Origin of the sequence: Riemerella anatipestifer (assembly GCF_009670965.2) — a bacterium.
GTDB lineage: Bacteria > Bacteroidota > Bacteroidia > Flavobacteriales > Weeksellaceae > Riemerella > Riemerella anatipestifer_B.
Window position 1 is genome coordinate 1,787,817 of record NZ_CP073239.1, and the last position, 57,671, is coordinate 1,845,487.

Below are 57,671 nucleotides of genomic sequence, written 5' to 3' on the forward strand. Positions count from 1 at the left end.
TGCAAAAGCACAGAGTGCTAACTATCCTTTCTGTACCATAGAGCCTAACTTAGGAACGGTATCTGTACCAGACCAAAGATTGTTTGAGTTGGAGAAATTGGTTAATCCAGAGCGAGTTCTTCCTGCTGTGGTGGAGATAGTAGATATAGCGGGACTGGTTAAAGGAGCGAGTAGAGGAGAAGGTTTAGGTAATCAGTTTTTGGCAAATATCCGTGAGTGTGAGGCTATTATCCATGTGTTGAGATGTTTTGATAATGGTAATATCGTACATGTAGAAGGTTCGGTGGACCCACTTAGAGATAAGGAAATTATAGATATAGAGTTACAACTAAAAGATATAGAAACTCTAACTAAAGCGGTAGAAAAAGCCAAGAAGTTTATAAAATCAGGGAAGAAAGAAGATATTTTAAAATATGAAACATTAAAAAGTATCTTAGAATTTGTAGAAAGCGGTAGAAATGCTCGTGAGTTTGAAACTGACGATATTACCCAGCCTATTATAGACGAAATACAATTATTAACTAAAAAGCCAGTGCTTTATCTTTGTAATGTAGATGAAAACTCTATTAAAAATGGCAACGAATGGATAAGTAAAGTAGAGGAAATGGCTCAAAAAGAAGGAGCGGAAGTGCTGGCTTTGGCAGCACAGATAGAGGCAGATATTAACGAACTAGAAACCTACGAAGAACGCCAAATGTTCTTGGAAGAGTTAGGGCTAGAAGAGCCAGGAGTTAATCGTCTTATCCGTAAAGCGTATGAACTTTTAAAGTTGCAAACTTATTTCACGGCAGGCGTAAAAGAGGTAAGAGCATGGACGATAGGTAAAGGTTGGACGGCACCTCAAGCGGCAGGAGTTATCCACACCGATTTTGAGAAAGGGTTTATCCGTGCAGAAGTAATTAAGTACAAAGATTTTATCAATTACGGTTCGGAAGCTAAGGTAAAAGAAGCGGGTAAACTTTCTGTGGAAGGCAAAGAGTATGTTGTACAAGATGGCGATATTATGCATTTCAGATTTAATGTTTAATATCTAAATCAAATAATAAAAAAATCCTCACAACTAAGTTATGAGGATTTTTTGTTTTTAATTATGATGTTGTTTACTAACCTAATTTCTGTGCATCAGCTACAAACTGTGCCAAACCATTATCCGTTAAAGGGTGTTTAAGTAAACTCAATATAGGAGCTAAAGGAGAAGTGATAACATCAGCACCTATTTTAGCACAATCTATAATGTGCATAGAGTGTCTTATAGAAGCGGCTAGAATTTCAGTTTCAAACATATAGTTATCATATATCGTTCTGATTTCTTCTATTAAATTAAGTCCATCAGTAGAGATGTCGTCCAGTCTTCCCAAGAAAGGCGATACATAAGTCGCTCCCGCCTTAGCTGCCAAAAGAGCTTGTCCTGCCGAAAATATTAAAGTACAGTTAGTCTTAATACCTTTATCAGAAAAATACTTTATAGCTTTTATCCCGTCTTTTATCATTGGTATTTTCACTACGATATTAGGGTGGATAGCAGCTAATTCTTCACCTTCTTTTATCATTTCTTCGTAGGTTGTAGAAAGTACCTCTGCCGAAATATCTCCGTCTACCAATTCGCAAATGGTTTTGTAATGATTCATTATAGCTTCTTTCCCTTGTATACCTTCTTTAGCCATTAGAGAAGGGTTGGTGGTTACGCCATCTAAAATACCTAGATTTTTAGCTTCTTTAATTTGTTCAAGATTAGCGGTGTCGATAAAAAATTTCATTTTTTAATTAGATTTTTGTTTCAGCAAAGATAGTAATTTAATGTAAGAAGTCTAGTCAAATTTAGGGTGGATTGTAATCCCAATCTTATTTTTTTTATTATTTTTGTTGCTAAATAAAATAATTATGTCATACGGATTATTAAAAGGAAAAAAGGGAATTATATTTGGAGCTCTTAACGAGCAATCTATCGCTTGGAAAGTAGCGGAAAGATGTCATGAAGAAGGTGCTGAATTTATCTTATCTAATGCACCTATCGCTATGAGAATGGGAGAATTAAACGCTTTGGCAGAAAAAACAGGAGCAGAGGTCATTGGTGCAGACGCTACTTCTATGGAGGATTTAGAAAAACTTTTTGATGCTGCGATAGAAAAATTTGGAAAGCTAGATTTTATTTTACACTCTATAGGAATGTCGGTTAATGTAAGAAAAGGAAAGCCTTATACTGACCTTAATTATAGCTTCTTAGAAAAAGGCTGGGATGTATCGGCTGTTTCTTTCCATAAAGTTATGAAAACCGCTTGGGATAAAGATTGTATGAACGAGTGGGGGTCTATTTTAGCACTTTCTTACATTGCAGCTCAGAGAACTTTCCCAGACTATAACGATATGGCAGATAACAAATCTTATTTGGAGAGTATTGCGAGAAGCTTTGGATACTATTGGGGAGAAAGAAAAGTGAGAGTAAACACCATATCACAATCTCCAACACCTACAACAGCGGGAAGTGGAGTGAAAGGCTTTGGAGGTTTCTTAGGTTATGCAGAAGATATGTCTCCACTAGGCAATGCAACAGCTTTAGATTGTGCTAACTACTGCGTGGCAATGTTTTCTGATTTAACAAGAAAGGTAACGATGCAAAACCTTTTCAATGATGGAGGATTTAGCAATACTGGGGTTTCTCAGAAGATAGTGGATAGATATGATCAAAGTAAAGAAGATTAATCTACTATAATTGAAATAAAGGTAATACCGAGATACTCAAATCTCGGTATTTCGTTTTAGCCATTCCAAAATTAAACTAACGATGAAAAAAATCTTATCTTTGTGTGCTACTTTATTAGCAATTTTATCATTAACTAATTGTAATCCTATATACAAAAAAATGAATATCGAAAAAGAATTTTACAACGCTCTTCCAGAGGGTGTTTATGCAAAAATGGAAACTTCTAAAGGAAGTATGATTATCCAATTTAACGACAAAGAATCTCCTGTAACCGTAGCTAATTTCGTAGGATTAGCACAAGGTACAATAGAAAATAAAGCTAAGAAAAAAGGAGAGCCTTACTATGATGGGATTATTTTCCATAGAGTTATCAAAGATTTTATGATTCAAGGGGGAGACCCAATGGGAACAGGAATGGGAGACCCAGGTTATAAATTTGATGACGAAAAGAACGACCTAAAACACGAAGGTAAAGGTTATCTTTCTATGGCTAATTCAGGTCCTAATACCAATGGTTCTCAGTTTTTTATTACAGAAGTGGCTACACCTTGGTTAGATGGTAAGCATACGGTGTTTGGTAAAGTAATACAAGGTTTAGAAGTTATAGATGCTATTGCTAATGTAGAAATAGGAGCACAGCATAAGCCAAAACAAGATGTAGTAATACAAAAGGTAGAGGTTTTCACTAAAGGTGATTCTTACAAAAATTATGATGCAGCAAAAGTATTTAATGAAGGTAAATCTAAAATCCAAGAAAGAAATAAGGCTTATATAGCTAAAAAAGAAGCAGAGGCAGCTAAGAAGTTAGAAGAATTAAAGGCAGGAATGACGGCTACAGCGTCTGGGCTTTTATATAAAATTACAAAATCCACTGAAGGTAAAGCTCCTAAAGCGGGTGATATGGTGGCAGTACACTATGCAGGAAGATTAACTAATGGACAAGAGTTTGATAACTCTTTTAAAAGAGGAGAACCAATAGAGTTTCCTGTGGGAACGGGTAGAGTAATCAAAGGTTGGGACGAAGGTATTATGCTTCTTAAAGAAGGTGAGCAAGCAACATTGCTTATCCCATCTAATTTGGCTTATGGAGAAAGAGGAGCAGGTGGTGTTATTCCGCCTAATGCATGGCTGTTATTTGATGTAGAACTGGTTAAGGTTAAATAGTTTATATCTTAATTATTATATTTTAAGGGCTTGGTGGTTTTCATCAAGCCCTTAATTTGTTATAAATCTGATGATTAGTTTCTATATGGAATTTATTTTGTATGTTTTGCATATTATTTATAATATTGATTATTATTGATTTAACTTAAATTTAACATTTAATTATTATGCATGCATAGTATTTTGTATTATATTTGAAGTACAAAGTTTTTAGATATAAAAATGGAATCAAATAAAGACAAAATAGAAAACATAGATTTAATACTTAAATCCACTTGGTTAGCTGTTTCTAGAATGTATTCGGAGAAAGCTCAAGAGCATGATTCAACTACTGTACAGGCACTTACTTTGCTGAAGATAGACCCAAAGAACGGAACTAGAAGCACTAATTTAGGTCCTAAAATGGCGATAGAACCCACTTCGCTTACAAGGATTATTAAACTATTGGAGGATAATGGCTATATCTATAAGGATAAGTCATCTACAGATAAAAGAGAAGTTATCATTAAACTAACTGAAAAGGGTTTAGAGTCTAGGAATTTATCCAAGGCGATGGTACTTAACTTTAACAAATTAATTCTTGAGAGAATTTCACCCGAAAAGCTAGAGGTTTTTAAAGAGGTAACTAATGATATTGTGAAGATTGCCAACGAACTCAATCGTAAAAAATAAATAAAAAATAGAATTATACTTAATATGAAAAGAAGAATTAAACACATTACCGTTCTTGGTTCAGGAATTATGGGTGCTGGTATAGCGGCTCATTTTGCCAATATAGGTGTAGAGGTGCTTATGCTAGATATCGTTCCTTTTGAACTTACAGAAGCGGAACAGAAAAAAGGTCTTACTAAAGAGGATAAAGCCTTTAGAAATAGAATTGCGACTGAAAATTTGGAGAAACTTAAAAAGGCAAGTCCTGCATTACTTTACACTCCAAAATTTGCAGATAGAATAACGGTAGGTAACTTTGATGACGATATGTCTAAAATCAAAAATACCGATTGGATTATTGAGGTGGTAGTAGAGAGATTGGATATTAAAAAATCTGTTTACGAAAAGATAGAGCAATACAGAAAAGAAGGTACTTTGGTTTCTTCTAATACATCGGGTATTCCTATCCATCTTCTTACTGAGGGTAGAAGCGATGATTTTAAGAAATATTTTGCAGGAACACACTTCTTCAATCCAGTAAGATATTTACCACTTTTAGAAATTATTCCTACTCCAGAGACAGCTCCAGAAGTGGTAGATTTCTATATGGAATATGGAGCTAAATTTTTAGGGAAAACTACAGTTTTAGCGAAAGATACACCAGCCTTTATTGCGAATAGAATAGGTGTTTTTGGTATGATGGATTTACTTCATAAAGTACAAAAACTAGGGTTAAGCGTATCAGATGTAGATAAACTAACAGGCCCAGTAATTGGTAGACCAAAATCTGCGACATTTAGAACGGCAGATGTGGTGGGGCTAGATACACTTGTACACGTGGCTAATGGCGTTAGAGAAAGTGGAGCAGAGGCAGAAGAGTTTAAGGCAGTATTCCAGTTGCCAGATTATATCCAAAAAATGATGGATAATAATTGGTTGGGCTCTAAGACTCAACAAGGTTTCTTTAAGAAAGTTAAAAATGCCGATGGCAAATCAGAGATATTAGGATTAAACTTAGATACCTTAGAATATGAGTTACAGGATAAGTCTTCTTTCCCTACTCTAGAATTAACTAAAAATATTGATAAGCCTATTGATAGATTTAAGGTTTTAATAGGTGGTAAAGATAAAGCAGGAGAGCTGTATCGCAGCACTTTGGGAGCATTGTTTGCCTATGTTTCTCACAAAGTTCCAGAAATTTCAGACGAAGTTTATAAGATAGATGATGCTATGCGTGCTGGATTTGGTTGGGAAGATGGACCTTTTGAAATTTGGGATGCTGTTGGGATTCAGAAAGGTGTAGAATTGGCCAAAGAAGCTGGCTATGAAGTATCAGATTGGGTTAAATCTTTAGCAGAGCAAGGTAAAGCATTTTATCAGGTGAGTGAAGAAGGTCAAACTTTATACTTTGATAAAACTAAGGCAGATTATCAGTCTATACCAGGGCAAGATGCCTTTATCATTTTAGATAATATTAGAAAAAATAAAACGCTTTGGAGCAATTCTGGTTCGGCGATACAGTATTTAGGTGATGGTATCATCAACTTTGAAATTCGTTCTAAGATGAACTCTCTTGGAGGAGAAGTTTTAGACGGACTTAATAGAGCGATAGACCTAGCAGAAAAGGAATACGATGGTCTAGTAGTGGCTAACCAAGGAGCTAATTTCTCGGTGGGTGCTAACTTAGCTATGATTTTGATGATGGCAATTGACCAAGATTGGGACGATTTGAATATGGCGATTGCTTATTTCCAAAAGTCAATGATGAGGCTTCGTTACTCTTCAATACCAGTGGTGGTAGCTCCGTTTGGAATGACATTAGGTGGTGGTTGTGAAATGACGCTTCACGCTGACCGTGTGGTAGCTGCTGCGGAAACTTACATTGGTCTAGTAGAAGTAGGTGTAGGGGTTATCCCAGGCGGTGGGGGTACTAAAGAAATGACTTTAAGAACCATGAAACAAATGTCTAAAGATGATGTTAAAAACAACCGTCTAAGAGATGCCTTTATGAATATTGCTATGGGTAAAGTGGCTACTTCGGCTTACGAAGCCTATGATATGGATATTCTTCAGCATGGTAAAGACTTTGTGGTAGTCAATAAAAATAGACAGATTGCAGAGGCTAAAAAAGTAGCATTACTAATGGCAGAGCAAGGCTATACACAGCCTGTTTCTGAGAAAGTGAGGGTTTTAGGTAAAGATGCGTTAGGTATGTTCTATGTGGGTACAGACCAAATGCTTACAGGTAATTTCATTTCCGAACATGATAAGAAAATTGCAGATAAGTTAGCTTTTGTAATGGCAGGAGGAAACCTTTCCGAAGAAACTTTAGTTACAGAACAGTACCTTCTTAACTTAGAGAGAGAGACTTTCTTACAGCTTTGTGGAGAAAGAAAAACTTTAGAGCGTATCCAATTTATGCTTCAAAAAGGAAAACCACTAAGAAATTAATTTTTGTTAGATGTTGGATATGAGATTTTAGACGTTGTAAATTGATACTAAATGAGTGCACATCAATTGAATAAATTAGTAGTTTGGCAAAAGGCTATCGCTTTAGCTAAGGAGATTTACCTTATTAGTGAAGCGTTGCCTACGGACGAAAAATTTGGATTGACCTCACAGATGAAAAGGTGTGCTATTTCTATACCTTCTCTAATATTGCAGAAGGAGCGGGAAGAAATAACCCAAAAGAGTTCATTCATTTTTTAGGAATAGCTTCGGGGTCTTGTTACGAACTAGAAACTCAGCTTATTTTATTATCAGAATTACAAATGAAAAACAATCAAGACATAATGCCTACGTTACAACATTTAACAGAAATACAAAAATGATTTATAAATTAAAATCAAGTTTAACTTCAAAAGGATTAGAATCTAAACTCTAAGTTCTAAAATCTAATCTCTAAAATTCAATAAAATATATGAAAACAGCATACATAATAAAAGGTTACAGAACGGCTGTAGGCAAAGCTCCTAAAGGGTCTTTAAGATTTACAAGACCAGATGTGATGGCAGCTAAAGTGATAGAAAAATTGATGAGCGATGTGCCTCAGTTAGATAAAGATAGAATAGATGACCTCATCGTGGGGAATGCAATGCCAGAGGCAGAACAAGGGCTTAATATAGCGAGGCTGATTTCGCTTATGGGGCTTAATACAGATAAAGTTCCAGGGGTTACGGTGAACAGATATTGTGCTTCAGGGTCTGAAGCTATTGCGATTGCTTCGGCTAAAATTCAGGCAGGTATGGCGGATTGCATTATTGCAGGAGGAACGGAATCTATGAGCTTTATTCCAATGGGTGGGTACAAACCTGTACCAGAGACGGATATAGCTAAGTCTAACCCTGACTACTATTGGGGAATGGGCTATACAGCAGAAGCGGTGGCAAAACAATACAACATCAGTAGAGAGGAGCAAGATTTGTTCGCTTTTGAGTCGCACCAAAAAGCATTAAAGGCATTAGCAGAAAACAAATTTGTTAATCAAATTGTGCCTATTCCAGTAGAATATACCTTCCTTGATGAGAGTCAAAAGTTACAAACTAAATCTTTTGATTTCTCTGTGGACGAAGGTCCTAGAAAAGATACTTCTTTAGAAGGTTTGGCTAAACTAAGACCTGTATTTGCGAATGGTGGAAGCGTTACGGCAGGTAACTCATCACAAATGTCAGACGGAGCAGCATTTGTTATCGTCATGTCTGAAGATATGGTAAAAGAGTTAGGTTTACAGCCTGAGGCAAGACTAGTATCTTATGCAGCAGCAGGTCTAGAACCGAGAATTATGGGTATGGGACCAGTATATGCTATTCCAAAAGCACTTAAACAAGCAGGCTTACAACTTAAAGATATAGATTTAATAGAGCTTAACGAAGCATTTGCTTCCCAATCGGTAGCGATTAAAAAGGAGCTAGACCTTAATCCAGAGATTGTAAATGTGAATGGGGGTGCTATTGCATTAGGACATCCGCTAGGTTGTACAGGTACTAAACTTACCGTTCAGCTTTTAGAGGAAATGAGACAAAGAGGTAGTAAATATGGTATGGTAACTATGTGCGTAGGAACAGGACAGGGAGCTGCTAGTATTTTTGAACTTTTATAAGATTCAAAAATGATTTAATATTTAATAATACAACACTTAAAATTTACAAAATGAGTACAATACTAAAAGGAGGAGAGTTTTTAATTAAAGAAACTCCAGCAACACAAATTTTCTCAATAGAGGAACTGTCAGAAGAACAAAAAATGCTTAGAGACTCTGCTAAGGAGTTTATAGATAGAACCGTAATCCCAAATAGGGAGCGTTTCGAAAAGAAAGATTATGCTTTCACAGAAGAGTGTATGAAAGAAATTGGAGCTATGGGCTTTTTAGGGATTTCGGTTCCTGAGTCTTATGGTGGTTTGGGTATGGGCTTTGTAACCACTATGTTGGCTTGTGATTATCTGTCGGGAGCTACGGGGTCTTTGGCTACGGCGTACGGAGCACATACAGGTATCGGTACGCTGCCTATTTTACTTTACGGAACGGAAGCTCAAAAACAAAAATACCTACCAGACTTAGCTACAGGGGCTAAATTTGGAGCTTACTGCCTTACAGAGCCAGATGCAGGGTCTGATGCCAACAGCGGAAAAACTAAGGCAAGACTTTCAGAAGATGGTAAACATTACATCATCAATGGTCAAAAAATGTGGATTTCTAATGCAGGTTTTGCAGATACCTTCACTTTCTTTGCTAAAATAGATGACGATAAAAATATCACAGGGTTTGTGGTTAATCGTTCCGAGTTAGAAAATCCGGAAAGTCTAACTTTCGGAGAGGAAGAGCATAAACTTGGTATTCGTGCTTCTTCTACGCGTCAGGTGTTCTTTAATGATATGAAAGTGCCTGTAGAGTGTCTTTTAGGAGAGAGAAACAATGGGTTTAAAATCGCTCTTAACGCTCTTAATGTGGGTAGAATTAAACTTGCTGCGGCTTGTTTAGATGCTCAAAGAAGAATCCTTAACTACTCTATCCAATATGCTAACGAGAGAAAGCAGTTCGGAACTTCTATCTCTACTTTTGGGGCTATTCGTAAGAAAGTAGCGGAAATGGCAACCGGTATATTTGTAAGTGAAGCAGGTTCTTACCGTGCGGCTAAAGATGTTCAGGATAAAATAGATGAACTTGTAGCGGGAGGAATGAACCACCAAGAGGCAGAGCTTAAAGGGGTAGAAGAGTATGCCGTAGAATGTTCTATATTAAAAGTATTCGTGTCTGATTTGTTGCAACAATCGGCTGATGAGGGAATTCAGATTTTTGGAGGAATGGGCTTCTCGGAGGATACACCAATGGAAGCGGCTTGGAGAGACTCTAGAATTTCTAGAATCTACGAAGGAACTAACGAGATTAACCGACTACTCGCCGTGGGTATGTTGATTAAAAAAGCCATGAAGGGGCAAATAGACCTGATGTCTCCAGCAATGGCAGTAGGTAAGGAGTTGATGTCTATCCCATCTTTTGAAACGCCAGATTATTCTGCATTTATGAGTGAGGAAAAGGCGATGATTGCCAATCTTAAAAAGGTTTTCTTAATGGTTTCAGGAGCGGCTTTGCAGAAGTATATGATGGATATTGAAAAACAACAACATCTTCTACTAAATGCATCTGAAATTCTTAACCAAATTTATATGGCAGAGTCTGCTATTTTAAGAGCAGAGAAGCATTACGCACCAGATTCTGCAGAGGCAGCAATGGCACAGCTAAACCTTTATAAAGCAGTAGAGAAGATTATTGTATCTGCTAAAGAAGGTATTGTATCTTTTGCAGAAGGCGATGAGCAAAGAATGATGCTTTCTGGTCTTAGAAGATTTACTAAATATACCAACACCCCTAATGTAATAGCCCTTACTGAAAAAGTAGCAAAACACTTTATTGAAAAAGGAGGGTATTAAGAGTAAAGTATAGCAATTATTGAATTTTTGAAAATTGAGGTTTTTTATAGAGCCTCAATTTTTTATATAAAACTATAAACAATATATGTAACGGCTCTCAATTCTATTACCTAAGATGAGTCCTCTAAACCCACAATACCTCACCAAAAAGAAAAGCGTATTTCAGAAAATAACGGCGTTTGTAGAAAAGTTTAAAGGCGTGGGTGGTGAACTTTAAAATGAATAATAGTATTAACTAAATTAACATTAACATTATGGAAGAAATTTCAAAATATTTACCATTTATATCCGCAATTATTGTGTGTGTAATTTCTGTATTGTTTTCACCTCACGTATTTCAATTATTTAGTGCTTATGGTAGGAGAAAGTTTTTCAACAATATAGATGGAGTAGAAGTTATTAGCTTTTTTGAAAAACATGCTCCAGAATATTATAATGATTTTATTTTACCTAAAGTGATAGAAAATAACTTTTATATTAACACTGGAATAAGAGCTGATATAGAGTCTATCAAAAAATATATTGATTTTAAAAAAGCTACTGGAGCTACATGGGAGCATATCAGGATTGCAAAATCTCATCTTCGGGTTGAGGAAGAAGGGGTTAAAATAAGAATTAGTAAATTTGAAAAAATATTCGGTAATATTGTCCTGACTATAGGTTTATTTTTGCTCATAACCGGAGTTGCTTTGTTATTATTTCTGAATCAGTTTAAACATGAGAGTATAAGAGATATTATTTTAATGGTGTTTGTCGTAGTTATTCCTCTTCTTACAGGATACTTTTTGGCATGGTCGGTTAACTCCATACTTATGGCAAAAAGAATGGAAGACGATTTAAAAAAGAAACACAATTAACACCTAATAAATAATATAAATTCACCACCCAGTTGCCTTACCTAGCAACGCACAGGTGCAGCCTAAGGCAATGCAGCTTTGCAGGGTAAAGCAACGCATAGGCGTAAAAAAGAACGCTTCGGTTGGCAATTTGCCAACCGAAGCGTTGCTTTATAAAACCTAGCTGAAAACTGCTACTATACAATCACGATAGGGGTAGATAAAGTTTCGGTTCTAGGGTCTTTGAGGAGCGTGTTGCCTTTGGTGAACTGTGTCGTGAGGCTAAGTTCATAATTTCCTGCTTCTAAATCTGTAGGAACGAGAATGAGTAACCTCGACGGCTCATTAAGCACAATATGCTCTGCTGAGAGTTTCACTTCTTGCTGAGTGTCTAGGTTTTTAAAGACGATGCCATTTTTAGGGTCATTGCCGTCTATTTTAATGAATGTGCCTTTGATTTCTGCGTTTTTGCCTTTGGTAAGTGTGCCGTCTGCTTTGCCTGTGGCTTTGTCGGTAATGCTAAACACGCTCATTGGGCTGGATTGCTCGCCTAGGATTTCTACTTTAGTGTCTGCTACTGCCTTTCTAAGGTCTAGACCTTGGTTTACATTCACATACACCGAGTGTTTTTCTTTATCCCAAGTTTTGTCGTAAAATACGCCTTTAATGGCAGGACGCATATACACCAGTCCTGTATTTACACTATAACCGTTGAGTACTAGCTCTGAGGCTTTGCGATTAAAACGAGTGATAATATCCACCGCCGTTTCGGTTTGTATCTCCATACCTTCTTTTTTGAGGGCTTCTACGATTTCTGTAATACCAAGGCTACCGCCTAGAAGTGGTACGGCTACAAAATCATTAGGGTCATCTTTCGTGAGTAGGTTGGGACGCAACCACGCTTTTAAGGTATTCATAATATTGATATTTTTTTAGATAGTTAAACTAGTTTCTTTTTAAAGCAAAAATGTAATCTTCCATCCATCTAGACATATTAGCTAACCTATGAGCATCAGTGTCTTTGAACAACCCATTAGGTTGTAAAGATATTTTTACATAATAAGTCTTTTCGGCATTGGTATTATTGTCTACCAACCAAACACCAGAAGCAACTTGATATAAGTCTCCCGAATTAAAAGAACACGAAATTAATGTAGGCGACCCGGGTATAACCGCTGTTTTATAAGCACCTTCTTGCATGGTTTCATCTATACTCGCTCTAACCCAAACAGAACTTCCCGTAGGCAAAAGTACTTCTGCAGGAGCGGCAGTAACTAAATAAGCACAATAAATAGCCCATTTCCCCGGAGGTAAGGTAATAGATTGACCTGAATATCGGTGTAAATGTAAACCACGTGCAGAATTTTGTTGTATAGAGTAAAAAGTTTCATTGGGCATAATATTCGTTTCAATAGGTGCGTTACCGTAAATCATTTCTACTCCACTAGGTATTGTAGGATTAGTTCTACTTACCACTCCTAAAGTACCATCGGGTTTTGCAACTACGGCTTTAGTATATTCGTTTTCTAGCGGTGTAGCATCAGTCATTTGGTTGATTTTGGCATTGCCGTTGACCTCTAGTTTTTGTGATGGGCTTTGGGTGCCTATCCCTACATTGCCATCTCCCATAAACGAAAGATTATTAGTCCCTAGAGTTACCGTTCTGTTACCTGCTAGTGTGCCGTCTGCAGTATAGATATTGGTAGTTATTGGAGAGGTTCCTCCTAGAGGCTTCCAAGTACCCCCACTAAGCGTGTTGCTTTTATTTTCATAATAGTAAAACCCAGAGGTAACATCTACATTACCGATAGCAGATTTACCCGTTGCTGTATTATATACTATCATACCGTCTAAACGGTTAGGGTAAGCTAAAGAAACTCCATTTGGAGTTGCAATTAAGGTATTGAGTTGGGTTAAATCTGTTCTCGGAAAAACTAACCCTTTTCCTATGTTGGTGGAGGTATTCCATTGAGGGGTGGACGAAGCGTCTAAAAAAGCAGTCTGATTAGGAATTACATTTTGAGATACTGTTTTGTTCGTCTTAATTTGAGCATAAGATAAAATATTGATACTTAATGCCACTAATATGAATATTTGTTTTTTCATAATAATATAAAATTAAAGACCTGTTGTATTGAGCCATTTTGTTCCTGTGGATATATAACAAGAAGAGTAACCTGCTGTTAAAGATTGTTGTTGCCCTATAGGTTGTGGGGAAATAGAAACATCATTTTCAGGGCTAAAGAAACATAACATTCTTCCTTTATTATCTGCAGTAGGAGCAGGTAAAGTTAAACTACTAGGATTAGTTAAATAGACAAAATAATCGTCATCTTTTATAGTTGGAATAGGGGTATCGTCTTCCCTGTAATTTCGTGTGAAAGATTTTGTTTCTGTGGCAGTGGCTGGTCTAACCCATTTAGTCCCATTATAAAAGTAATAGCCCTTTTCTGTAATATCTGTTACTCTAACATCGGTACCAGTGTAAGACGCTATTGTGCCACCTCCATCTTCTGCATTGGCATCATCTACTACATAGACTAATGTTCCCTCTTGAGGGGAAGGCATTTTAGCGACTCTTGTTTTAGACAGTTTAGGCACAATAATACCCTCGTTAGTTGCGTCTAATAAGTTAGTTGTATTGGGTTTTATCTCTAAAGTAGCATTGGGAGATGAGGTGTTAATCCCCACTTTACCATCGGTTTGTCCGTAAGCTATTAGACTTAGACCTAAAAAGGCTAACACACTTAATTTTGTAGTCTTTGTTTTCATAATGTTTAATTTTAAAATTGTTGATATTTAATTGTTTAAGATTATAGAGGTTAGATATTGGATTTTAGATTTTAGAGATTGTATTCTAGACTTAAAGGTTGAGGAGATACTAAGCTCTAACCTCTCATATCTCACCTCTACCCTTAAAAAACGCCTTTCCCCTCTAAACACACACAAAACGAGAGGAAAGGCTAAAGCAGAAAGGAAGTAAAAACTCCCTCTCTGAACGCTAAAAGCACCTAACAAAAACGACCATGTTATAAGACAAAACAATGGTGCTTTTAGCCTATATTTATGAAAGCTAGATTTAGAATGGTGTAAATACGAAAATCCGCCAACGAAAGTTGGTGGAATTATATTTATAATTAACGATAAAAGTTGAAGTAATTTTCTAGATAATACGACGCATACCCACGAAACTATTTTTGTGTGTGTGTGTGTGTGTTTACGAAATTATTTGAGATAGCCAAATAATCTTGTAACTTTTTTATACTTGTTTGTATGTAATTGGTATCGTGTGTCATAAAACTGAAGCAAACTTATTACCTTTTGCGGAAGTATGCAAATTTTAGTGGCTAAAAAATAAAATTTACTTATTTAAACTCTCCAGAAACGCCCAGTCCAAAGAGAGCAAAATCGTACTTTGCGGGGTCTTTGGCGTCCCATTTTCTAATGGTGTGGTCTAGTTCTTCCACAGTTTTCCAATCGTTTTGGGTTCTTGTAATCAGTTGGAGCTGCCTTGCGATGTTGCCCGTGTGCACATCTAGTGGGATAGACAGTAGGGCAGGGTCTAGCTGTTCCCAAATGCCAAAATCTACGCCTTTGTTGTCCTTTCTTACCATCCATCTTAAAAACATCATCAGCCGTTTAGCCGCAGATTTCTTGTAGGTAGAACTGATGTGCTTGTGGCTACGGTGCTGGGTGGTGGTATCTAGAAAAGCATTTCTAAAGCGTTCTAGTGCGTGGTAGAAATTGGTTTCGCCGTCTTGGGGGAGTAGTAGCTCTTCCATAGACGAGTGGTTTTGGTAGAGATGCCTAAATCTTTGGATAAAATAGATTAAATCTTCCGAGTTAAAAGTGCGGTGTATGGCTCTAGTGCCTATCTTGTCTAAATCTTTATCGGTATGGTTCAGCACAAAATCTAATGGCGACTGTCCCATAAGCTCCATAATATGGTTGGCACTTTTGATAATAGATTTTCGGTTGCCCCAAGCAATGGTAGCTGCTATAAACCCCGAGATTTCAATATCCTGCTTTAGAGAAAAACTATGCGGTATTTGTATAGGGTCTTGCTCTATAAAATTGGGGTGGTTGTATAGGTCTGCCTTCTCGTTTAGGAAGTCTTTTAACTCGTTGGAATCCATTATATTTTTATGGTTTCTAGCATTTTGGGTAGAAAGGTATTAGGGAATACGGTTCTTGCCTCATCAGTAAAGACATTTAAGTCGGCATAGCGGTTAGAGAAGTGTCCTAAAATGAGTTTTTTAACCCCTGCTTTTTGGGCAATAGTAGCCGCTTCTAGGGCGGTAGTATGCCCTGTATAGTCTGCCATTTCCTTTAAATCGTGTAAGAAAGTTGCCTCGTGGTAGAGTACATCTACACCTTTGATAATTGGGACGATGCTTTCCAAATAGCGGGTATCACTACAAAAAGCATAAGACACGGAAGGTTGTGGTGGGGTGGTAAGCACCTCATTTTTGAGTACAAAACCATCGGAGAGCGTAAAGTCTTTTCCTTTTTTAAGGTTGTGGTAGTCGCAAGTTTCTATTTCAGGATATTTGCTGATTTCCTCCATATTCAAGTGGCGTTCCTTTGGTTTTTCTCTAAAGAGGTAGCCATTGCAGTAAATCCTGTGGTTGAGCGGAATGGTAAAGACTTCCACTTTGTGGTCTTCGTAGATTTTTACCGACTGATTGCCTTCTAGCTCGTGGTAAATCACTTCAAATCCCCTTTGGGTTTCTGTAATTCTAAAAATAGTTTCTAGCATCTCTTGGATTCCCTTCGGACCATAGATATGCAGAGATGTTTCTCTCCCCAACAAACGAAACGACGCAATAAGCCCTGGTAAGCCAAAACAATGGTCGCCGTGTAGGTGAGAGATAAATATATGATTGATTTTAGAAAACTTGGCTTTAGCCCTTCTTAGCTGTACTTGTGTCCCTTCGCCACAATCGATTAAGAAGTAGCGTTCTTGTACCTCTAAAAGCTGAGAGGTGGTAGACGAGTTTACGGTAGGAATTGCAGAATTGAAGCCTAATATGGTTAAATGTACACTCACTGCTAGATGAAATTTATTGGGTAATGGTGGTTAAAAACTGGTCTAAGGCATTTTTTCTATGGCTAATGGCGTTCTTTTCCTCTGGAGCCATTTCGGCAAAGGTGGTTTCGTAGCCGTTAGGTACAAAGATAGGGTCGTAGCCAAAGCCTTGGTGTCCTCGGTCTTCCTCTAGTAGATGCCCATGTACTTTGCCTTCAAAATAGGAAGTACCGTTTTCATCTACCAAACATAATACAGTAATGAAATGAGCTGCTCTATTGGTTTTGCCTTGCATTTCTTCTAAAACTTTAGCAATATTGGCTTTAAAGTCGTGGTTGCCAGCATATCTCGCCGAGTAAATCCCCGGTCTTCCGTCTAAGGCATCTACTACAAGTCCACTATCATCACCCAAACTTGGAATGCCTGTTTTTTGGAAACAATAAGAGGCTTTAATAAATGCGTTTTCCTCAAAAGTGTTGCCGTCTTCCACGATTTCATCATTAAGTTGATAATCGGAAAGGCTTTTTACTAGGAAGCCATCACCTAAGATTTGTTGGATTTCCTCTTTTTTATGTTGATTGTGTGTCGCTATTAAGATTTCTTTTTTCATTAGAGTATTGTTTTCTATTTAGTAAAATGGGTTTTTCTATGCATAAATAGATAATAGGCAACTCCGAAGATAACCATGCCTATAATAAAAGACACTATTTTGTTGATGCCTAGGAGTTCATAAGAGTGTTCTGTATCGGCATAGACTAGCATCAGATAAGAGATGAAATTGTTAAAAGCGTGTAGTAAAATAGGGATTACAATAGATTTGGTTTTGAAATAAACTAATCCCAATACCAACCCCAATAAAAACGCGCCCACAAATTGCCAAGGATTGGCGTGTACAATACCAAACACTAAAGCAGAGATAACAATGGCTTTCTTAGGAGCAACGCCTTTGTTGGTAAGTCCACCTTGTATAATACCTCTAAATAAAACCTCTTCTAATAGAGGAGCAAGGCACACTACCATAATGGCAAGTCCTACCTTATCGTTAAGCATTCCTTTAAAAACTCCCATAAAAGTATTGTAAAGCTCTCCTAATATGCCGCCTTCCGTTGGGATAAAAGAAGTAAGGACTTCTGCCATCAGTACCATACCTACCATCATCATTAGAGATAAAAGAACATTAGAAGCCGTTACATTGCCTACACCTAAGCGGAGCGGTTTTTTGGTCTGTGGTCTTACAATAAAAATATCAAACGCTGCAATAGGTAGCCCCAATGAAAGTACAAATGAAATTAAATTCAGCCCCATAGAAGTAGCAACCTCTTCCTTTAAAATAAAGACATTAGCGATAGTGTACACAGCGAGTATAAGCGAAGCAACGATGTAGCTCCCTATAAGTACAGCAATGCCGTCAAGCCCCAATTTGAATTTTTGATTCATCTATTAAATATAAATAGGTTTGGATTTCGCAAAGATAATGGATTTAGAATCAAAACACCTAAATATTCCGTTTTGGCTTAGGCTATTTTTATATATTTGTTGGGTGATAAAGAGAGAGAATCTAGAGTAAAAGGTAATGACTAAATATAAAATAGCTTATGTGGAGCTAGACACTCATGCAGAAATAGCTCTTAATTTTAAAGCATTGATGGAGGCATCTAGCAGGGTAGAGGTAGATTATTTTTTTTCTAATAAAATAAAGAAGTTGTTGGGTGAAAATACGCCTAACACTATAGAGGCAAGTCCTAATACCATACTTAAGTTATTATCAGCTAAAGAGTATGATTTGGTGGTGGTTGGGACGGTACACCGTTATTTTAATACCTTTGATAAAATAGTTAAAAACTATAAGACCGCCATTATTTGCCATAATCTCAATTTCATTAAAGCGAGTAATACAGACTTACTAAAAGTCTTATTGAAAGAAGATTTCGTTTATAGGCTAAAACTCCTTTTAAAGGAAGGGCTGATGCTGAAAAATAGCGTTTACCAAAATTCGGTAAGCTGTTGGGTGTTGTCGGAAGACTTAGTTTCTTCTAGATACAAGCATATTCTGCTTTTTTATACAGAATATCAGCAGGAGCTTTCTAATAATAAGGGTTTAACATTGGTTATTCCAGGGATTGTATCACAAAAACGAAGAGATTACAAAGCGGTAGTGGAAAGCCTAAGTAATCAACACTTTAACGAACCTACTGAAGTAGTTTTCTTAGGAAAAGCAATGGGAGAGGAGTTAGGTTGGCTTAAGAGTTTAGAACAGAAAAAATTAAATAATCTGAAAGTAACCTACTTTACAGAGAAAGTACCACAAGAATTGTTTGATGAGTATTTACTAAAGGCCAGTCTTATTTGGGCCCCCATACAGCAGAAAACACATTTTTTTAACATTGCAGAATATTACGGTAAAACGAAGGTAAGTGGTAATAATGGTGATGCGATGAAGTACAGTAAAAAGATTGTTTTTTCTAAAAATATAGAAGAAGTATTAAACTCTCAAAACATTAGAGAGGTAAAGAGTATTTCAAAACAAAAAGCATTAGAAATTACTGAAAACTTAATAGAAAGTGCTATAAACCCAAAAAAACACAAGTGATACAAAGATGAACCACTAAAAATTTCTTAAATTTGCATTTTGGAAAGACAATGGAAAAAGTAAAAATTCACGACAAAACTTTTGTTCCTTATTTAAAGAACGAAGAAATACAAACTTACATAAAGGCATTAGCTCTAAAAGTTTACGAAGATTATAAAGACGAAACTCCTGTATTTGTAGGAGTACTTAATGGGGTAATTATGTTTTTCTCAGACTTTTTAAAACACTACCCAGGGAAGTGTGAGGTAGCCTTTGTTCAGGTAAGCTCTTATCACGGAGGGTTACAATCTACGGGGATTGTTTACACTAAAATGGAACTTACTAAAGAGGTAGAAGGGCGTCATATTATCCTTATGGAAGATATTGTAGATACTGGAAATACCATAGAAAGTCTTTTTGAATATTTTAAAAATACGCACCGCCCTAAGTCGCTTAGAGTAGCTTCTCTTTTATTAAAACCAGAAGTGTTTAAGAAAGACTTTACCATAGACTATGTGGCAAAAGAAATCCCTAATAAATTTGTGTTAGGCTACGGTTTAGACTATGATGAATTAGGAAGAAATTTACCAGATTTATACCAATTAGAAGAAGGTAGAATTAACCATTAACAAAGAAAATTAACATTGATAAATCGTGTTTTAGCGATTTTAGATATACTAAAAATTAGAAGTAAAGATGATTAACATTGTATTATTTGGTCCTCCGGGAAGTGGTAAGGGTACTCAAGCTCAAAATCTGATTGAAAAGTTCAATTTGAAACAAATATCTACAGGAGATTTGTTCCGTTATAACATGAAAAACGATACCGAGCTAGGGAAATTGGCAAAATCTTATATAGATAAAGGAGAGCTGGTTCCAGACCAAGTTACCATAGATATGCTGATAGATGAGGTTAGAAAACCTACGGATACCAAAGGGTTTATATTTGATGGTTTCCCTAGAACAGCAGCACAGACAGAAGCCTTAGAAAAGATTGTAAAAGACGAACTTAATGAGGAGATAAGCATCTGTTTATCGCTAGTAGTAGAGGACGAAATTTTGGTGCAAAGACTTCTTAAGAGAGGTGAAACTAGTGGTAGAACAGATGATGCAGATGAGTCTATCATTAGAAACAGAATTAAAGAATACTATGCAAAAACTGCCGAAGTAGCAGAACTTTACAAGCAACAAGGGAAATATGTAGAGATAAATGGAGTGGGCGAAATTTCCGAAATTGCAGAAAAACTTTTCTCAGAAGTAGAGAAAATTTTAAAATAATAACAATAGAATGATAATCAAGAAACTGTCAGAGTTTTAAGCTTTGATGGTTTTTTGGTTGTTTTTATATCGTGTAATAAGCATTTAATTAAATAAGATATGTCAAATTTTGTAGATTATGTAAAAATCCATTGTAAGTCTGGGCACGGAGGTGCTGGGTCAGCCCACCTCAGAAGGGAAAAATACATTCCTAAAGGCGGTCCTGATGGTGGAGATGGTGGGCGTGGTGGTCATATCATTATGAAAGGAAATGCACACGAATGGACTTTATTACCATTGCGTTATACAAGGCATGTTAAGGCAGAAAACGGTCAGCCAGGTGGTAAAAATCAGTTGACAGGTCGTTATGGGGAAGATGTTTATATAGAGGTGCCCATTGGTACTATCGCTAAAAATGAAGAGGGAGAAATCATAGGCGAAATTTTAGAAGATGGGCAAGAGATTATCTTAATGCAAGGCGGTAAGGGTGGTTTAGGAAATGAGCATTTTAAATCTGCTACCAACCAAACGCCTCGTTATGCACAGCCAGGGCTTCCTGGGGAAGAAGGGTATATCGTGTTTGAGCTAAAAGTATTAGCAGATGTAGGTTTGGTGGGGTTCCCTAACGCAGGTAAATCTACATTGTTATCTGCGGTATCTGCGGCTAAGCCTAAAATTGCCGATTATGCTTTTACAACACTTACGCCTAACTTGGGTATTGTAGATTATCGTAATTACAAGTCTTTTGTGATGGCAGATATACCAGGTATTATAGAAGGAGCTGCTGAAGGTAAAGGGCTAGGACATCGTTTTTTAAGGCATATAGAGCGAAACTCAATTCTTCTTTTCTTAATTCCTGCGGATGCGGAAGATTATTTCCAAGAGTTTAAAATACTTGAAAACGAACTTAAAGAATACAATCCTGAGTTACTAGATAAAGATTTTATCATTTCCATTTCAAAGTCTGATTTGTTAGACGAAGAACTCAAGAAAGAAGTTGCAGCTAAGTTTCCTGAAAACAGACAACCCTTGTTTATTTCTGGAGTTACAGGAGAAGGGCTTACAGAACTTAAAGATGCAATATGGAAAAAATTACACGGATAGATTTTCTACCCGTGTTTTTTTATTTAAGCTAGTCCAAAAATTTGCTTAGCATTGTTAGTGGTTGTCCTATCTATTTCGTTGATAGGTATTTGGTAAATATCTACTAGTTTACCGATGATTTGTTCTAGATAGGCAGATTCGTTTCGTTTTCCTCTGTAAGGTACAGGTGCTAGGTAAGGCGAGTCGGTTTCTAAAACGATGTGTTCTAAAGGTATTTCATTTAAGAATTGGTCTATTTTGCCATTTTTAAAAGTAACCACACCGCCTATTCCTAAACTAAAATTGAGGTCTATGGCTTGTTTAGCGTGTTCTAATGTTCCCGTAAAACAATGGAAAATACCTCTTAATTTAGGGTGTCTTTTTTCTTCTAAAACCTCAAAAGTTTCATCAAAACTTTCTCTAGAATGTATCACGATAGGCAGGTCTTTTTCTATTGCCCAATCTATCTGTAGTCTAAAGGCTTCTTTTTGCAGTTCTAGATGGCTTTTATCCCAATAGAGGTCTATCCCAATCTCTCCGATAGCACAAAAGTCCCTTTGTTCCAAATAATCTTTTACCAATTTTATTTCTTGGTTGTAAGTTTCAGGATTTATATAAGTTGGGTGTAAACCCATCATTGCTGATATCTGGTTAGGATATTCAGCTTCTAGATGGAGCATTTTTTCGTGATATTCAGAATTGATAGCTGGTAGAAAAAAATGAGTAACTCCTTTATCTAATGCCCTTTGTATCATTAAATGTCTATCTTCATCAAATTCCTCTGAATATAAATGAGTATGTGTGTCTATCATAAATAATTGAAAGTTAGAAGTTTGAAAAAATTTTAAAATTAACTTTGGCTTGTTGCTCTTGTATTTTTTGTTTGAGATTATCTGTAAACTTTAGATAATCAGGGTGTTCGGTATGGGTTGGGCGATGCCTTAAAGCCGAAATAATTTTCTGATTATCAATGATAAATTTTTGTGTGTCTTCCGTGCAGTAGGCTTTTATAAATTTATCAAAGATGTAATCTATGGCTTGTTCGTTAGGATGGATTAGGTCTGATTTGTAAAATCTGTAATCTCTTAAATCGTCCATTAAAATCTCATAAATAGGTAAGTAATGAGCATTTGGATACATTGCCACCACTTGATGTAATGCATTGATGAGCTTTGATTTGCTAAGCTGATTTTCAACTATACCATCTTTAGTATGCCTTACAGGAGAGACTGTAAATAAAATATTTACGGTATTAAGACTGTGTTGATTGATGAGTTCTATCGCTTTTTTGATGTGGGTTTGTACTTCTTCATCAGAGAGCATTCTTTTATTAAAAAGAGTGTTTGGCATCTTGTGGCAATTAGCCACCTTTTGCCCTGTAGGAAGGTACTCATAAATAAATGAAGTTCCTAAAGTGATAATAACCCAAGAAGTGTTTTTTAAAAATAAATGAGCATTGGCTAGCTCTGTGTTTATTTTATCTAAAGTAGTGGTTTCAGAAACACCGTCAAACGAGGTATGATGGTCTAACGAAAGGTAATAGCCACGATGATTAACCAAATCTTTCTCGTGATAATATTCAGAATGAACGATTCTTTCTAAAGCATTAGCAATAGAAAAAGGATTAAATAGCGTCCCAAAAGGATTATTCAAACATCTTATTTGTCCTTCTGACAGTCGGTTACTCATTTCCGAAGCAAAGCAAGAGCCGATAGAAAAAACTTGATCTGTAATTTCTATTTTTTTTGAGGAAGGCGTAAGATTAACTTCGGTTCTGAATTTCAATTTAGTAAGATTTTAATTCGTAATTCTTTTTCTTTGTAAAGACCTAAATTTATGATTATCTACATTTTTGAGATAGTTAGTCAGTTGAGGATTACTCATACTATCTTTGGTAAGGTAAATTCTGCCACCCAAATCCAATACAATTTGGTCTAAATCTTCAACGAGTTTTTTGAGCTTTTTATTCACTTTAAAATCGAGTGCTAGAGTATAACCTTCAAAAGGGAAGGAATTGTATGCGTTTGGATTATTCTTTCCAAATAACTTTAGTACCGCTAAAAAAGAGCCATTACCACTATGAGCAATGGTTTTTAAAATTCGTTCCATACCTTCTTTGCCTTTGTCTTTCGGAATTACCATTTGGTATTGTATAAAACCATTTTTACCATAGATTTTATTCCAATCATTGATGACATCTAAAGGGTAGAAAAAGGTTTCATAATCAATGATATTTTTGACGATTTTTTTAGACTGTTTTTTGTAATAAAGCCAATTGAAGATCTTTACAGTCCATTGGTTTAGAATAAAATTTGGAAAATAAAAAGGAACACTTGGTTTTAATTTAGGCTTTAGAACTAAAGGATTTTTAGCTAGCTTAGAAGCAAGTTCATCTTTTAGAGCGTGTTCTCCTCTCATAAGTATAGATTTACCAATGTCATCTCCTTTCTGTAAACAATCTATCCACGCTACGGTGTAAGTCCAATCTTCACTTTCTTCAAATAGTTGAAAGATTTCGTCTAGGTTTTTTGCTTTGATGCTTTCTTGTCGGATATAAGCCGTATCTATATTTTTAAGCTGAAATTTTGCAGATAAAATAATACCTGTAAGTCCCATTCCGCCAATGGTTGCCCAAAATAGGTCTGTGTTTTGAGTTCTAGAGCAGGTGATTATTTGAGCGTTGGCATTCAGTAGTTTAAATTCTAAAACATATTCTGAAAAACAACCTTCTGAATGATGGTTTTTGCCGTGTATATCGGAAGCTATGGCTCCTCCAATGCTAATGTATTTAGTACCTGGAGTTACATACAAAAAGTAACCTTGTGGTACAATAACTTCTAAAACATCAGAAAGAAGAACACCTGCTTCGCACTCAATAATTCCGTTAAGTCTATCAAAACTAATAAATTTGTTGAGTCTTTTGGTTGAGAAAATGTGTTCCCCTAAAGAAGCGTCTCCATAACATCTGCCATTTCCTCTAGCGATGACTTCGGGACGATTTTTAACAAAATCTTTAATTTTTTCAAGATTATCGTCTGTAACTATTTCCTTTTCAACAATGGGGAAATTCCCCCAATTAGAGACTTTTTGTATATGATTTTTCATTATTGTTTAGCGTAAATTTGGTAAAGAAAAACAACAATCCATAATACCAATGTAATTTGTATGTATCTGTCTTTATAGACTATTTTTGTTGGAGATTCAGTTCGATTATAGACTAGAGTTTGCTGTAAATATCTTAAAAACGCAAACAAGACAAAAACCACCGTATAGAAAACTCTAGGATGAAACCTAGCCTGTACTTCTGGAGATAAAGTAAACATAAGATAACAAACGATGGCCAAAGCACAGCTAATAGAAAGTGCAATATCTGCAAACTGAATGTTATAGCCGTCTAATGCTTTTCTAGTTTTACCTGTTAGTTGAGCATTTACTAATTCGCCTCTTCTTTTCCCAATCGCAAGAACTAAAGCAAGCACAAAAGTGAGTAAAATCGCCCACTGAGTAATGATAAGTCCTGTAATATAGCCTCCTGCTAATACTCTAAGTACAAAACCAATTGCAATAATAGTTATATCTAAAATAGCAATATGTTTGAGTTTGAAGGTATACGCCAAATTCATTACGAAATAGAATAAAATTATACTTCCAAACTTCCATATATTACCAATATTAAATACCGAAAGTCCTATCCATAAACCACCCAATATTGATAAAACAAGTCCACCAAAAAGTATTTGTGCAGTGGTTTTTGAAATTGCTCCACTGGCTAGAGGTCTGTTTTTTTTCTCAGGGTGCTGTCTGTCAGAATCTATATCCATATAATCGTTGATGATATAGATACTACTTGCAGTAAGTGAAAAAATAAGAAACGCAAAAAAACTAAGATAAAATAAATCAACCTCAAGTATTTTACCTGAAAATAGGAGAGGAACGAATATAAAAAGATTTTTTACCCATTGCTCTACTCTAAGTAGATTAAAATATTTCTTCATAAGTTTTGCAAAGCACAAAGATAACCATAAAATAAAAAACCGCAATTAAATGCGGTTTTGATTTTATATAGAACTTGGATTAGTTCCCTTTTTGAGCCTCTTTTATCATATTTTCGTTAGCAGTGATAGCGAACTCTACTCGTCTATTTTTTGCTCTTCCTTCGTCTGTATCATTACTAGCAATAGGTTCTGCTTCTCCTACTCCTTTAGCAATCATTCTACTAGATGCTATACCAAGAGAAGAAAGATAGCTTACTACTGCATTGGCTCTTCTTTCAGAAAGTCTTAAGTTATAATCATCAGCACCTCTGCTATCTGTGTGTCCGTAAACATTGATGTTGGTATCAGGATTATTCTTAAGCACTTGGGCTAATTTATCCAAATTGTTTTTAGCTACAGAAGTAAGGTTAGCAGAATCAAACCCAAAATTAACTGTATTTTCATTAAGGGTAATTTTAATACCTTCATTTACTCTTTCTACTTCCGCACCAGGTAAAGCCTCTTTAATTTCTTTGGCTTGTTTGTCCATTTTGCTACCAATAACATTACCAGCAACACCTCCAATGATACCGCCTAAAACAGCACCAGCAGGAGCATTTCTGCCATTACCTATATTATTACCTAGTATACCACCTATAACTGCTCCTGCAGCAGCACCTATAGCCGTTCCTTTTTGTTGATTATTAGCATTTTGAACAGATTCACAACTTGTAAGTAACAAACTTCCCGATAAAAATAATGCTGCTACATTGGTTTTATTAAATATTTTCATTTTATAGTTTATTTAGATTGATTTACTTTTTGAAATTCATAATACACTTTTATATAGTTACCTTCGAATGGAACATTCTGAACTAATGTAAATGAGTTATCTGTTTGGTTTTGAAATTCTAATACATACCCAGAAACATTTTGTTTAGCTTTTTCTCCAGAGTGTATTTTTTTAAACTGAAACTGATTTCCATTTACCACTTCAAATTTGATAGGCTGAGATATTGCTGGGCAACCATTATTTCCACTAAGAGTATAGCTGCCAGTCCAATTATTAGGTACTAAAGACCAAGTACTTCCCAAGAAACATTTAGCATCTACACCTTCATCAAAGGGTTTAATTTTATAGTTTTTATCGTAATTAACACTTACAACTTCCCAAGTTCCTTTAAGTTTCATAAAGTCTGAACGCTGATTTTGAGCTTGTTGACCTTTCTGTACTGTGGAGCATGCAGATAAAGATAAAGCTCCTATAAGTCCAGTAAAAAGTAGTTTTTTCATTATTATATTATTTTATACTGTGTTGAGTAGTAAAAATTGTGCCAATTAGCTTTTGAATATTAAAAAAATGGTTTTGTAGGTTGAACTTTGGGGAAAGTAAAGTAATTTTTAAAATGATTATCTTTGAAAAACATTAAATTATGAAGATGGCTAAATTTTTGATTTTTATATTAACATTTTTTTACTCTTTAGGGGTAGCTCAAAGCATTAAGGATAAGCTAGATAAAGCAACTAAAGCATTTTTAAATTCTCCTAAAATGTACGCTGCTAATATGTCTTTTTATGTAGCAGATGAAAATGGAAATTTCATCTATGAATATCAAGGAAATAAAGGGCTTTCTACCGCTAGTACACAGAAGATATTTACTGCTGCTACGGCTTTGGAGCTTTTAGGGAAAGATTATAAATATAAGACTAAAGCCGTTTATGATGGCGTTTTAGAAAGGAATATTTTAAAGGGAAATATTTATATTATCTCCAATGGAGACCCTACTCTTGGAAGTTGGAGGTACGAAGGTTATAAACCCGAAGATTTTCTAGAAAAGTTTTACACAGCTTTAAAAAATCAAGGTATCAAGAAGGTAGAAGGTAATTTAATTATAGATGATACTTATTTTGATTTTCAAACCACGCCAGGAGGTTGGGCTTGGAACGATATAGGCAATTATTATGGTGCTGGCGTTTGGGGCGTTAATTGGAGAGAAAATCAGTTTGATATAGATATTGAGGGAGGAGCTTCTATTGGTAAACCTACAAAAATTAAGTCTTTTTCTTATCCTTTGGTACAGGTGAAATGGTTTAATGAGTTAACTTCAGCGGTTTCAAATTCGGGAGATAAAAGTTTAATTTATACCGCTCCATACAGTTCTGTGGCGAGTATCAACGGAACACTTCCTGCTCAAAAAACGACTAAAATTTCGGGAGCAACGCCTAATCCGCCAGTTCAGTTGGGTGCAGAAATGGTTAATTGCATTAAATCTAAAGGGATAGAGTTTTCGGGAGAAGTCATAACGGGTAGACAATTACTTTTAGATGGAAAATCTGTTCCGTCTGTTACAGGCAAGCCTTTTTTTGAATATGAATCTCCTGAGTTGAGTAAAATAGTCTATTGGTTTTTGAGAAAAAGTGTTAATCTTTACGGAGAAACCTTCATTAAAACTCTAGGAAAAGAACAAAATAATGATTCTAGTTTTTCCAGTGGTGTTTCGGTGCTGAAAAACTTTTGGAAATCTAAAGGCATTCATACTGCGATGATTAATTTTACAGACGGTAGTGGATTGTCGCCTCAGAACTATGCTTCGGCTAGGGCAGAAGTTCAGGCTTTACTTTGGGCTCAAAAGCAACCTTGGTTTAATGAGTTTTATAATGCATTGCCTATTTATAATGATATGAAAATGAAAAGCGGTACAATAAAAGATGCCAAAGGTTATACAGGTTATCATACTTCTAAAAATGGTAAAAAGTATGTCTTTTCTATTATCGTGAATAATTATGATGGAGATGGTATCAATAATGAATTGTTTTCAATTCTTAATAACCTTAAATAATTGTATTGTTATCCCTAATGAAAAAAAACAGAAACATATTCTCTAAAGTCAATTTTTTAGTGGTTTTTCTGCTGTTTAGTACGGTTGTATTTGCTCTTATCATTTACTCTGTGGTTATTGTGAGAGATTTAAGGCAGAAAGAAACGGCTAATATGGCGGTTTTTGCCAAAGCTATGAGGTTTTTACAAGATGAAAATCAGGGAGATGTAAGAATGTTGGAACTGGTTCAGGAAATTATTACCACTAATGATAATATCCCAATTATTGTAACTAATCACCAAGGAGAACCAATTAAAGAATTTGTTAAGAATATTCCTGATAAAATTAAAGATAATCCAAAGGCTCTGAAGATTCGCCTAGAGGAAATGAAAGAAGGATATCCACCTTTTGAGTTGCAAATTTCGGAAGGTAATATACAGTATCTTTATTTTGATAATTCGGATTTGATGAATAACCTTAGATACTATCCTGCATTGCTTGGTTTTTTCATTTTATTGTATCTGTTGTTTGCCTATTGGTTTTTTAAAATCGTAAAAAAAACAGACGAAGGCTATCTTTGGGCAGGATTGGCTAAGGAGACGGCACATCAAATAGGAACGCCGCTTTCCTCTATGATAGGTTGGATAGAAATTCTAAGAATGGAGCATGAAAACAGCGTTGGAGTACAGGAGATAGAAAAGGATATACATAGGCTTACCACAATATCAGAGCGTTTTTCTAAGGTAGGTTCAGTCCCAGAGCTTAACGATTTTAACCTCAATGAAACTCTACAGCAAAACTATGATTATCTTAAAACTCGTATTTCTAAGAAAGTGGAATTTAATATAGTTTTACCATCTAAGGAAGTGCTGATACCTCACAATCGTATTCTGATGAGTTGGGTCATAGAAAATCTTATTAAAAATGCGGTAGATGCGATGAAAGGTGACGGTAAATTAGAATTGAAATTGTATCAAAAAAATAAAAAAATCATTATAGATATACAAGATACAGGTTGTGGTATGTCTGCAAAACAAGTAAGAAATGTTTTTAACCCAGGATATTCTACTAAGAAGAGAGGTTGGGGATTAGGATTATCTCTATCTAAAAGAGTGATTAAAGATTACCATAAAGGCGATATAAAAGTTGCCCATACAGAGATTGGTAAAGGAAGTGTTTTTAGGATAGAAATGTTTATCTGATACAAAATAGCCCTAATTTTCGTTATTAGGACTATTTTGTATTTAGATTCTTAGTAGTTAGCTTTTTCCTAGCTTAATTTTCAGGTTTTTTATCATTTCTTCGGTCATCATTTTGATGTCAAACTCATAGGAAAGTCCCCAATCTTCTTTGGCTTTGCTATCGTCTATAGAAGCAGGCCAAGAATCGGCGATGCTTTGTCTGAAATCGGGTTGATAAGAGATTTTGAAATCAGGCATTATCTTTTTAATTTCATTTGCAAGTTCTGCGGGTGTAAAAGACATACCTCCTAGATTATAAGAACCCCAAACACTGATGTTCTCTGCAGGTTCTTGCATTAGTTTTATGGTAGCGTTTATAGCATCGTCCATATAGAGCATAGGCATAGCCGTATTTTCCGAAATAAAACATTGGTACTCGCCTTTTTCTACTGCTTCGTAGAATATTTCCACGGCATAATCGGTAGTACCTCCACCTGCAGGAGCTTTCCAAGAAATAAGACCCGGGTATCTTATACTACGCACATCTACACCATATTTATCGTGGTAATATTCACACCATTTCTCTCCAGCCATTTTAGAAATACCATACACAGTGGTAGGGTTAAGTACCACATCTTGCCCAACATTGTGCTTTGGAATGCCTTTACCAAATACGGCAATGGAGCTTGGCCAAAATATCTTTTTTAAATAGCCTTCTTTTGCTAATTCGCAGAGGTGAAGTAGTGGTTCTAGATTGAGCTTCCAAGCAAAAAGTGGTTGTTTCTCTGAAGTTCCAGATAAGAGAGATGCTAAGTGATAAACCGTAGTAATTTTATTTTCTTTAATAAAATCTTCCAATAGTTTAAAGTTCGTTACATCTATTCTTTCGTAGTGTCCAGCAGTAGTAATGCCTTCTCTCCATTTATCAATTCCAGAAGCAATAACATTCTCTTTACCGTAAATTTCTACTAACTTTGCTGTAAGTTCGGTACCGATTTGCCCTAAAGCTCCTGTGATGAGTATTTTTTCATTTTTACTTTCCATAGTTTGTTCCGATTTCATTTTTACAAAGGTACTAAATACGCCTATTTTTTGGAAATGTTTTTGGTTAGAAATTTTAATTTAATGATTAGATTTGTATCCAAATTAAAGTGATAAAATGATTAGAAAAGCCCAAAGGGAAGATATACCATTGATACAAAGTCTTGCAAAGCAGTCGTGGAATAGCCATTATATAGGAATTATCTCGCAAGAGCAGATAGATTATATGTTGGGTATGATGTACTCCGATGAAGAGTTAAACCAACATTTTGATAACCCTCAATATCATTATTATTTGATGTTGAATGATGGTGTAGAGGTAGGATTTATGGGGTTTGAAATAGGCTATGAACCTCAAACCACCAAATTACACAGACTTTATCTTTTAGCGGAGGCTAAAGGAAAAGGGTTAGGAAAGGAGTCAATAGACTTTTTAAAAAGAGAAGTGAAAAGCCATAAGGATAAGGCTATCATATTAAATGTTAATAAGAAAAATCCGTCGTTTAATTTCTATAAAAGTCAAGGGTTTGAGGTAGAGCAGGAAGTGGTGCTGGAAGTAGGCGAGGGCTTTGTGATGGACGATTATATTATGAAAATAGCCATAGAAATTTAATTCTATGGCTATTTTTTATTAGAGCAAAGACTAAATAATATTTATCTATTGCATTAGTTTTTTCACTGCTTTTTTCACAGCTTCTGCATCTATTCCGTATTTTTTCATCAGCTCGGCTGGTGTGGCAGACTCACCGAAGGTATCGTTTACGGCAACAAATTCTTGTCTTGTAGGGTGCTTTCTTGCAAGTAGTCCTGCTACAGACTCGCCAAGTCCTCCAAGGTAGTTATGTTCTTCTGCCGTTACAATCTTTCCTGTTTTCTTTACAGATTTTAAAATGATTTCCTCGTCCAAAGGTTTAATCGTGTGGATATTGATAACTTCGCAAGAGATACCTTCTTTCTCTAGTTCTTCTGCAGCTACTAGAGACTCCCAAACCAAATGTCCTGTTGCTACAATGGTTACATCTTTACCTTCTTGCAACAAAATCCCTTTACCGATTTCAAAAGGCATATCTTCTGGCATAAACACAGGTACAGCAGGTCTTCCGAATCTTAAATAGACAGGACCGTTATAGTCTGCAATGGCAATGGTAGCCGCTTTAGTTTGGTTATAGTCGCACGGGTTGATAACTACCATACCTGGCAACATTTTCATCATACCAATATCTTCTAACACTTGGTGGGTTGCACCGTCTTCTCCTAAGGTAAGCCCTGCGTGAGATGCACATATCTTAACATTTTTACCAGAGTAAGCCACAGATTGACGAATTTGGTCGTAAACTCTAGAAGTAGAAAAGTTAGCAAAAGTACCTGTAAACGGTATTTTACCATTGATGCTAAGCCCTGCAGCGATGCCTATCATATTTGCTTCAGCGATGCCTACTTGGAAAAATCTTTCTGGAGCTTTCTCTATAAACTTCTCCATTTTTAGAGAGCCGATAAGGTCGGCACAAAGTGCTACTACATTTGGGTTTTTGTCAGCAAGTTCTGCTAGTCCAGCACCAAAGCCACTTCTTGTATCTTTTTTTTCGGTATAAGTATATTTCATTATTTCTTTTTTTGAGGTTTAATAATCAGCTAAATTATCTGTAGAAAGTTGAGCAAGGGCTTTTTCTAGTTGCTCGTCATTAGGAGCCTTACCGTGCCAAGCGTGAGTTCCCATCATAAAATCTACTCCGTTACCCATTTCAGTATGCATAATGATAGCGATAGGTTTTCCTTTTCCTGTTTGTGCTTTAGCTTCTTCTAGTGTCGCAATTACAGCTTCTAGGTTGTTACCTTCTTTAACTTCCAATACTTGCCAATCAAAGGCTTCTAATTTAGCTTTTAAATTCCCTAAAGAAAGTACATCAGATACATCACCGTCTATTTGTCGGTTGTTGTAGTCTATGGTTGCAATTAGGTTATCTACTTTATTATGGCTAGCGTACATAAGAGCTTCCCAAATTTGCCCTTCTTGTAATTCTCCATCGCCGTGTAGAGAGAATACAATACCTTTATCACCATTTAGCTTTTTACCTAGAGCTGCACCTACAGCTACAGAAAGCCCTTGCCCTAGAGAACCAGAAGCAATTCTCACTCCAGGTAAACCTTCGTGTGTGGTAGGGTGTCCTTGTAATCTAGTGTCTAGTTTTCTGAAAGTAGCCAATTCTTCTACTGGAAAGAAGTTGAATCTAGCAAGTGTACTGTAATACACAGGAGAAATATGCCCATTAGAAAGGAAGAATAAATCTTCGTTTTTGCCCTCCATTTTAAATGGTAGCGAGTAGTTCATTACCTTTCCGTAAAGAGCTGTAAAGTATTCTACACAACCCAAAGAGCCACCTGGGTGTCCAGAGTTTACTGCGTGTACCATTCTCAAAATATCTCTTCTGATTTGTGTGGTGAGATGTTTTAATTCTTCTACTGATTTTGCCATTATAATATAGGTTTAATTTTATTGAAATGATTGTTTTTTACTACTGATAAACCAAAGTCCTACAAAGGTAAGCAATCCGTTGATGATAAGTAATTCTAACCCGATTTGGAAATCTCCAAAAACAAGACTTTGATATTTATCTATTAAAAATGATAAGATAGGAGCGGCGATACAGATGTAAGGCACTAGCTTATCTTTAACCGTTCTTTTAGTGAAAATCCCAAAAGCGAAAAGCCCAAGTAGAGGTCCATAGGTAAATCCTGCTAATTTAAGGATAAGCCCTATCATAGAATTATCGTTAATCCATTTAAAAATGAGTACCATTATTAAAAATGATACTGCCACCCAAAGGTGTACTCTCTTTCTAAATTTTTCTTTTTCGGAAGCGGAGATATTTTTTTCTTTCAGTCCAAATATATCAATACAAAGAGATGAAGTCAGTGCTGTCATAGCTCCATCAGCACTAGGAAATAGGGCGGAAATAAGAGCAATAATGAAAATAATAGAAATAAATGGCGGCATATGATTAAGAGCCACATCTGGAAATAGCTGGTCTCCAGTGCTAGAAATATTCTCTTGTATGCCATAAAGATGTAATAGCCCACCCATGTAAAGGAATAATGAAATAACACCTAGCAAGATAAACCCTAGAGTTACCATATTTTTCTGACTGTCTTTTAGGTTGGTTACCGAGATAGATTTTTGCATCATTTCTTGGTCAATTCCTGTCATTGTAATGGTAATGAAGGCTCCTGCTAAGATTTGTTTAATGAAGAACCCTTTATCATTAACATTGGTGTCAAATACTTTAGTATAACCTTGTTCACTCATTGCGGTAAAGCTATCTGCGATATTCAGTCCTAAATGATTAAGCATATAGAAAGTACAGACAATCAGTCCTAAAAGCATTCCTGTGGTTTGCAGAGTGTCCGTCCATACGATGGTTTTTACGCCGCCTTCGTAGGTGTAGAGGATAATCATTACCAAAATAATGAGCGTAGTTACAATAAAAGGAACGCCAAGGCTATCCAAGATAGTCATTTGTAAAATATTTACCACTAAATAAAGCCTAGCCGTAGCACCTACTAAACGAGATACAATAAAAATAGAAGCTCCTGATTTATAAGATAAAGCTCCCATTCTCTGCTGAAGGTATCCGTAGATGGAGGTCAGTTTTAGTCTGTAATAAAGAGGTAATAAGACATACGCAATTACAATGTATCCTATGAGGTATCCTATGGTAACTTGTAGGTAGTGGAAGCTGTCTTTTCCCACCTGTCCAGGTACACTTACAAAGGTAACTCCAGAGAGAGAAGTCCCTATCATACCGAATGCTACCAAAACCCAATTACTACTCCTATTGCCTATAAAAAAACTATCATTATTACTTCCTTTACCCGTTCTATAAGCTACCCATAGCAGAATGCCAAAATAGGCAATAATAATTCCTAGTAAGAGAATTGGCGACATACGAAAATCATTTTCTATAAACATCGCAAAGATAACTTTTTCTTGTGGGGTAAAAAAATAGACTTTCTAAAAAATTCTTAAAAATACGACTTTGATTCTCCTATTTGTTAATGGTGAATACTTGTGTTTAGAATTTTATAATGAGTTTAAAAAACACTATTTTTGCAAAATGAATTCACTAATAGATAAATATAATATACCAGGTCCTAGATATACTTCATATCCCACAGTACCTTACTGGGAAGAAGAGAGTTTTTCTCATCAATCTTGGGAACACACGGTAATAAAATCATTTAAGGAGTCTAAAGACGAAGGAATTTCTATCTACATACATTTGCCATTTTGTGAGCAATTATGTACCTTTTGTGCCTGTCATAAAAGGATTACAAAGCAACATTCTGTAGAAACACCTTATTTGCAGTCGGTGATTAAAGAGTGGCAACTGTACTTGGCTCTTTTTGATGAAAAACCTAAAATTAAGGAACTACATTTAGGTGGAGGCACGCCTACTTTTTTCTCGCCTGAAAACTTGAAAATATTGATAGAGGAAATTCTTTCAGGTGGAACAATAGCAGAAAAGCCCGAATTTTCTTTTGAAGGACACCCTAACAATACCACTAGAGAGCATTTGCAAGTGCTTTACGATTTAGGATTTAGAAGGGTGAGTTTTGGGGTGCAAGATTATGATGAAAAAGTACAAAAAGCCATCAATAGAGTTCAGCCTTTTGAGAATGTAGAAAAAGTAACCCAGTGGGCTAGAGAAATAGGCTACGAAAGTGTTTCTCACGATTTAGTTTTTGGGCTTCCGTTCCATACTTGGGAAAAAATGGAATATACCATAAGAAAAACAATGACTTTGAAACCCGATAGACTAGCATTTTATTCTTACGCTCATGTGCCTTGGATTAAAGGAGTAGGGCAGAGAGGTTTTGATGAGAATGACCTTCCATCAGGCGAAGAAAAAAGAAAACTCTACGAGAATGGAAAACAGCTTTTGGAAGAGTTAGGCTACAAAGAGATAGGAATGGACCATTTCTCACTAGAGCACGATGACCTTTATCAATCGATGCTTAACAAGAAAATTCATAGGAATTTTATGGGTTATACTTCAGGGAAAACTCAACTTATGGTAGGTTTGGGTATGAGTGCTATTTCTGACTCTTGGTATGCTTTTGCTCAAAATGAAAAGACGGTAGAAGCCTATCAGCAACGAGTAGAGAAAGGAGAAATCCCAGTGTTTAGAGGGCATATCCTAACCGATGAAGATTTGAAAATCCGTCGTCATATACTCAATATTATGTGTCAGCTAGAGACTTCTTGGACGGATGCAACGGCTTTTCCAGAGCTAGAAACTACCATAGAGAAACTTAAAGAGATGGAGGCAGATGGTCTTGTGGAAATATCAGAAAATAAAATCAGAATTACAGAAGCTGGTAAGGCATTCACACGAAATGTAGCGATGACTTTTGATTTGAGAATGTTAAGAAAAGCTCCAGAAACTAGAATTTTTTCTATGACTGTTTAGAAGAGTATTGATATTTCTCATTTGTTTAAAATGAAAACAATGGCAAATAAAGTTTATAATTATACTGAAAAACATTATATTTGCCGACTATAATTTTTAATGTTGTAAATTACTGAAAATGCAAGGAAAAGGACTTATTACAGTTGTTGCGATTGTTCTAGGGCTTATTTGTCTTAACGAAATGCTCCCTACTTTTTATGCGAGCAAGGTAGAGAAAGAAGCTAGAGCTATAGCAGGAGACAATCAGGTAAAGTATCAAAAAGAGATAGATCGTCTGTCTAAAGATACGCTTAATTTAGGGTTTACTAAACTTTACTACACTGCTGCTAAAGAGCGTGAAATGAAGTTAGGTCTAGACTTAAAAGGTGGTATCAATGTGCTTTTAGAAATTAACCAAAGAGACTTGGTGATGGATTTAACTAACTATTCATCTAATCCAATACTTATAGAAGCACTAGATAAAACAGATGTAGCTCAGAAAAATTCTACTAAATCTTATATAGAGGACTTCTTTGTTCAGTTTGATAATGTAAACAAGAGCAAAGGAGCAAACTTAAAGTTGGCGAGTCCAGAAATATTTGGAACTCAAAAATTAAGTAGTGAAATCAAATTTAATACTACTGATGACGAGGTTAAATCTATCATCAGAAAGAAAATAGATGCTGCGGTAGGTTCTGCTTACGAAGTTATTAGAACTCGTATAGACAAAATGGGGGTTACTCAGCCTAATGTTCAGAGAGTACCAGGTACAGGTAGAATATTGGTGGAGATGCCAGGTATTAAAGATATTGATAGAGTAAAGAAAATGCTTCAGACTTCTGCTAAACTTCAGTTTTGGGAAGTTCAGCAAGTGCCAGAAGTAGCACCTTACTTTGAGCAACTTTCAAAATTAGTATTAGCTAAGGGAGACTCTATGGGTGTTGCTAAAACAACTAATTTCCCAGCGTTGCTTAATCTAAATACGCTTAGAAGTAATGGAGTTGGTAATATTAAATTAAGCGACACAGCTACGATTAACAAAATTCTTAATAGCTCAGTAGCTTTAAACGCAAGACCAAGTAACATTAAATATACTAAGTTTTTATGGGCTTATAAGCCTGAATCTACAGATCCTGACCACTTGGTACTGTATGCTATTCGTTCTAATATTTCAGGTAAAGCTCCTGTAGATGGTGCAGTAGATAAGGCAAATATCAGCTACGACCAAATAGGTAGAGTAGTGGTAGATATGCAGATGGATAGCGAGGGAACTAAAGACTGGAAGATTCTAACCGAAAAAAATGTGGGTAAACCAGTGGCGGTTACTCTAGACAATAGAGTATATACAGCACCTAATGTAGTAAATGCTATCCCTAATGGGCGTACACAAATTTCGGGTAACTTTACTCAAGATGAAGCTCAAGATTTAGTAAATGTTTTGAACACAGGTAAATTACCAGCAAGTGCTAAAATTGTACAGGCAGATGTTGTAGGACCATCTTTAGGTCAGGCTTCTATTGATGCTGGTATGTGGTCATTTATTATAGCATTTATCTTCATTGTAGTTTATATTATATTCTACTACGGAGGTGCAGGTGTTTATGCTGTAATTGCTATGATTATCAACTTGTTCTATATCTTTGGTATTATGGACTCTATGGATGCTACGCTTACTTTACCAGGTATTGCGGGTATTGTTTTAACGATGGCGATGGCAGTAGATACCAATGTAATTATCTATGAAAGAACTAAAGAAGAGCTTTTTGCAGGTAAAAATATTAGAGAGGCTTATCATGATGGTTTCAAACATGCACTTTCAGCAATTGTAGACGGACATATCACTACATTGCTTACTGCGGTGGTACTTTATATATTTGGTACAGGACCTATCCAAGGTTTTGCAGTGACACTTATCATAGGTCTTATTATGACATTCTTTACTTCAGTGCTACTTTCTAGAGTAATGATATTTAGTAGACTTAATAAAGGTAAAGGTCTTTCTGTATGGACATCAGCTACGAAAAATGTATTTAGAAATGTATGGGTAGCCTTCATAGAGAAGAGAAAGTTTGCTTATGCTTTTTCAGGAATTCTTACTGCAATATGTATAGTTTCTATAGCGGTAAACGGCTTTAAGCTAGGGGTAGATTTTGAAGGAGGAAGAAACTATGTGGTTAAGTTTGATAAAACTGTAGATGCTGCTCAAGCGGAAGCTAGTCTATCAGAATTGTTCCAAACTAAGGACGGAAAGAATAACTCAGTAGATGTAAAGACATTTGGTACTTCTAATCAGTTAAAAATCACAACTGACTATAAGATTGATGATGAATCATTAGCGGCAGACCAAGAGATTGAAGCTAAATTATTTGAAGGATTGAAGTCTAATTATCCAGCTGGTTATACATTAGATAAATTTAAGAGTGCGGAGGGAGATAATTTAGGTATAGTTTCATCTACTAAAGTAGGACCATCTGTAGCAGATGATATTAAGATAGGTGGTACTTTTGCAGTGCTAGCCTCTTTATTAGGAATATTTGTCTATATCTTGTTCCGTTTTAGAAGATGGCAGTTCTCTTTAGGTGCTGTGTTAGCATTGTTCCATGACGCTATTATCATTTTAGGAGCTTACTCTTTATTCTATAAAATTTCTCCTTTCAATATGGAGATTAATCAGGACTTTATAGCAGCTATCCTTACGGTATTGGGGTACTCTATCAATGATACCGTAATTGTATTTGACCGTATCCGTGAGTATCTTAGAGAAAAGAAATCAGCTACATTATCTGGTTTGTTTAATGATTCTATTAGCAGTACTTTAGGTAGAACTTTTAATACTTCATTTACGGTATTGATGGTAATTTTGGCGATATTTATATTCGGAGGTGAAAGTTTAAGAGGATTTATGTTTGCCTTATTATTAGGTATAGGTTTTGGTACTTATTCGTCTATATTTATTGCTTCCGCAATTGCTTACGATTTCTTGAAAGGAAAGAAAAAGGATGAATTGAAATAAAAATTATTATTAAAATACAAAGCCTCCTTTTTATACTGAAAGAAAGGAGGCTTTTTTTGTTTGATTTTTTTGAAATGAATAAAATAGCATTTTTAGGGCCACAGGCTTCTTTTACACAGTTGGCAGCTTCTCAGATTTTTTTGAATGAGGAGCTATTACCTCAAACCAGTATATTAGACTGTTTTATAGCTTTAGACGAGGGTAAGGTAGATAAAATTGTAGTGCCTTTAGAAAACTCCATAGAGGGCACCGTTTCAGTAACTCTGGATTATTTATATGATTTTAAAGATATTACTATCAATACAGAGGTAGTGATGCCTATTTCTCATCATTTAATGGTGCATCCCAATAATACTTTGGTAGAGAATATTATTTCTCACCCACAGGCATTAGCCCAAACTTTTCATTTTAGAAGGAATCATTTCAAAGAAGTTTTGACCACAGATTATACTTCTACGGCAGCGGCGGCAAAACTAGTTTCAGAAAATCCAGATAAACCTTGGGCGGCGGTTGCCAATACTTATGCAGCGAAACTTTATAACCTTAAAATTTTACATTCTAACATACAGGATTTTGAACAAAACCACACTCGTTTTGTGGTGGTTTCAAAGAAAGGAGGAAATAAGTTAGAACTACCTTGTCAGTCTTTAGCTCAAAAATCAAGTCTATTGGTTACTTTACCAACAGACTATGCTGGAGGGTTGCATCAAATTCTATCGGTATTTGCGTGGCGTAAGATGAATTTATCTAAAATAGAAAGCCGAACTCTAAAAACAGGACTTGGTAATTATTTTTTTTTCATCAATGTTGTAGGAGATTGGGGAAATATCCTTTATCAAAATGCATTGGAAGAATTAGAGTCTATAGGAGTTAAGGTTAAATTTCTAGGCGATTATAACGAGTATCTTTTAGAAGGCTAGGAAAAAATTGATAACAAAAATAAAAAACGGTTTGACAAAAAATCAAACCGCTTTAAAATTTATTTAAAAATCTATATTAAAAGGTTCTTCTTCTGTACTACTAATGCCTAGTGCTTCGTAGATATATTTAAAGGTAGAGAGTAAAACAGGTCTTCCACCGATGATACATACATTATGCTCAAAGTGTGCTGAAGGAAGGTTATCTTTAGTAGTTACCGTCCAGCCATCACTATGGAAAACCACCTCGTGAGTTCCCATGTTAATCATAGGTTCTATGGCTAGAGCAATACCGTCTTTTAGTACCTTTCCACTTCCTTTTCTACCGTAGTTAGGTACTTGTGGGTCTTCGTGCATTTTTCTGCCTAAACCATGCCCTACAAGTTCTTTTACCACGCCATAGCCATGAGCTTCGCAGTGGCTTTGTATAGCGTGAGAAATATCACCAACGCGTTTTCCTCTTACGCATTGTTCTATCCCTTTGTATAAAGATTCTTTGGTTACTTTTAGTAATTCTTTGGTTTCTGGAGCTACTTCTCCTACTTCAAAAGAGTAAGCGTGGTCGCCATAAAAGCCATTCATATAGACACCACAATCTACAGAAAGTATATCGCCCTCTTTAAGAGGAGTATCATTAGGAATACCGTGTACCACTTCTGAATTTGGCGAAATACAAAGATTTTTAGGAAAGCCATACATTCCTAGAAAAGCAGGTTCTCCACCGTGGTCTTTTATGTATTCCGCGGCTAGAGTATCCAAATGATTGGTGGTAACACCTGGTTTTATTTCCTTTGCTAGCATACCCAAAGTTTTAGAAACCAGTTGGGCACTCTCCTTTATCAATCTTAGCTCCTCAATCGTCTTAAGTTGTATCATAAATGATTGTTTTTTATGAACTTTTTACCAAAAAAGCCCTTTTTTCTTTTCTTTTTTCAGTTTAGAATATGCCAAAACTTCTTTACCTTCTACTCTGAATTCTATTTTATCTTTAATGATATTATAGACTTCGCCCCAACCTGGAAAACCACCAAGGTTTCTATCATCAATAAATAAATCTGCATCAAGCTTTCTACTTTGTGTCGCACTATCAAAAACTTCTCCTTCAAAACTTGAGTTGATAGCATAAAATTCTAGTCCATGTTTTCTGCAGAATTCTACGGCTTCGTCTAGAGCTTTTCCGCTACGGTAAGTCCATAGTATTAGTCTATAGCCTTCCATTTGGAGTTTTTTTAGAGTTTCAAATGCAAAAACTTTAGGCTTACCTATTCCTGGGTAAGCGTCTTCTACAATAGTGCCATCAAAATCTATAGCTAATTTTTTATTGTTAAGCATAACTTAGGTATTAAAATCTTAATGAGCTACAAATATAGTTATAAATGTAGATTTTTTGAATATTTTAGTCTATTTTTGGACACAAATAAAATTAGAAGTAAAATGAAAAATTTTGGTATTGCTGTTTTGGTTTTAGGAGCATTGGCATCTTGTAATAAAAAAGAAAATGAAAAAAACTCTGTAAATCATACTTCATCAGAGGTAGTTCAAGAAAGCGTTACGGATAAGAATGAGGCTACTGAAACTTATGAAGGAGTATTTCCTTGTGCTGATTGTGACGGGATTAAGGTTACTCTGACTTTAAACCAAAAAGACTGGTCTTACCATATGACTTCAGATTATATGGATAAGGAAAAGTTAGAAAACAACGGAACTTTTACATGGGATGTTACCAAAAAATTTATTACACTTACCGACGGAGAAGATGCTGAGGAACAACAAGTATTCTATGTTTCTGATAAAGGTCTTTTCTTAGTTCCAGAAGTTGGTTCTAAGGATATTAAAGAAGATTATCAACTTATAAAAAAGTAAATTTAATACAGTTTCATTTAAAACCAACCTCTCCTAAGTTGGTTTACTACTGCGTTTAGATTGAAGTTAAACATAAATCTAATCCTTTTAGAGTAGTCTTTAAAAGAAGGCTCAAACCCTAAAGAGGATTGGATAGGAAAGTAGATTTCAAATAAATCAGGGATAACTTTTAGACTTGCACCTGTATCCCATATAAAGCGTGGAGATTGGTTTTTGTTTTTATACAATCCTACATCTGCGTATACGCTAAAGAAACGGAACGAATGCAAGTCTATATTAACGCTATTTATCCACTGGTTTGCAGTATCATTTATGGCAGACTTAAACGCTCCCTCTGCCATTATAAATTGTCTAGGTGCAAGGTAGTTGCTGTTAGTTTGTCTGATAATACTATAGGTAAATGCATAGTTAGATAAGTAAGAAATTCCAAAATCAAAGTAAGAGTTTCTTGTTTGATTCTGTAAAAAATAGCCTCCAAAAAATCTTAAACTAAGTTTTTTATTTTGTTGATATTCCCATCTGTAAAAAGCTTCTGCTGAAATTTTGCTAAAATCTCCACCTGCTTGGAAATTGGTTGAAAATAGTTTTTCATGTATAGCTTTTCTATCAGAATAGGTATAATTTATATTGAATAGGCTATACTTATCATAATCGTTCATTTCTTGCATCAATGGGCTTAAATCTCTTGTAAGATGCTGAAATGAAGCCCCAAATCTTTGCTCTATTTGGCTTCTAGCATCTTTAGGCAAAGTGATATTAGAAAAAATTGTTAGCCTTCTAAAAGCCAAGTCTTTATTATAGTGAAAATAGGTGGCATTTGCTCCTATTCTCCAATTTTGAAAAAAACTGTTAGGTGGTAAAATATTATAGGATACTCCTGCTGAGCCAGTAAGTTTATTAGTTCCTGTACTATAGTAAGGCATTACAGAATAAAGGAAAGGCTTGTCTAAAAGATTACTGTTACTTATGCGAGCTCCTATAAGTACTTTATCGTAAAAATTATAATTTAACCAAGGTGAAATATAAATTTCCTCATATTCTGGGTCTGGAATATCGGTATAAAATTTTAGCCTTGGTTTCTTCATATTATAGAATATTCCTTTAGTATAGAGGTAGTTATTCCTGACATTATATTCGGGGAGAAGATAGTCATCGTTTATTACGATTTTTTCTACATCGGTTTGTGGAATGTGATAAATTTCTTTCTTTTTGTTTGAAGAATCGTACCAATATAGACTATCTTGGTTATCAGAGTTTGTAACCTTTAACTGGAACGGCACTTTTTCCTCAGTATTTTTGTGAATATGAACGAGTAGTCCATTTTCCTGTTTTTCAACCTTTTTAATTTTGAAATCTAATCTATTTTTTTTCCTGATGAAATTAGCTGCAAAATTTGCAGAATATTTGGATTCAATAATGAGTTGATTTAAGAAATCTTCTTTATTGATAACCGTTCCGTTATGTTCAGATAAATATCTTTTAAGAAAGTTATTAAACTGATTTACGCCCATTTTTTCAGCAATAAAGTTAAATAAACTTCCTACTTCCATCTGGCTTACTGCCGTGGTGTTAAAGTTGCTCATTAGCTGGAGCGGTGTGTCTATAGGCTGATCAATATTTTGGCTGGTAATGTATTGATAAGTAATCCCATACCGTTCTGTAAGCTTGAGTTTAGAAGCATTACTCCATTTTAGAGGGCTTATTTTAAAAAGAGTGAGTTTATCAGGTAATTGCCCTAAGAGTTTTTCATCGTTATAAATAGTCTTTAAATACCTTATTTCTAGGTATGTTTTTAGCCCGTTTTCAATCCAATGGGCATTAAGATTATCCGTTTGTAAAAGATGTTCTACACACTTTTTTGAAATGATGGAGAAATAATTAAGATCAGTTTTTTGAGCGTCGCTGAACATTTTAAGCTTAAACTTCCCGAACTTAAAATCATCAATTCCTGTGAAGTTATTTTCGTTTTTAGTTCTTTCACTTATGAGTATTTTTTTAGGCAATTTACCTAGACTTTCTTCTATGAAATTGAGTTGGAGCGGCACATAAAAATAGAGCGACTGCTTTTCTTCTTGACTTATAGGATAGGTGAACTCTACCAAAGTATTTTTGTGGACTATTGTGAATTTTTCCTCATTATTTTTTAATGAAACTACAAATTCAGGGTCTGTATTTAGAGTTCCTGTAAAGTGGTTTGGCTGAACTTCTTGTAGATTGCTACTTGCTTTAAGTAGAGGGTTATCTAATTGTACGTCCCAAAAAACACCTATATATTGTTTTTCGTCTAAATTTTGGAAATATCTTGGCTCATTGCTGGTATTAGAAACTAGAAAGAAATACTTTAGTAAGGCTTTTTCTTTTTCTGAATTCCAGCCTATACCTGTGTATTTGGAGTGTGGAAGTTGTAGTTCGTAGGTTAGATTCAATTCTATTTTATTATCTTTACTTTTAGCATGTTCTAATGGTACAGAAATAATTTCTTGGTCAAGATTGGTGTATTTTTCACCGTTGATACTTAAACTTTTTAGATAACCTCTGTCTTTTGGTTTGGAGAAATAAAGGTCAGTTTTTCGAGCCTCTAGCATTCTTTTAGCAAGGGTGGTGTTTTTGGGTTGATAAGCTGCTATCCAGTTTAGAAGCTGAAAGTTATCCGATTTTTCGTTTTGATAACGAACTATTTTTTGATTGATAATAACTCTATTTTCTTTCGTTTTGGGAAATGAAACTTTAGCCCAAATACTATCTTGCTGAGCTTTTACAGCACAACTTAGAATAGAAAATAAAAATATTAGAATAGATGGTAATGCTTTTTTCACAACTTAAAATGTTGCCAAAGATACATTTTTAGATGATATAAAAAGAAAAATTGGCTTGGTGACTCTTTTGCATTTTTGTTTGGCTTTATGTGTTACCAAAAGTATTGGAATTCTTAAAGTAAATCTAAGTATTTATTGTGAAGTTTCAAATAGCTTTTCAAAGAACATTCAACACTTCCTCCATTTTGTTCAAAATGCTCACTTGTTGGTTGATATTTTTCCATAATTTCGTTCAAGTGATTAGAGTAAATTTCACTCAGAAAAAATCCGTCTAAATATCCGCTACAATCAACAAGTAAATTTGGATTAGTTTCTAAAATTAGAAAACCTGTTTTTTCCCAATTGTCAGTCTTTTTTAAATCAAAGAAATAATTATTGTCATTTTCTAACAACCATTTTACAATACTTTTTTCGTTTTCTGGGTTTATTTTATGGTATATATCTAAAGCATTTTTTGCCAAATTATTTTTCTTAAAATTGTGAATCAGATTGGAAACTTCGCTATAAAGAGAATTTATATGTTTGTATGCTTTATATTTTATTGCAACAAATGGATTGTCTAATTCTAATTCTCTTGCTAAAAGTTTATATTTATCATACCAGTAAATCACTTCTTCAATAGGTACTAAGCCCATTTTTTCAAGATTATTAAATTCATCAACAGCTTTTTCAACTCTTTGGAGGGTTATTAAGTATTCTATTGATGGCTTAAAGGCTAATTTTTCTTCTTCGTAAAAACTAAAATGAATATCCCAATCGTGTTCATCAGGTTTATCTTCCTTTAAATCATTACATAAATATTGTCAGTAACTTTTCCGTCTTTTTCTTCAAAATATAAGGGTAATGACGGTAAATTTTCAGCTTTAAATTTATATGCTTTGCATCCTTTATTACAATGGTTGCAAATTCCTTCTACAACATTTTCGTATGATTTTAAATCTTCGTATTCATCTATTTTTTGTTTTAATGTAGACAAAAATAGATTTTTGGATACATCCATATATGACCTATTATCATCTAAAAGATTTTGTAATGCTTCAAAGTCCAAAGATTTAAAAGCTTCTATTAATTTTTGTTTTTCCGTCATTTACTTTAAGTATTTTATTCGGTCGTACATTTCTCAACTTTTATTACTTTCCATCTTGGGCGTTTCATTTTATCCTCTCCATAAATAACTCTTGCTTTTACCCTGCAATCGTGAGAAATATTGTTCTTTTCCAAAAGATATTTCGGAACATAATAGTCTCCAATGAAAGCAAAATCAGGAATATCTTCTTCATAATTATAATCCTTGTATTTTACTTCTAAAAGACCTGTGATGTCTTTTTGTAAACTTGTGTTTATTTCGTTTGTTGATTCTATGTTTAGTGCTTTTACTCTCATTTTTTTATCTTTTTCTATTTTTATAACAAATGAAAGTTTAAAAAAATCGCCTTCGTTTGGTCTTAGGCTTGTTTCTGTGAATTTGACTATTCCTTGCAACTTGGATGAAATGACAAAATGAAATAATTGCTTTTGCTCGTTCACTCCGTCAATGATTGCAATTTGAGTTTGGAATTTTGAAATGACAGAACCTTTGTCAATTTTCTGGATTTGTCGCAGTTCTGTTCTGTTTTCATCTTTTACTTTTTTGATATAACTCTTGGCTGTTACAAAATCTCCAATTTGTAGTTCAGGTTTAATTTGAGGAAAAAAGACTTCTTTGTTTTCCGTTGTAATTGCGTAAATAATGTTTTTCTCTTTGTTTATATAATCAACAATAGCAAAAGTGTCTTCTAAAATTTCCCAATGTTTCCTTTCAGATCTTTCTGTAATAAGTGGAATATACTTGTGTTCTATAACAATTGTTTTTTCAAACCATGTAAATTTTGTTTCAACTTCCTTTTTAATTTCTTGCTTGTGAAGTTTGAACTTTAAAATTTGTCCTAATTCAGATTGTTTCAAGGCTGCAAAACGATTTTTACTAATTGTAAACTCTATCGTTTTTCCATCTGTAAAAGTTAAACGGTCTTTTCCTTTGTCGTCTTTCCATTTATCAACCAAAACAAGCTCTGTCCAATTAAAATCAGCATAAGCGAAGTTTTCGGCAAAAGGAATATATTTTTTGTATAGTTCCCGATTGTCTTTTAAACTTTGTTTAATTGAACTTGCTTTTTTGTATAATTCGTCAAAAAGTGATGATAATTTCCAACCTTTTATTTCTCTATGTTTCTTGTATGCTTCAAGTTCTACAAATGCATTTTCTAAAAGATTTTCGTCAATTAACACTTTTGCTAAATCTAAATGAATGTCGCCTAAAAAATCTTCGTTTTTTTCTAAACTCAATGCTTTTGATAGCATCCCAATTTTTAAAGAATTATCGGAACTGATACAGTCTGAAAACTCCTGCCAAATATAATGTTTGTTCGCCAGTTCCAAAACAAGTTGTTTGTATATTTTGATTGCTAAATCAAATTCGTTATTTTTAAAATGAAGCAATGCTTTTTCTCTCAACAACCATGTATCATATGGAAACAATTTGATTGCAGTTTTATACGGTTTGATTAGCCAAGATAAATCTTGTTCAATTGTTTGAGTTTTCAGGATTTCAAAAGATTTTTTAAGTGCTTTTATTGCTAATGGTTTATATGTGTATTCTTCTTTTCTTGTTTCTTTCCAATCGTCAATTCTTAGATTTTCTGGATTCCAATTTTTGAAAAAGTTGAGAAAACGCCACTCGTCATTTTCTTGCATAAACCTCTCAGCAAGATTTAAAACTTCGGAATGCCATTTTGATTGTCCGAGATTGGAATAATTATTATTGTATTGCTCAAACAGATTCCACAACTCAGAAAATTTATTTTCCTTGTGAGCATTTAGAATGTTCCAAAAAATAGTTTCTCTGAAAAAGTCTATAACAACTTCTTTGTTAAGATTTATTTTACATAATAACTCTTCAATGTTTATCTCGGTATTTGAGTTTACAAACTCTCTGCAAATACGTGAAATAAGTGAAGGAATATCTTTTCCATCTTTATATCCACCGTTCAAATCTTCGTAACGAAGATTGTCAGGATTCCACAAAAGAAAAAAGTTGTAAAACTTAAAGTCATTGTGCTTTTTTGAATAGTTTAAAGCAAAATTTAAAATCATAGAATGAAGCATTGATGGCCTTTCATTCTTTAACTTCATATAATCTCTCAAAAACATTCGCACTTCAACAGACGTAAGATTACTTTCTTTCGCTTTTATGTATCGGTAAATTATCCAACCATAAGGTTCGTGATGTAATTCTGTAAGCCTGTTTTGAGAAATTAGGTTCTTGAAAATTGCTAATGCTTCTTGATGTTTTCCGTTTTTACTTAATTCTTCTGCTTTTTGAACTTCCGAATAATTAGTGTCAATTCTTGGACGAAGAAAGTTTTTTTGATTTTCAATTATATCATCTTCGTGACCTTGAAAATCTATTGTGTTTAGCTCTTTAAAACAAACTTCTGCTTGATTTAATTTTCTATCGGCTATGTAGTATTTACACAAATCTATGAGAATCCAAGCAAATGCTTTTTTTATCCATTCATCTGAACCATCTTCTAAGTATAATTGTCGTGAAATGTTTAAAGCATTGTTTAATTTATTCAGTTTTTCTACTCCTGATAAATACTTTGCTTCATTTCGTAATTCAAAAACGGTTTTAGAGTCCATATCAAAATATTTTTTCTAATAAGAGTTCGTTTATTTCCTCAACTAAACCTGTTGTTCTTGACGGAATAATTTCAGTTTTCTTGAACCTAAAATTTCCATCATACCAAAATTTGTATGTCGCTGTAAAACCGTTTTTCTTTATTTCATAAATCTCGTGGTATTGTTTGTGTTCAATTTTGGCTATTTGAAAATTGAAAGGCTGTAATTTTCCCTTTAAATTCTCGTAAAACTCTTTTTGAAATGATTGTTCAAACTCAAATTCCGCTTCGTTTGTTTCGGGTTCTGCAATTATGATTATCTTATTTTGAAGTTTAGCAAGTTTCGTATAAATGCTTTCAGTAAATTCCGTTGAGTTTGCTGGCTTTTGTATGGTTGTAATTTTATTATGACTGTTGTAATTGATTTTGAAAATTACAACTTCATTTCCTTGCGAAAAGGTGTAATGTTCCAAATAATTGGTGTGACGAATGTTGCTGATATTTACATTTTCATCTTTCAAACACTCACTAATTGCAAGATAAATATGTTTCACAAAAGACGTTTGATTTGAAAAGTCAAATGGCAATTCTATTTCTGAAATTTCTGTATTTAATTTAAGAATATTTTCTGTTGGTTTAATGTTTTCAATTTTGGGCGGTTGAATATTGCTTGCTATGCTAAAATGTGGTTCATCAAGCGTAAACAATTTTTCTTTTGCCCTTGTAATACCTGTATAAAGCCAACGAAAATAACTTGGATTGAAATACTCCATTGATGTTTTGCAATTCAAAAATGTGTTAGTCCATTCTCCACCTTGTGCTTTGTGGCAAGTAACAGCATAACCAAATTTAATTCGTAAAGCGTTAAAGTACTTATCGCTTCGCAAAGCGTCCTTAAATTCTTTTGATCCTGCTTTTAGTTTTGGATTTCGGATTTTAAAATCAATGTAAAGGGCTTTCAACTCATCTGAACTCAAATCTCTTTGATGTGAGTAAAGCAAGTTCTCTATGATTTTACATTCAATGTCGTGTTTCTTAAAATCTTCGTCAGTGAATGCAATTGTAACATTACGAAAAGTAAGAGGAACGCTGACTATAATCGTTTCGTTTTTTTTGTTTTTTCGTTTTAGTGAGATTGTTCTGATTTCATCATTCGTTGGTGCAACTTCCTTTACAATTCCAAAATCGCCATTTAAAAGTTCCATTTGCGGATAATTGTAGTTATTGCTGACTAAAATTATTTTGTCACCTACTGTTATCTTATTTTGGTTTGGGAAAAAATGATTTCTGACAAAATCGTTATATTCCTTTACTGATGAGTTTGAATATGCAACAATCATTGTTTCTTCGTCAATTGTATTGTTACAAGCTTCAAGATATTTTGACAATAACTCTTCGTATTTTGTTTTATTGATGTCTTTGAAATTAGTTTCAATATCAAGTTGATTGAAAATGTTTGCTTTTAATGATTGTCGTAGTTTGGTTGCATTATGCAAAATTCCGCTTTCTGCTTTTTGCCTTACAACTTCTGTAAGTTCAAATTCATTTGAAACAAGATTGAAGTTTTCTTGTAAATATTTTTTGTCAAGTGCAGGCGAAAAATTCATATTTACAGGTGGCAACTGTGCGTTATCTCCTATAAATATTATCTTTTTATTGTGGTCGTTATTATCAAAGTTGATATAGTTTATCAAGTCTTTGAGTAGGTAGCCCGAACCAAATCTAAAAAATTCGCCTTCTGAATATACATTTGACAGCATTGAGGCTTCATCAATAATGTAGATTGTATTGTTTGGATCTTCGTTATTTTTGAGTTCGTAGTAGAATTTAAAAGTTTCAGTTCCGTCCTCGTCTTTTACTTTGAATTCTTTTAGGTCTTTACTTGAATAAATCGTTTTATGGATAGTATAAGCCTTTCGTTTGGTTTTTTGCGAAATCACTTTCGCAGCTCGCCCTGTCGGTGCCGCAATTCTAAAGCTTCTTTTGGTTTCCGTAAGAAAATCGGTAAGTCCTTTCATCATAAAAGTTTTACCTGTTCCTGCATAACCTTTCAATAGAAAACAAGTTGAATTATCACATAGAAACCGCTCTAATTCATCAAGAAGTGAGTTTTGTCCCTGTGTTAGTGTATATTTTGAAAATGTTTCTTTTAGTGTCATTTCAGCTTTCTATTTTTCGGTGCGGTAATGTGATGCAGAAGTGTTGGCTTTTTTGTTCATTTGTCTATCTGTTTAATGTTTGCGGGGGCATCAATAGAGCAAACATAGCTCTTTGTGATTATTATAACGATTCTTGATAAGCCTTCCAACCCTCTATTTTATACTTTAGAGAGGCTTGTTCTGCGTCATCAGATTTGTAAATACCTCTACCTACGATTATAAAATCGGTATGGAGTTTTTTAAAGGCGTATTCAGGTGTGTTGTATTGTTGTCCTTTAGAATCGCCTTTGTCTTCAAGATTGATACCCGGCGTGAAAAGAAGCATCTCTTCAGGTAAAGCATCTTGAGAAACGCTACCTATAACATTAGGGTGTGTTTGTGCAATTTTAATAGCTTTCTCACGGTAATTAGCATCTGTAAGTGTGCCTTCGGAAGACATTCCTAAAATGGCAATCACTCCCGAATTTAAGAAATAATCTAAAGAAGAAGCTCCACCAATCACTTGAGAAGTAATTAAATCCGCCCAAGACGAAATGCGATAAACTCCGTAAGAATATTGTAATTCTTGAGTATTACCAATATCCGCAAACTTTCGGTCTTCCATCAATAAGAAATTATGCTTTTGTGCCAAATCTTTGAGTGGAAGTATGGTGTTATCAAAATCAAAATCGGTGATGATGTCAATGTGAGTCTTTAAAGCTACGATATTAGGTCCTACCTTGTCGGCAAAGTCTAGCAGTTCTTTGGTTGTGATAACATCAGCAGAAGCTATAAGGTTAGACTGTTTCTCTAAGGCTATTTCTAATAATTTCTTAGCAACAGGCTGTTTAGCGTGAACAATTTTAGACTCATAAGAAAGTCTTTTTTTCTCCTGAAACTGAATAGGATTTCCGTCTAAAAACTGATTTATTTGCGTTATTTCCTCTGCTGATAATAAATTTTCTTGGTAAAGTATTTCGCAGACTTCTCTTATTCCAAATAGTGTATGCACACGGTAGCCTTGCTTTTCTAATAATTCTTTTCCTCCTTGCTCTCTGTCTAGCACTACTACAATGTCGGTTACTTTAATCCCTTCTTTTTCAATTTCAGGGATAGTTTCAAGTAAAGATTTGCCACTAGTAATCACATCTTCTACTAAAAGGCATTTTTGTCCTTCCTTATAAATTCCTTCTATTAGTTTTTTAGTACCATAGGCTTTAGCTTCTTTTCTTTTAATGATAAGTGGTATTTCACTCTCTAAAGACATTGCTGTTGCCATAGGCAGCGCCGCATAGGGCACACCGCATATCAACTCTGTATCTTGCGTATTTGTAAGATTTAGAAGATAAGTCGCTAGTTTTTTCAGAATTTTAGGGTTAGAAGCTAATGGTCTTAAATCCACATAAAATGGACTTTCTATACCACTTTTTAGTGTAAATTTTCCAAATTTGATAATTCCTAGTTGATAACATTCTAGGAAAAAGTCTTTTTTTAGATTCATTAGATTAGGTTTTTGCAAAGTTAGTATTTTAGACCTAAATCTAAAAATTTTCACAAAACACTTTGGTTTAATAGTTTGTATGTATTAAGACCAAATAATCCAAAACATTTTGAAGGTTATTATCAAAACATTATTTTTGTTATTTTAAATTAAGTTATGCAAAAAAGTATTATTAAAGGATTAGGCTATTATGTTCCTGATAATGTAGTAACTAATGATGACTTATCAAAACTAATGACCACTAATGATGAGTGGATAACAGAGAGAACAGGGATTAAAGAAAGAAGACATCGTAAAAATAGATATGATACAGAAGAAACTACGGCTTATCTAGGTTTTAAGGCTGCGGAAAAAGCAATTAAAAGTGCAGGATTGGAGGCTAAGGATATAGATTATATTATCTTTGCTACACTATCTCCAGATTATTATTTCCCTGGTTGTGGGGTGCTTTTGCAAGAAATGTTAGGTTGTAATACTATAGGAGCATTAGATGTTAGAAATCAATGTTCTGGTTTTGTTTATGCTATGAGTGTGGCCGATGCTTTTATAAAAGCAAATGTTTATAAAAATATATTAGTTGTAGGTGCCGAAATACACTCTTTTGGATTAGATTTTTCTGATGAAGGTAGAGGTGTTTCCGTTATTTTCGGAGATGGGGCAGGAGCAATGGTTCTATCAGCTTCCAATTCTGAAGATTCGGGAGACATTTTAGCAGTTAATATGCATTCTGAAGGGAAATATGCAGAAGAATTAGCCGTAAAATTTCCAGGTACTAAACACGGTTGGAGCGACCGCCTACTGAACGATACCAATGCAATTACCAAGCAAGAGCTATACCCTTATATGAATGGTAATTTTGTGTTTAAACACGCGGTTACTCGTTTCCCTGAAAGTATCTTGGAAGCGTTGGATAAAGCGGGGAAAAGGGTAGAGGATTTAGATATGTTGATACCTCACCAAGCTAATATTAGAATTGCACAGTATGTTCAGCAATTACTTAAATTACCTGAAGATAAAGTATTCATCAATATACAGAAATACGGTAATACAACGGCAGCTTCTATTCCGATTGCTCTTTGCGAAGCTGTAGAAGGAGGAAGAATAAAAAGAGGCGATTTGGTTTGTCTTGCTGCTTTTGGTAGTGGATTCACCTGGGGAAGTGTCTTATTTGAATACTAATCAGATACTTTTTTAATATATTAAGATTAAGGCTTGAAATTAGATATACATTTCAAGTCTTTTATTTTAGTACATTATTAAATAATTTCTCGTTTTTCATTATATTTGTGGACTAATAAAAAAATAAAAAGTTAAAAATGAGTAATACTTACAAATCTGCTGGAGTAGATAAGGAAGAAGGGTACAAAACCGTAGATAAAATAAAATCTGCCGTAGCCGAAACTCACAACAAAAATGTACTTAATAATTTAGGAAGTTTTGGGGCATTTTATGAAATTTCTAATTATAAAAATCCGGTTTTAGTAAGCGGTACAGACGGAGTAGGGACGAAGTTAAAAATAGCGTTAGACACCAAACAATATTCATCTATAGGGATAGATTGTTTTGCGATGTGTGCTAATGATATTTTGTGTCATGGAGCCCAACCTTTGTTCTTTTTAGACTATTTGGCTTGTGGAAAACTAGATGCAGATGTAGCAGCAGAAATAGTTTTAGGAATGGTAAAGGCTTGTAAGGATAACAATTGTGCTTTAATTGGTGGTGAAACTGCCGAAATGCCAGGAATGTACCAAGTAGGCGATTACGATGTGGCAGGTTTCTGTGTGGGAATTGTAGAGAAAGACCAAATTATAGATGGTTCTAAAATTGAAAAGGGTCAGACTATTATTGCTTTGCCAAGTTCTGGTTTTCATTCTAACGGTTTTTCTTTAGTTAGAAAAGTATTTCCTGATTTTTATGAAGAGTTCAATGGAGAGCCTATTTATAAGACTCTTTTAGAACCTACAAGGTTATACTATCAGCCTATTCATAAACTAATGAAAGAGGTAGATTTAAAAGGAATTGCTCACATTACAGGCGGAGGACTTATAGAGAATGTTCCTAGAATTATCCCTGATAGATTATGTGCTAAAATTGATACCTCAAGAATAAAAATTCCTGAAATTATGCTAGAATTAGAGAAAAGAGGTGGTGTAGAAAGAATAGAGATGTTCGGCACATTTAATATGGGAGTGGGTATGATAGTTGTGGTAGATTCAGCGGATAAAGATAAGGTATTATCTCTTGTTGAAGATGCTTACGAGATAGGAGTTATAGAAGAACATTCAGAAAAAATTGTACTACACTAGACTTGTCTAAGAATATGAAAAATATTGTAGTCCTAGTTTCTGGTTCGGGGAGTAACCTCCAAAGATTGATAGAAGCAATAGAAAACAAAGAAATTAGCAACACCCAAATAAGTATGGTGGTTGCAGATAGAGATTGTTATGGTTTAGAACGGGCTCGTAACCACGGAATAGAAACTTTAATGATTAAAAGAGGAAAAAACTTTTCTTCTGAATTAAAAGAACGACTTCCTAAAGATGTGGATTTGATTGTTTTAGCGGGTTTCTTATCTATCATAAAATCACCATTAACTGAAGAGTATCAGGGTAGAATGATTAATTTACATCCCTCATTATTACCAAAATTTGGAGGTAAAGGTATGTGGGGAATGAATGTTCACGAAGCCGTATTAGAAGCAGGAGAAAAAGAAACGGGTGCTACGGTACATTTTGTAACCTCTGGAATAGACGAAGGAGATATTATCTTACAAGACAAAGTTAAAATAACTCCTAATGATACCGCTGAAAGTATAGCTGCTAAAGTACACGAGATAGAATATAAAATCCTACCAAAAGCAGTAGAGATGCTATTGAAATAATGAAAAAGGCGTTACAAAACGCCTTTTTTTAGTTTTTAAGAACTACTTTTATGAATGTACCTTGTTAGTTTAATTCCCATATCCGTCCATAGAATTTTCGCATTGGCATTTCTGCTAAGGTGATAATCCGCATCAGAAATCTCAGAAAGGATATCCTCTATGTTTGCACCGTGGATAAAGTTAGAAAAAGCTTCCCAATTAAAATTGTTTTTCATTAGTCTTTTATAAACTAAATTTTGGACACCATAATTCTGTAACATTGCCAAACGAAACATCTCGGTACAGTATTCTAAGAAGTTTTTTTGTTTTTCTCTGTTCCATTCGGAGATATTTTTAGCCCAAATAATAAGGTCTTTTAATACTTTAGGATTTTTCTTCGCTTGGAAAGCTAATCTTACCCATTGTATAAAATAGTCTTCATACTCCTCGTCAGAATTTTCTGCAGTAATGAGCTTTAAGGCGGTGTTATAGTTGCCTTGAGCTTGGTGTAGGACTTCTTTAATTTTATCTTCGTCAGAGGTAAGATGTCTAATGCCTTCCTTTAAATCTTGTTCTTCAATCCTAGGAACCTGAATGATTTGGCAACGAGAAAGTATTGTCTGAAGCATCACCTCCGAAGAGTTAGCTGTAAGGATAATAATAGTTTTTTCAGGCGGTTCTTCTAGAAATTTAAGGAATTTGTTTGCTGCGTCTTCACGCATTTTATCGGCATTCCAAATAATGAGTATCTTGGTACCACCTTCAAAACTTTTGAGGCTAAACTTTTCGCTTTTATCTAGAATTTCATCTACAGAAATATAGAGTTGTTTGTTTTCAGCATTTAGTTGGTTTACCCAGTCGTGATGTTCGGAGTAAGGGTTTTTAAGCATCATCTCCCGCCAAGTATCAAAGAAAAAACTACTTACAGATTTCCCCTTATCATCTCTAAACACAGGAAAACTAAAATGAACATCTAAATGATTAAGATGCTCCACTTTGGTAGCGGACTTTTGGTTTTCTCGTTTTAAGATTTCTTGGGCGTAGGCTAGAGCTAGAGCTAAAGTCCCGTAGCCACTTTCTCCCAAAAATAATTGAGCATGGCTTACTCTATTATTATCAATGCTTTCTAGTAGAGTTTGCTTAATTTTATTTTGACCAATAACCGCTTCCCAATTCATGTTCCAAAGATACTAAAATCTCTCTATTTTCCAATTTTTTTAGGTTCTGTAACGCCTTAACAAACTTTAACGCCTTTTAAATTTTCTCATTTCATTTATAATTAGGATATTTGCGTTCTGATTAAGATATTTATATAGATAATGAAGAAAATCATTAACGCATCGTTCATCATTTTTGCAGGATTATTGTCTGCACAGAATATAGGTAATTCGCCCTATGCTGCCTTTGGAATAGGAGATACTAAATATGATAATACTGCGGAAATAAGTGCTATGGCAGGGATTTCTACGGCTTATGTTTGGGACTTTAACAATAGTTTTAACTTTAGCAACCCAGCCGCAAATACCAATTTTGGTTTAACGGCTTTTAAAGTACAGGTAAATAATGACAATCAGTACCTCAAGTCTAACTATAACAATCTAGATGTTACTAAGCATTCTTCTTATTTATCCAACATCTCTATAGCATTTCCACTTTCGGAGAAGGTTAAGTTTGGTTTAGGCTATCAGCCTTACAGCTCTAAGCGTTATGATATTCTTTCTCAAACCACAGTGAATGGAAGTGTAACACAGGCTAATTCTTTCACAGGAGAAGGTACGCTCAATACCATTCAGTCTGCCATAGGGTATCAGATTACGCCGTCTTTCTCTTTAGGTTTAAGAAGTAATTTCTATTTTGGGAAGATTATAGATAGAGAAGAAGTGGCTATCTCTGGAGCAGAGCTCATCAACGGTTTTGAAACTTCTAGAAAGATAAAAAGTTGGAACTTTACTTTAGGTTCTGTATATCAAAAGAAATTACCTAAAGACAAAAAAATGACGATAGGGGCTACCTACACCTTCGGAAATATGGGAACTATAGATGCTTCTTACCTCAATAGTACCTATTACTACTATGGTAAAGAAAAGGTGGACGAAACGGTGATTTCTAAGGAAAGCTATAAGGAGAACGATATTATCCCACAAAGAGCCTCATTAGGGCTTGGTCTAGGGCATGATGCTAAGTGGTTTATTTCAGCTCAAATGGATTATACCAAAGGTGGAGCAGTAAAGTTTTCGGGAGCTCCTGCTACGTTTAAAGATGCTTACCGTATAGCAGTGGGAGGGTGGTATCTACCGAACCATAACGATTTTAGAAACTATTTTTCTAGAGTTATCTACCGTTATGGAGCTTACTATGAAAAAGGCAATCTTAACATCAATAATACCAATATCAATGAGTATGGTATCAGCCTTGGAGGGACATTTCCGTTCCAAAATTCTAATGTAATGAGAATGAACGGAATTGATTTAGGAATTGATTTAGGTAAGAGAGGGGCTTTGAGCAATAATCTTATCTCTGAAAGATTTATCAACTTCAAAATAGGGCTTAATTTTGCCGATAAATGGTTTAACAAACGCCAGTACGACTAATATTGGAGTTGGCTATCAATGAAACAAGCAATAGCTAAAATATTAACTAAAAGTATAGCTACCCTATCTGTGGGGGCTATATTTTTTGTTTTAACCTCTTGTGAGGAAGACCTTACCAAGTACAATCAAAATAAACCGACCAACTTTGCTTCTAGGATTATTTATAACGCAGATATTGTGCAAAGAGACTCTGGAGCGATAAAAGTTAGGTTTAAAGCTCCTCTTTTAGAAGAGTACGAGTTTATAGACACGCCTTATGTGGAAATTAAGAAAGGGCTTTACCTAGAGTTTTATGATAAAAAGAAGCCTAAAGTACCAGGTAAACTATGGGCAAACTATGCCAAAATAATACAAAAAAAGGACTTCTACGAAGCCAAGGGTAATGTAAAAGTCATCAATAACGAGGGACAAACATTTGTAATGCAGTCTATCTATTGGGACAAAAAGAATAATAAAATGTACACCAAAGACACTGTATTTATTACCGATAAAGACGGGAATACCTTTGTGGCTTCTGGAGGAATGAATGCCAAAGACGACTTCTCTGAATATGTTTTGTATAACAATTCTGGAAACTTTAGCGCTAAGGCAATCCCTGAAATGGGGAAATAAGCTTAATATTTATTTAATATA

The 57,671-nt window shown here is 34.8% G+C and carries 53 protein-coding genes (1 of these 53 only partly in view); 26 read left to right on the forward strand and 27 right to left on the reverse strand.

The features are described from left to right. Positions 1–1,027, forward strand: partial view of a redox-regulated ATPase YchF gene (ychF, locus tag D1J36_RS08270; RefSeq protein ID WP_154138189.1) — the 3' portion only. The gene continues 65 nt to the left of window position 1, outside the view; the window shows 1,027 of its 1,092 coding nt (coding positions 66–1,092); its start codon lies off the left edge, out of view; the stop codon is at positions 1,025–1,027. Between the two features lie 76 nt (positions 1,028–1,103). Here the strand turns inward: ychF and fsa are convergent, their stop codons facing one another. Continuing rightward, positions 1,104–1,757, reverse strand: coding sequence for a fructose-6-phosphate aldolase (gene fsa, locus D1J36_RS08275; protein ID WP_014938906.1), 654 nt, complete (start codon positions 1,755–1,757; stop codon positions 1,104–1,106). Between the two features lie 124 nt (positions 1,758–1,881). Between fsa and D1J36_RS08280 the strand changes: the two genes are divergently transcribed. The 9 genes from D1J36_RS08280 (at position 1,882) to D1J36_RS08315 (ending at position 11,301) form a co-directional block, all read left to right on the forward strand. Next, positions 1,882–2,700 (forward strand): enoyl-ACP reductase FabI, encoded by an 819-nt coding sequence (locus tag D1J36_RS08280; protein WP_154138190.1) that lies wholly within the window; start codon positions 1,882–1,884, stop codon positions 2,698–2,700. 160 nt (positions 2,701–2,860) lie between these two features. After that, positions 2,861–3,865, forward strand: a complete 1,005-nt coding sequence (locus D1J36_RS08285) for a peptidylprolyl isomerase (protein WP_185147755.1) — start codon at positions 2,861–2,863, stop codon at positions 3,863–3,865. Between the two features lie 222 nt (positions 3,866–4,087). Further along, the gene (locus D1J36_RS08290) at positions 4,088–4,537 is read left to right on the forward strand and encodes a MarR family winged helix-turn-helix transcriptional regulator (RefSeq protein ID WP_064970168.1); all 450 of its coding nucleotides are present in this window, start codon (positions 4,088–4,090) and stop codon (positions 4,535–4,537) included. 24 nt (positions 4,538–4,561) lie between these two features. After that, the gene (locus D1J36_RS08295) at positions 4,562–6,967 is read left to right on the forward strand and encodes a 3-hydroxyacyl-CoA dehydrogenase/enoyl-CoA hydratase family protein (protein WP_154138192.1); all 2,406 of its coding nucleotides are present in this window, start codon (positions 4,562–4,564) and stop codon (positions 6,965–6,967) included. A 51-nt stretch (positions 6,968–7,018) separates the two neighbouring features. Then, positions 7,019–7,225: a four helix bundle protein gene (locus D1J36_RS09910; protein ID WP_435896784.1), complete on the forward strand. Its 207-nt coding sequence runs from the start codon at positions 7,019–7,021 to the stop codon at positions 7,223–7,225. Continuing rightward, positions 7,147–7,347, forward strand: coding sequence for a four helix bundle protein (locus D1J36_RS09915; RefSeq protein WP_435896785.1), 201 nt, complete (start codon positions 7,147–7,149; stop codon positions 7,345–7,347). The genes D1J36_RS09910 and D1J36_RS09915 overlap by 79 nt, the downstream gene beginning before the upstream one ends. 89 nt (positions 7,348–7,436) lie before the next feature. After that, positions 7,437–8,615: a thiolase family protein gene (locus D1J36_RS08305; protein WP_154138193.1), complete on the forward strand. Its 1,179-nt coding sequence runs from the start codon at positions 7,437–7,439 to the stop codon at positions 8,613–8,615. A 50-nt stretch (positions 8,616–8,665) separates the two neighbouring features. Beyond that, positions 8,666–10,444, forward strand: a complete 1,779-nt coding sequence (locus tag D1J36_RS08310; RefSeq protein ID WP_154138194.1) for an acyl-CoA dehydrogenase family protein — start codon at positions 8,666–8,668, stop codon at positions 10,442–10,444. 254 nt (positions 10,445–10,698) lie between these two features. Then, positions 10,699–11,301, forward strand: coding sequence for a hypothetical protein (locus D1J36_RS08315; protein ID WP_154138195.1), 603 nt, complete (start codon positions 10,699–10,701; stop codon positions 11,299–11,301). Positions 11,302–11,477: 176 nt separating this feature from the next. Here the strand turns inward: D1J36_RS08315 and D1J36_RS08320 are convergent, their stop codons facing one another. From D1J36_RS08320 to D1J36_RS08350, 7 genes are all read right to left on the reverse strand, one after another. Next, the gene (locus D1J36_RS08320) at positions 11,478–12,197 is read right to left on the reverse strand and encodes a DNA-binding domain-containing protein (RefSeq protein WP_154138196.1); all 720 of its coding nucleotides are present in this window, start codon (positions 12,195–12,197) and stop codon (positions 11,478–11,480) included. Positions 12,198–12,225: 28 nt separating this feature from the next. Continuing rightward, on the reverse strand, positions 12,226–13,386 hold the full coding sequence (locus D1J36_RS08325; RefSeq protein WP_252339382.1) for a hypothetical protein: 1,161 nt from the start codon (positions 13,384–13,386) through the stop codon (positions 12,226–12,228). A gap of 12 nt (positions 13,387–13,398) precedes the next feature. Beyond that, positions 13,399–14,052 carry a hypothetical protein gene (locus D1J36_RS08330; RefSeq protein ID WP_252339383.1) on the reverse strand — a complete coding sequence of 218 codons (654 nt, stop codon included), beginning with the start codon at positions 14,050–14,052 and terminating at the stop codon, positions 13,399–13,401. 593 nt (positions 14,053–14,645) lie between these two features. Further along, positions 14,646–15,416 carry a TIGR02757 family protein gene (locus D1J36_RS08335; RefSeq protein ID WP_154136724.1) on the reverse strand — a complete coding sequence of 257 codons (771 nt, stop codon included), beginning with the start codon at positions 15,414–15,416 and terminating at the stop codon, positions 14,646–14,648. Further along, on the reverse strand, positions 15,416–16,330 hold the full coding sequence (locus tag D1J36_RS08340; RefSeq protein ID WP_252339384.1) for a ribonuclease Z: 915 nt from the start codon (positions 16,328–16,330) through the stop codon (positions 15,416–15,418). The genes D1J36_RS08335 and D1J36_RS08340 overlap by 1 nt, the downstream gene beginning before the upstream one ends. Positions 16,331–16,343: 13 nt before the next feature. After that, entirely contained in the window at positions 16,344–16,919 is a 576-nt protein-coding gene (gene rdgB / locus D1J36_RS08345) for an RdgB/HAM1 family non-canonical purine NTP pyrophosphatase (RefSeq protein WP_154136725.1), read from the reverse strand. 14 nt (positions 16,920–16,933) lie between these two features. Then, entirely contained in the window at positions 16,934–17,746 is an 813-nt protein-coding gene (locus tag D1J36_RS08350; RefSeq protein ID WP_154136726.1) for a CPBP family intramembrane glutamic endopeptidase, read from the reverse strand. 136 nt (positions 17,747–17,882) lie between these two features. On the opposite strand from D1J36_RS08350, the gene D1J36_RS08355 reads away from it, so the two are divergent. The 4 genes from D1J36_RS08355 to obgE all read left to right on the forward strand — a co-directional run bounded on the left by D1J36_RS08355 (position 17,883) and on the right by obgE (position 21,239). Then, positions 17,883–18,899 carry a hypothetical protein gene (locus D1J36_RS08355; protein ID WP_154136727.1) on the forward strand — a complete coding sequence of 339 codons (1,017 nt, stop codon included), beginning with the start codon at positions 17,883–17,885 and terminating at the stop codon, positions 18,897–18,899. Between the two features lie 50 nt (positions 18,900–18,949). Next, positions 18,950–19,507, forward strand: a complete 558-nt coding sequence (gene hpt / locus D1J36_RS08360; protein ID WP_014938889.1) for a hypoxanthine phosphoribosyltransferase — start codon at positions 18,950–18,952, stop codon at positions 19,505–19,507. Positions 19,508–19,574: 67 nt separating this feature from the next. Beyond that, the gene (locus D1J36_RS08365; protein ID WP_004919201.1) at positions 19,575–20,156 is read left to right on the forward strand and encodes an adenylate kinase; all 582 of its coding nucleotides are present in this window, start codon (positions 19,575–19,577) and stop codon (positions 20,154–20,156) included. 99 nt (positions 20,157–20,255) lie between these two features. After that, positions 20,256–21,239 (forward strand): GTPase ObgE, encoded by a 984-nt coding sequence (obgE, locus tag D1J36_RS08370; RefSeq protein WP_107046446.1) that lies wholly within the window; start codon positions 20,256–20,258, stop codon positions 21,237–21,239. Between the two features lie 23 nt (positions 21,240–21,262). On the opposite strand, the gene D1J36_RS08375 is transcribed toward obgE, so the two are convergent. The 6 genes from D1J36_RS08375 to D1J36_RS08400 form a co-directional block, all read right to left on the reverse strand. Further along, the gene (locus D1J36_RS08375) at positions 21,263–22,030 is read right to left on the reverse strand and encodes a TatD family hydrolase (protein ID WP_154136728.1); all 768 of its coding nucleotides are present in this window, start codon (positions 22,028–22,030) and stop codon (positions 21,263–21,265) included. Between the two features lie 13 nt (positions 22,031–22,043). Next, entirely contained in the window at positions 22,044–23,003 is a 960-nt protein-coding gene (locus D1J36_RS08380; protein WP_154136729.1) for a GSCFA domain-containing protein, read from the reverse strand. Between the two features lie 12 nt (positions 23,004–23,015). Then, the gene (locus tag D1J36_RS08385; RefSeq protein WP_154136730.1) at positions 23,016–24,323 is read right to left on the reverse strand and encodes an FAD-binding oxidoreductase; all 1,308 of its coding nucleotides are present in this window, start codon (positions 24,321–24,323) and stop codon (positions 23,016–23,018) included. After that, positions 24,323–25,213 (reverse strand): UbiA prenyltransferase family protein, encoded by an 891-nt coding sequence (locus D1J36_RS08390; RefSeq protein ID WP_154136731.1) that lies wholly within the window; start codon positions 25,211–25,213, stop codon positions 24,323–24,325. The genes D1J36_RS08385 and D1J36_RS08390 overlap by 1 nt, the downstream gene beginning before the upstream one ends. A 79-nt stretch (positions 25,214–25,292) precedes the next feature. After that, entirely contained in the window at positions 25,293–25,985 is a 693-nt protein-coding gene (locus tag D1J36_RS08395; protein ID WP_154136732.1) for an OmpA family protein, read from the reverse strand. A gap of 8 nt (positions 25,986–25,993) precedes the next feature. Then, the gene (locus tag D1J36_RS08400; protein ID WP_154136733.1) at positions 25,994–26,485 is read right to left on the reverse strand and encodes a lipocalin family protein; all 492 of its coding nucleotides are present in this window, start codon (positions 26,483–26,485) and stop codon (positions 25,994–25,996) included. A 146-nt stretch (positions 26,486–26,631) separates the two neighbouring features. Between D1J36_RS08400 and dacB the strand changes: the two genes are divergently transcribed. Both dacB and D1J36_RS08410 read left to right on the forward strand, forming a co-directional pair. Further along, entirely contained in the window at positions 26,632–28,032 is a 1,401-nt protein-coding gene (gene dacB, locus D1J36_RS08405; protein ID WP_154136734.1) for a D-alanyl-D-alanine carboxypeptidase/D-alanyl-D-alanine endopeptidase, read from the forward strand. Between the two features lie 17 nt (positions 28,033–28,049). Continuing rightward, complete coding sequence (locus D1J36_RS08410; RefSeq protein ID WP_154136735.1) at positions 28,050–29,213, forward strand: sensor histidine kinase; 1,164 nt, start codon at positions 28,050–28,052, stop codon at positions 29,211–29,213. Positions 29,214–29,270: 57 nt separating this feature from the next. Here the strand turns inward: D1J36_RS08410 and D1J36_RS08415 are convergent, their stop codons facing one another. Next, a complete protein-coding gene (locus D1J36_RS08415) occupies positions 29,271–30,236 on the reverse strand; it encodes an NAD-dependent epimerase/dehydratase family protein (protein WP_154137292.1) in 966 nt (321 codons plus the stop codon). Between the two features lie 115 nt (positions 30,237–30,351). On the opposite strand from D1J36_RS08415, the gene D1J36_RS08420 reads away from it, so the two are divergent. After that, entirely contained in the window at positions 30,352–30,846 is a 495-nt protein-coding gene (locus D1J36_RS08420) for a GNAT family N-acetyltransferase (RefSeq protein WP_154136736.1), read from the forward strand. Positions 30,847–30,891: 45 nt separating this feature from the next. On the opposite strand, the gene D1J36_RS08425 is transcribed toward D1J36_RS08420, so the two are convergent. Genes D1J36_RS08425 through D1J36_RS08435 form a run of 3 tightly spaced genes read right to left on the reverse strand, consistent with a single transcriptional unit; the run spans position 30,892 to position 34,176 of the window. Next, a complete protein-coding gene (locus D1J36_RS08425; protein ID WP_153929244.1) occupies positions 30,892–31,836 on the reverse strand; it encodes a transketolase family protein in 945 nt (314 codons plus the stop codon). An 18-nt stretch (positions 31,837–31,854) separates the two neighbouring features. Continuing rightward, positions 31,855–32,706, reverse strand: coding sequence for a transketolase (locus D1J36_RS08430; protein WP_154136737.1), 852 nt, complete (start codon positions 32,704–32,706; stop codon positions 31,855–31,857). An 18-nt stretch (positions 32,707–32,724) separates the two neighbouring features. Further along, complete coding sequence (locus tag D1J36_RS08435; protein WP_154136738.1) at positions 32,725–34,176, reverse strand: sodium:solute symporter; 1,452 nt, start codon at positions 34,174–34,176, stop codon at positions 32,725–32,727. 169 nt (positions 34,177–34,345) lie between these two features. Here D1J36_RS08435 and hemN point away from each other — a divergent pair, with 169 nt between their 5' ends. From hemN to pheA, 3 genes are all read left to right on the forward strand, one after another. Further along, complete coding sequence (gene hemN / locus D1J36_RS08440) at positions 34,346–35,701, forward strand: oxygen-independent coproporphyrinogen III oxidase (RefSeq protein WP_154136739.1); 1,356 nt, start codon at positions 34,346–34,348, stop codon at positions 35,699–35,701. A 118-nt stretch (positions 35,702–35,819) separates the two neighbouring features. Next, positions 35,820–38,693, forward strand: a complete 2,874-nt coding sequence (secD, locus tag D1J36_RS08445) for a protein translocase subunit SecD (RefSeq protein ID WP_154136740.1) — start codon at positions 35,820–35,822, stop codon at positions 38,691–38,693. A gap of 74 nt (positions 38,694–38,767) precedes the next feature. Next, positions 38,768–39,613 carry a prephenate dehydratase gene (pheA, locus tag D1J36_RS08450; protein ID WP_154136741.1) on the forward strand — a complete coding sequence of 282 codons (846 nt, stop codon included), beginning with the start codon at positions 38,768–38,770 and terminating at the stop codon, positions 39,611–39,613. A gap of 63 nt (positions 39,614–39,676) precedes the next feature. On the opposite strand, the gene map is transcribed toward pheA, so the two are convergent. Together map and D1J36_RS08460 are read right to left on the reverse strand one after the other, a co-directional pair. Next, positions 39,677–40,486, reverse strand: a complete 810-nt coding sequence (map, locus tag D1J36_RS08455) for a type I methionyl aminopeptidase (protein WP_154136742.1) — start codon at positions 40,484–40,486, stop codon at positions 39,677–39,679. 24 nt (positions 40,487–40,510) lie between these two features. Further along, positions 40,511–40,942 (reverse strand): BT0820 family HAD-type phosphatase, encoded by a 432-nt coding sequence (locus tag D1J36_RS08460; RefSeq protein WP_004918783.1) that lies wholly within the window; start codon positions 40,940–40,942, stop codon positions 40,511–40,513. A 102-nt stretch (positions 40,943–41,044) separates the two neighbouring features. On the opposite strand from D1J36_RS08460, the gene D1J36_RS08465 reads away from it, so the two are divergent. Continuing rightward, a complete protein-coding gene (locus tag D1J36_RS08465) occupies positions 41,045–41,473 on the forward strand; it encodes a copper resistance protein NlpE (protein ID WP_154136743.1) in 429 nt (142 codons plus the stop codon). 17 nt (positions 41,474–41,490) lie between these two features. On the opposite strand, the gene D1J36_RS08470 is transcribed toward D1J36_RS08465, so the two are convergent. The 6 genes from D1J36_RS08470 to D1J36_RS08495 all read right to left on the reverse strand — a co-directional run bounded on the left by D1J36_RS08470 (position 41,491) and on the right by D1J36_RS08495 (position 51,587). After that, positions 41,491–44,289, reverse strand: a complete 2,799-nt coding sequence (locus D1J36_RS08470) for an aminopeptidase (RefSeq protein ID WP_252339386.1) — start codon at positions 44,287–44,289, stop codon at positions 41,491–41,493. A 113-nt stretch (positions 44,290–44,402) separates the two neighbouring features. Next, positions 44,403–44,924 (reverse strand): hypothetical protein, encoded by a 522-nt coding sequence (locus D1J36_RS08475; protein WP_154136744.1) that lies wholly within the window; start codon positions 44,922–44,924, stop codon positions 44,403–44,405. Positions 44,925–45,070: 146 nt separating this feature from the next. Continuing rightward, a complete protein-coding gene (locus tag D1J36_RS08480) occupies positions 45,071–45,376 on the reverse strand; it encodes a hypothetical protein (protein ID WP_154136745.1) in 306 nt (101 codons plus the stop codon). 14 nt (positions 45,377–45,390) lie between these two features. Next, positions 45,391–47,970: a DUF7017 domain-containing protein gene (locus D1J36_RS08485; RefSeq protein ID WP_154136746.1), complete on the reverse strand. Its 2,580-nt coding sequence runs from the start codon at positions 47,968–47,970 to the stop codon at positions 45,391–45,393. Position 47,971: 1 nt separating this feature from the next. Continuing rightward, entirely contained in the window at positions 47,972–50,107 is a 2,136-nt protein-coding gene (locus D1J36_RS08490) for an ATP-dependent DNA helicase (protein ID WP_154136747.1), read from the reverse strand. A gap of 121 nt (positions 50,108–50,228) precedes the next feature. Further along, entirely contained in the window at positions 50,229–51,587 is a 1,359-nt protein-coding gene (locus tag D1J36_RS08495; RefSeq protein ID WP_154136748.1) for an orotate phosphoribosyltransferase, read from the reverse strand. Between the two features lie 156 nt (positions 51,588–51,743). Between D1J36_RS08495 and D1J36_RS08500 the strand changes: the two genes are divergently transcribed. From D1J36_RS08500 to purN, 3 genes are all read left to right on the forward strand, one after another. Continuing rightward, positions 51,744–52,766 carry a 3-oxoacyl-ACP synthase III family protein gene (locus tag D1J36_RS08500; protein ID WP_154136749.1) on the forward strand — a complete coding sequence of 341 codons (1,023 nt, stop codon included), beginning with the start codon at positions 51,744–51,746 and terminating at the stop codon, positions 52,764–52,766. Between the two features lie 137 nt (positions 52,767–52,903). Then, complete coding sequence (gene purM, locus D1J36_RS08505; RefSeq protein ID WP_154136750.1) at positions 52,904–53,893, forward strand: phosphoribosylformylglycinamidine cyclo-ligase; 990 nt, start codon at positions 52,904–52,906, stop codon at positions 53,891–53,893. Positions 53,894–53,907: 14 nt separating this feature from the next. Further along, entirely contained in the window at positions 53,908–54,468 is a 561-nt protein-coding gene (gene purN, locus D1J36_RS08510) for a phosphoribosylglycinamide formyltransferase (RefSeq protein WP_154136751.1), read from the forward strand. Positions 54,469–54,503: 35 nt separating this feature from the next. Here the strand turns inward: purN and D1J36_RS08515 are convergent, their stop codons facing one another. After that, positions 54,504–55,625 (reverse strand): ATP-binding protein, encoded by a 1,122-nt coding sequence (locus D1J36_RS08515; protein WP_154136752.1) that lies wholly within the window; start codon positions 55,623–55,625, stop codon positions 54,504–54,506. A 141-nt stretch (positions 55,626–55,766) separates the two neighbouring features. On the opposite strand from D1J36_RS08515, the gene D1J36_RS08520 reads away from it, so the two are divergent. Beyond that, positions 55,767–57,038: a hypothetical protein gene (locus D1J36_RS08520; RefSeq protein ID WP_154136753.1), complete on the forward strand. Its 1,272-nt coding sequence runs from the start codon at positions 55,767–55,769 to the stop codon at positions 57,036–57,038. Positions 57,039–57,056: 18 nt separating this feature from the next. Next, positions 57,057–57,650: an LPS export ABC transporter periplasmic protein LptC gene (gene lptC, locus D1J36_RS08525; RefSeq protein ID WP_154136754.1), complete on the forward strand. Its 594-nt coding sequence runs from the start codon at positions 57,057–57,059 to the stop codon at positions 57,648–57,650. Positions 57,651–57,671: the final 21 nt, after the last annotated feature.

Coding starts and splice junctions, on each gene's coding strand:
- fsa (WP_014938906.1), bottom strand. CDS start 1,757: ATGAAATTTTTTATCGACACCGCTAATCTTGAACAAATTAAAGAAGCT.
- D1J36_RS08280 (WP_154138190.1), top strand. CDS start 1,882: ATGTCATACGGATTATTAAAAGGAAAAAAGGGAATTATATTTGGAGCT.
- D1J36_RS08285 (WP_185147755.1), top strand. CDS start 2,861: ATGAATATCGAAAAAGAATTTTACAACGCTCTTCCAGAGGGTGTTTAT.
- D1J36_RS08290 (WP_064970168.1), top strand. CDS start 4,088: ATGGAATCAAATAAAGACAAAATAGAAAACATAGATTTAATACTTAAA.
- D1J36_RS08295 (WP_154138192.1), top strand. CDS start 4,562: ATGAAAAGAAGAATTAAACACATTACCGTTCTTGGTTCAGGAATTATG.
- D1J36_RS09910 (WP_435896784.1), top strand. CDS start 7,019: ATGAGTGCACATCAATTGAATAAATTAGTAGTTTGGCAAAAGGCTATC.
- D1J36_RS08305 (WP_154138193.1), top strand. CDS start 7,437: ATGAAAACAGCATACATAATAAAAGGTTACAGAACGGCTGTAGGCAAA.
- D1J36_RS08310 (WP_154138194.1), top strand. CDS start 8,666: ATGAGTACAATACTAAAAGGAGGAGAGTTTTTAATTAAAGAAACTCCA.
- D1J36_RS08315 (WP_154138195.1), top strand. CDS start 10,699: ATGGAAGAAATTTCAAAATATTTACCATTTATATCCGCAATTATTGTG.
- D1J36_RS08320 (WP_154138196.1), bottom strand. CDS start 12,197: ATGAATACCTTAAAAGCGTGGTTGCGTCCCAACCTACTCACGAAAGAT.
- D1J36_RS08325 (WP_252339382.1), bottom strand. CDS start 13,386: ATGAAAAAACAAATATTCATATTAGTGGCATTAAGTATCAATATTTTA.
- D1J36_RS08330 (WP_252339383.1), bottom strand. CDS start 14,052: ATGAAAACAAAGACTACAAAATTAAGTGTGTTAGCCTTTTTAGGTCTA.
- D1J36_RS08335 (WP_154136724.1), bottom strand. CDS start 15,416: ATGGATTCCAACGAGTTAAAAGACTTCCTAAACGAGAAGGCAGACCTA.
- rdgB (WP_154136725.1), bottom strand. CDS start 16,919: ATGAAAAAAGAAATCTTAATAGCGACACACAATCAACATAAAAAAGAG.
- D1J36_RS08350 (WP_154136726.1), bottom strand. CDS start 17,746: ATGAATCAAAAATTCAAATTGGGGCTTGACGGCATTGCTGTACTTATA.
- D1J36_RS08355 (WP_154136727.1), top strand. CDS start 17,883: ATGACTAAATATAAAATAGCTTATGTGGAGCTAGACACTCATGCAGAA.
- hpt (WP_014938889.1), top strand. CDS start 18,950: ATGGAAAAAGTAAAAATTCACGACAAAACTTTTGTTCCTTATTTAAAG.
- D1J36_RS08365 (WP_004919201.1), top strand. CDS start 19,575: ATGATTAACATTGTATTATTTGGTCCTCCGGGAAGTGGTAAGGGTACT.
- obgE (WP_107046446.1), top strand. CDS start 20,256: ATGTCAAATTTTGTAGATTATGTAAAAATCCATTGTAAGTCTGGGCAC.
- D1J36_RS08375 (WP_154136728.1), bottom strand. CDS start 22,030: ATGATAGACACACATACTCATTTATATTCAGAGGAATTTGATGAAGAT.
- D1J36_RS08385 (WP_154136730.1), bottom strand. CDS start 24,323: ATGAAAAATCATATACAAAAAGTCTCTAATTGGGGGAATTTCCCCATT.
- D1J36_RS08390 (WP_154136731.1), bottom strand. CDS start 25,213: ATGAAGAAATATTTTAATCTACTTAGAGTAGAGCAATGGGTAAAAAAT.
- D1J36_RS08395 (WP_154136732.1), bottom strand. CDS start 25,985: ATGAAAATATTTAATAAAACCAATGTAGCAGCATTATTTTTATCGGGA.
- D1J36_RS08400 (WP_154136733.1), bottom strand. CDS start 26,485: ATGAAAAAACTACTTTTTACTGGACTTATAGGAGCTTTATCTTTATCT.
- dacB (WP_154136734.1), top strand. CDS start 26,632: ATGGCTAAATTTTTGATTTTTATATTAACATTTTTTTACTCTTTAGGG.
- D1J36_RS08410 (WP_154136735.1), top strand. CDS start 28,050: ATGAAAAAAAACAGAAACATATTCTCTAAAGTCAATTTTTTAGTGGTT.
- D1J36_RS08415 (WP_154137292.1), bottom strand. CDS start 30,236: ATGGAAAGTAAAAATGAAAAAATACTCATCACAGGAGCTTTAGGGCAA.
- D1J36_RS08420 (WP_154136736.1), top strand. CDS start 30,352: ATGATTAGAAAAGCCCAAAGGGAAGATATACCATTGATACAAAGTCTT.
- D1J36_RS08425 (WP_153929244.1), bottom strand. CDS start 31,836: ATGAAATATACTTATACCGAAAAAAAAGATACAAGAAGTGGCTTTGGT.
- D1J36_RS08430 (WP_154136737.1), bottom strand. CDS start 32,706: ATGGCAAAATCAGTAGAAGAATTAAAACATCTCACCACACAAATCAGA.
- D1J36_RS08435 (WP_154136738.1), bottom strand. CDS start 34,176: ATGTCGCCAATTCTCTTACTAGGAATTATTATTGCCTATTTTGGCATT.
- hemN (WP_154136739.1), top strand. CDS start 34,346: ATGAATTCACTAATAGATAAATATAATATACCAGGTCCTAGATATACT.
- secD (WP_154136740.1), top strand. CDS start 35,820: ATGCAAGGAAAAGGACTTATTACAGTTGTTGCGATTGTTCTAGGGCTT.
- pheA (WP_154136741.1), top strand. CDS start 38,768: ATGAATAAAATAGCATTTTTAGGGCCACAGGCTTCTTTTACACAGTTG.
- map (WP_154136742.1), bottom strand. CDS start 40,486: ATGATACAACTTAAGACGATTGAGGAGCTAAGATTGATAAAGGAGAGT.
- D1J36_RS08460 (WP_004918783.1), bottom strand. CDS start 40,942: ATGCTTAACAATAAAAAATTAGCTATAGATTTTGATGGCACTATTGTA.
- D1J36_RS08465 (WP_154136743.1), top strand. CDS start 41,045: ATGAAAAATTTTGGTATTGCTGTTTTGGTTTTAGGAGCATTGGCATCT.
- D1J36_RS08475 (WP_154136744.1), bottom strand. CDS start 44,924: ATGGGCTTAGTACCTATTGAAGAAGTGATTTACTGGTATGATAAATAT.
- D1J36_RS08480 (WP_154136745.1), bottom strand. CDS start 45,376: ATGACGGAAAAACAAAAATTAATAGAAGCTTTTAAATCTTTGGACTTT.
- D1J36_RS08485 (WP_154136746.1), bottom strand. CDS start 47,970: ATGGACTCTAAAACCGTTTTTGAATTACGAAATGAAGCAAAGTATTTA.
- D1J36_RS08490 (WP_154136747.1), bottom strand. CDS start 50,107: ATGACACTAAAAGAAACATTTTCAAAATATACACTAACACAGGGACAA.
- D1J36_RS08495 (WP_154136748.1), bottom strand. CDS start 51,587: ATGAATCTAAAAAAAGACTTTTTCCTAGAATGTTATCAACTAGGAATT.
- D1J36_RS08500 (WP_154136749.1), top strand. CDS start 51,744: ATGCAAAAAAGTATTATTAAAGGATTAGGCTATTATGTTCCTGATAAT.
- purM (WP_154136750.1), top strand. CDS start 52,904: ATGAGTAATACTTACAAATCTGCTGGAGTAGATAAGGAAGAAGGGTAC.
- purN (WP_154136751.1), top strand. CDS start 53,908: ATGAAAAATATTGTAGTCCTAGTTTCTGGTTCGGGGAGTAACCTCCAA.
- D1J36_RS08515 (WP_154136752.1), bottom strand. CDS start 55,625: ATGAATTGGGAAGCGGTTATTGGTCAAAATAAAATTAAGCAAACTCTA.
- D1J36_RS08520 (WP_154136753.1), top strand. CDS start 55,767: ATGAAGAAAATCATTAACGCATCGTTCATCATTTTTGCAGGATTATTG.
- lptC (WP_154136754.1), top strand. CDS start 57,057: ATGAAACAAGCAATAGCTAAAATATTAACTAAAAGTATAGCTACCCTA.